Genomic DNA, 55,338 nt, shown 5'->3' with positions numbered 1-55,338 from the left:
ACTCGAAGTAGGGCGTGGGCAGGGCGGCTTCGCAGCCGACGAGGCAAACCCCTGACAGGGAGTCGTGGTGGTTCAGGGCCCGCTCCACGACGGCTCGGGCCGCGGTCTCCGCGAGGCGCAGGGAGGGTGCTGACAGGAACAGGCCGAGCACCGGTCCGGTGGGCGCGTCGGGGTGGAACACGCTGTGCCGGAGCCCCTCGTCGGGCTCCGCGCAGCGTGCGACGAGAGCGGCGAAATCAGCGGGAAAACGCGTGCCGGAGGACTTCAGGCGCGCATGGACGAGAAACATGCCGGTGAGCATGCGGCAGCCCGCCTCACCGTCACCACGAATTGTCCCTGGACGTTTTCTGCGCTGGCCGGAAAAGGCCACGGGGCGAGGCGCTGACCTATTGCGGCCGTTGACGCTTTCTGCCGGCGGTGTGTCCGGGGCGTCCGTCGGTCGCACGGCCAGAATGGGGATCGTTCAGCGTTCACGTTCCTCGCGGGAGAAACCCATGACCAAGGCCACCTCGCAAGGCCCGTACCCCGTGCCCGGGCTTCGTCTGGACCTGACGGTCCTGGGCGAGGTCCGGTGCCGCCGCGACGGTGTGGAGCTGCCGCTCGGCGGCCCCCGGCAGCGGTCCCTGCTCGCCATGCTGGTGCTGCGCGCCGGCACCCCGGTCGGCCGGGACGAACTGCTCCAGGCCGTCTGGTCCGGCGACGGTGCCGCCTCGGGCGGCAATCTGGTGCAGGTCTACGTCTCCAAGCTGCGCCGGCTGCTGGAACCGCAGCGGGCGCCGCGGGCGGCGGGCGGGATCATCGAGCGCATCGGCTCCTCATACCGGCTTGCGGTGACCGCCGCGGAGCACGACCTCGGCCGGTTCCAGACCGCGCGGGCCGAGGCCCGCACACTGCGGGCGGCCGGCGAGCCCGTGGCCGCCGAACTGGCGGCCGCCCGGGCCCTCGCCGAGTGGCAGGGGCCGCCGCTCACCGGCGTCGGCGGTCCGCTGCTGGAGATCGAACGGGCCCGGCTGACCGAACTGCGCCTCGGCGCGGTCGAGGACCACGCCGAACTCGCCCTGCTGGCCGGCACCTACGCCGAGGCCGTCCCTTCGCTCGTGGCGCTCACCGCCGAACATCCCTACCGGGAGCGCCTGTGGGCCCTGTTGATGCAGGCGCTGTACCGGGCGGACCGGCAGGCCGACGCACTGGCCGCCTACCAGCGGGCGAGCCGGCTGCTCGGAGACCAGCTGGGCCTGACCCCCGGGGCGGAGCTGCGCGCCGTGCAGCAGGCCGTGCTCTCGGGGGTGCCGGCGGCGCTCGTCCCGCTGCCCGGAACAGGGGATCGCCGCCCGCCGGCCGTCACCACCCTCGCCGCACCCGCACCCGCACCCGCACCCGCACCCGCACCCGCACCCGCCACCGGCTCCGGCCGCAGACTGACACTTGTTCGGGAGCCCCACGGCCCCGTGCCGCAGGGGCCGGCCGCGTAGCCGCGCGGGCCGGGCAGGCGGGCCCCGCTCAGTCGGACCAGCTCGGGATCTCCGTGATCTCGACGACCGCCGAAGTGCAGCTGTACCCCGTGCCACCGCCGACCAGCAGGACCCGGTCGCCGGGGAACACCTGGCCGGACTCCACCAGGTCGTTGAGCCCCGCGAAGTGGTCGCCCGCTCCGAGGTGCCCGACCTCGCTGCAGAACTCCCAGTTGGAGATCTTCTCGTTCAGGCCGAGCTGGAGCTCCAGCTGCCAGCGCATCCGGGACCGGCCGGTGGCGTTGAGCACCACCCGTGCGACGTCCTCCATGCGGGTGTCCGCGTCCGCCAGCGCCTGGCGCACCGAGGCGTCGGCGACCTGGGCCGTCCGGAGCGTCAGTCTGCGCGGATCGCCGTTCGCCCTGACGTACTCGTCCGCGAGGGCACTGAGGTCCAGCGGACGGTCGGTCCGAGCCGGATCCGTGGCCGGGAGCGCGGGACGGGAGATCGCCTCCAGGGAGTTGTCCACCGCGGTCGAGGTGGACAGCAGCCGGGCGAACCCGCCGGCGGCCGACAGCACCAGCGCGGTGCCCGCGTCCCCGTACACCAGCCCCCGCTCGCAGCGCCAGCGGTCGAACGACGGGCCGGAGAACCGGTCCGCGGTGGTGAGCAGCACGGCGCCGTCCGCGTCCAGGTGACGGGCACCGAGTTCCAGCGAGGAGACCCCGGCGTTGCACGACTGCTGGAGGCCGAAGGCCGGCACACCCGAACCGGCCGCGCGGTCCGCCACATAGGAGGCCGGCGCCCACATGTCGGCGCCCTGGAACCAGACATGGCTGTGGAACACCGCGGACACCCGCTCCGCGGCCGTGCCCGCCCGCCGCAGCGTCGTACGCGCCGCACGTGCCGCCATCTCCGGAGCCGCCGGGCCGTCGTCGGCCCCGGTCTCGGCCGCGGTCACCGACACGATCCTGTTGGCGGCGTGCTCGTCGGCGTCGTACGCCCCCGCCGCCACCGCCTCCTCGGCCGACAGCCTGCCGGGCAGCCAGACCCCGGTCGCCGCTATGTGTACCCCGTCCCAGCGCATCCCGTTCCCCTCTCCGGCCCCGGATCCGGATGAGGGGCCGCCGTGTGCATCGATACTGACATCGGACAGTTGACTGCTTCTTGCACCATTCGGAAGATTTCCCTACGGCTCCTTGGTGACTCTCCGTACGTTGATTCATGAAGTTCTGAAGATCTACTGAAGGCCGTGCGTCAATGACGCCCTTCTGATGGACAACCTCGGCAGGTAGGATGCCTGCGCGCCGGTCAGGCCAAACCGGTTCGCGAAGGGGGATATGGGTGTTTGACGTGCTCGGAATAAAGGATGAGACCGCCAGTATCTACCGCGCAGTACTGAGTCATCCGGACAGGGATTTCCACGAGATCCTGGCGATAACGGGCCTTTCGGAGAATGAACTCCGCAGTCAGCTGGACATATTGAGCGAGTTGTCGCTGGTCCGGATTTCCGCCGAGTTGCCCGCCCGGGTGCGGGCGGTCGGCCCGCAGACCGCGCTGAAATGGCTGCTGGCCCGGCAGGAGGCCCGGCTCGCGGAGGAACGTAAGCGGACGGAGGATGTCCGGATCGCGGTGGAGAAGCTGGCCGCGGAATTCACGGAGACGCCCGGCGGACCGGTCGGTGAAATCGAGCAGGCGGTCGGAATAGACGAGATCCGGGATCGCATCGGCCTCCTCTGCCGGGAGGTGACCACCGAAGTGATGGCATTCGCGCCGGGGGCTCAGACGGCCGAGAACATGGAGGCGGCGAGACCGCAGGACCAAGAACTCCTCGACCGTGGGGTGCGAATGCGCACCCTGTATCTGGACAGCGTGCGCAACCATCAGCCGTCCGTCGCCTACGCCACCTGGTTGACCGGCCGGGGCGGCCAGGTCCGCACGGTGCCGACCCTGCCGGTCCGGATGCTGATCGTCGACCGGCACACCGCGGTCGTCCCGATGGACGACGAGTCGACCGGCGACGGGGTGCTGCTGCTGCGCGGCAAGGGCGTTCTCGCGGCCATGTGCGAACTGTTCGACAGCTTCTGGCAGCGGGCCACGCCGCTCGGCGGTACCCGTGACCCCGAGGTGCCGCACCGGCCGAGCCGGGTGGAGACGGAGTACCTCAGGCTCCTGTACGACGGGTACACCGACGAGGTCATCGCCCGCCGCCTCGGTGTCTCACCCCGGACCGCCCGCCGTATGGCGGCCGAACTGATGGAGAAGCTGGAGGCCCGCAGCCGGTTCCAGGCCGGGGCGAAGGCGGTCCAGCGCGGATGGATCAGCGCCGGTCTCTGACCGCTGCGGGATCCGTACGCGGCAACGCTTACGCAAAAACGTATCTTCAGAAGCTCTGTCCGCCGTGCGTCGTCACGAGCCGCGGCTGACACGTCTCGTGTGCCGAGCGGCGAGGCGGGGGTCCCGCGCCTGGACGAGGTGCGGGCCTTTCTTCGTCCTCGCCCCGCACGGCCGCTCCATCCACCGTGCATCCCCCCGTCACCCCAACGGCCCCTCAATCGAGCGGCGCGCATGCGGTATGTGCCTTATGTGCCGATATTGACCGGTACTGTGAGTGATCGCGGAGGAGGCACGCATGCGTGGATTCACGCACGCCCGATGGGCCGCCGGTGCGCTGGCGGTGGGGCTCGCCGCCACGGCCTGCGGAAGCGGCACCGGCGGTGCGGGTGGTGCCGGGGTGCTGACCTCCTCCTGGGGCGATCCGCAGAACCCGCTGGAGCCGTCCAACACCAACGAGGTGCAGGGCGGCAAGGTGCTCGACATGATCTTCCGCGGGCTGAAGCGGTACGACCCCCGGACGGCCAAGGCGGAGAACATGCTCGCCGAGCGGATCGACACCCCCGACTCGCGGAACTTCACCATCACCGTCAAGGACGGCTGGAAGTTCAGCAACGGGGAGCCGGTCACCGCGAAGTCCTTCGTCGACGCCTGGAACTACGGCGCCGGCCTGAGGAACAACCAGAAGAACGCGTACTTCTTCGGCTACATCGAGGGCTACGACAAGGTCCACCCCGACAGCGGACCCCAGACCGCCGACACGCTCTCGGGGCTGAAGGTCACGGGCCCCAGGACCTTCACCGTCAGGCTCAACCAGAAGTTCTCCAGCTTCCCCGACACCCTCGGCTACGTGGCCTTCGCCCCCCTGCCGAAGGCGTTCTTCACCGACCACGCGGCCTGGGTCAGCAGACCGGTCGGCGACGGGCCGTACCTGATCGATTCTTACACCAAGGGCTCCGCGATGGCCCTGAGGAAGTGGGACGCCTACCCCGGCCCCGACCCCGCCCGCAACGACGGTGTCACCCTGCTGGTCTACACCGACAACAACACCGCGTACACCGACGTGCTGGCCGGCAACCTCGACCTGGTCGACGACGTGCCCGCCACCCAGCTCAAGAACGTCGAGACGGACCTGAACGGCCGCTACATCAACACCCCCGCCGGCATCCTGCAGACGCTCGCCTTCCCGTACTACGACCCGGCCTGGAACACCGACGGAGCCCGGAAGGTCCGCACGGGTCTGTCGATGGCGATCAACCGCGGGCAGATCACCCAGACCCTGTTCCGCGGCACCCGCACCCCGGCCACCGACTGGACCTCGCCGGTCCTCGGCAAGGAAGGCGGCTTCCAGGCCGGTCTGTGCGGCCACGCCTGCGAGTACGACCCCGTCCAGGCGAAGAAGCTCGTCAAGGAGGGCGGCGGAATCCCGGGCGGCGCACTGAAGATCACCTACAACGCGGACACGGGCTCGCACAAGCAGTGGGTGGATGCCGTGTGCAACTCCATCAACAACGCGCTGGGCAACGACAAGGCCTGCGTCGGCAACCCGGTCGGCACTTTCGCCGACTTCCGCAACCAGATCACCCAGCACCGGATGTCCGGTCCCTTCCGGGCCGGCTGGCAGATGGACTACCCCCTGATCCAGAACTTCCTGCAGCCGCTGTACTACACGAACGCCTCCTCCAACGACGGCAAATGGTCCAACAAGCAGTTCGACAGGCTCATCGACCAGGCCAACGCCGAGACCGACACCGCCAAGGCGATCGCGCTCTTCCAGCAGGCCGAGGGCGTGGTGAGGGACAACATGGCCGCCATCCCGCTCTGGTACCAGAACGGCAGCGCCGGCTATTCCGCCCGGCTGTCCCACGTGGCGCTCAACCCCTTCAGCGTGCCGGTCTACAACGAGATCAAGGTCGGCTGACCCGCCATGGGGCGCTATGTGGTCAGGCGACTGGTCCAGATGATCCCGGTGTTCATCGGGGCCACTCTGCTGATCTTCGTGATGGTGAACGTGATGGGCGACCCCATCGCGGGGCTGTGCGGCGAGCGGGCCTGCGACCCGGCCACCGCCGCTCAGCTGAAGAAGGAGTTCGGCTTGGACAAGCCGGTCTGGCAGCAGTACCTCACCTACATGGGGAACGTCTTCACCGGCGACTTCGGTACGGCGTTCAACGGCCAGCCGGTCACCGAGCTGATGGCGTCGGCGTTCCCGGTCACCATCCGGCTCACGATCGTCGCCATCCTCTTCGAGATCGTCATCGGCATCACCCTCGGCGTGCTGACCGGTCTGCGGCGCGGCCGGCCCGTCGACACCTCGGTCCTCGTCCTCACGCTCGTCGTCATCTCCGTGCCCACCTTCGTCACCGGCCTGCTGCTCCAGCTGCTGCTCGGCGTCCAGTGGGGCTGGATCAAACCGTCCGTCTCCCCTCAGGCCCCCTTCGACGAACTGATCGTGCCCGGCCTGGTCCTCGCCTCCGTCTCGCTCGCCTATGTCACCCGGCTCACCAGGACCTCCATCGCGGAGAACAAGCGGTCCGACTACGTCCGCACGGCCGTCGCCAAGGGCCTGCCCCGGCACCGGGTCATCACCCGGCACCTGCTGCGCAACTCCCTCATCCCCGTGGTCACCTTCATCGGCGCCGACGTCGGCGCGCTGATGGGCGGGGCGATCGTCACGGAGCGGATCTTCAACATCCACGGCGTCGGCTACCAGCTCTACCAGGGCATCCTGCGGCAGAACACCCAGACGGTCGTCGGCTTCGTGACCGTGCTCGTCCTGGTCTTCCTGGTCGCCAACCTGCTCGTGGACCTGCTGTACGCCGTGCTCGACCCGAGGATCCGCTATGCCTGAACAGTCGTACGAGTCCGAGGGCGCGATCGCCGGCACCGGGATGGGCGGGGCGATGGACCTCGCCGCGAGCGAGGCGACGACGCTGGAGCGGGCGCCGGGCGGTCCCGAGGGCACCGGCCCGCAGGGCAAGCCACGGTCGCTGTGGTCCGACGCCTGGCGGGACCTGCGACGCAACCCGGTCTTCATCATCTCCGCCCTGGTCATCGTCTTCCTGGTCTTCATCTCCCTGTGGCCCTCGGCGATCGCCCCCGGCAGTCCCCTCAAGTGCGACCTGGCCAAGGCCCAGGACGGCCCCGGGCCCGGTGCCCCCTTCGGGTACGACGGCCAGGGCTGCAACGTCTACACACGGACCGTGTACGGCGCCCGTACGTCCGTCACGGTGGGCGTGTGCGCCACCCTCGGGGTCGCGATCCTGGGGTCGGTGCTCGGTGGGCTGGCGGGCTTCTTCGGCGGGGTGTGGGACTCGTTCCTGTCCCGGACGACCGACATCTTCTTCGCCATCCCAGTGGTCCTCGGCGGTCTCGTCCTGCTCTCCGTGGTGACCAGCAACACCGTCTGGCCCGTCATCGGGTTCATGGTGCTGCTCGGCTGGCCGCAGATCTCCCGCATCGCACGCGGCTCGGTCATCACCGCCCGGCAGAACGACTACGTCCAGGCCGCCCGCGCCCTCGGCGCCTCCAACTCCCGCATGCTGCTGCGCCACATCGCGCCCAACGCCGTGGCGCCCGTGATCGTCGTCGCCACCATCGCGCTCGGCACCTACATCGCGCTGGAGGCGACCCTGTCCTACCTCGGCGTCGGCCTGAAGCCGCCGAGCGTCTCCTGGGGCATCGACATCTCCGCCGCCTCCCCCTACGTCCGCAACGCCCCGCACGCCCTGCTGTGGCCCTCGGGAGCCCTCGCGCTCACGGTCCTGGCCTTCATCATGCTCGGCGACGCGGTACGCGACGCCCTGGACCCGAAGCTGAGGTGACGGCGTCATGCTGCTGGAAGTGCGGGACCTGCACGTGGAGTTCCGGACCCGGGACGGGATCGCCCACGCCGTCAACGGGGTGTCGTACGCCGTCGACGCGGGGGAGACCCTGGCGGTGCTCGGTGAGTCGGGCTCCGGGAAGTCGGTGACCGCGCAGGCCGTGATGGGGATCCTGGACATGCCGCCGGGAGGGATCACCGGCGGCGAGATCCTCTTCCAGGGCAGGGACCTGCTGACGCTCAAGGAGGAGGAGCGGCGGCGGGTCCGGGGCGCCCGGATGGCGATGATCTTCCAGGACGCGCTGTCCTCGCTCAATCCGGTGCTGTCCGTGGGCGACCAGCTCGGCGAGATGTTCGTCGTGCACCGCGGGATGTCGAAGAAGGACGCGCGGGCCAAGGCGGTCGAGCTGATGGACCGGGTGCGCATCCCGGCCGCGGCCCAGCGGGTCCGGGACTACCCGCACCAGTTCTCCGGCGGCATGCGCCAGCGCATCATGATCGCCATGGCGATGGCGCTGGAGCCGGCGCTCATCATCGCCGACGAGCCCACCACCGCCCTGGACGTCACCGTCCAGGCCCAGGTCATGGACCTGCTCGCGGAGTTGCGGCGCGAGGACGGCATGGGACTGATCCTCATCACGCACGACCTCGGCGTCGTCGCGGACGTGGCCGACCGGATCGCGGTGATGTACGCGGGGAAGATCGTCGAGTCGGCCCCCGTCCACGACATCTACAAGGCGCCCGCCCACCCCTACACCCGCGGCCTGCTGGACTCCATCCCGCGCCTGGACCAGAAGGGGCAGGAGCTGTACGCCATCAAGGGCCTGCCGCCGAACCTGATGAACATCCCGCCCGGCTGCGCCTTCCACCCCCGTTGCCCGATGGCCCGGGACGTCTGCCGCACGGACGTGCCCCCGCTGTACGAGGTGTCCGACGTACGCGGCAGCGCCTGCCACTTCTGGAGGGAGTGCCTGAATGGCCCCGCCCACTGAGCCGATCCTGGAGGTCAGCGGCCTCGTCAAGTACTACCCGCTGACCCGGGGGATCCTGTTCAAGAAGCAGGTCGGCGCGGTGAAGGCGGTCGACGGCGTCGACTTCACGCTCGGCAGGGGAGAGACCCTGGGCATCGTCGGGGAGTCCGGCTGCGGCAAGTCGACGGTGGCGAAGATGCTGTGCAACCTGGAGCGCCCGACGGCGGGTTCGATCAGGTTCAAGGGCGAGGACATCACCAAGCTGTCCGGCCGGGCCCTGAAGGCCGTCCGCCGCAACATCCAGATGGTCTTCCAGGACCCGTACACCTCCCTCAACCCCCGTATGACGGTCGGCGACATCATCGGGGAGCCGTACGACATCCACCCCGAGGTGGCCCCCAAGGGCGACCGCCGCCGCAGGGTGCGGGAACTCCTGGACGTGGTCGGCCTCAACCCCGAGTACATCAACCGCTACCCGCACCAGTTCTCCGGCGGCCAGCGCCAGCGCATCGGCATCGCGCGGGGCCTGGCCCTGCACCCCGAGGTGATCGTCGCGGACGAACCGGTCTCCGCCCTGGACGTCTCGGTCCAGGCCCAGGTGATCAACCTGCTCGACCGCCTGCAGTCGGAGTTCGAGCTCTCCTACGTCTTCATTGCCCACGACCTCTCGATCGTCCGGCACATCTCGGACCGGGTCGCGGTCATGTACCTGGGCCGGATCGTGGAGATCGGCCGGGACGCCGAGATCTACGACCACCCCACGCACCCCTACACCCAGGCGCTGCTCTCCGCCGTTCCCGTCCCCGACCCCGAGGCCCGCGAACACCGCGAACGGATCATTCTCACGGGCGACGTCCCGTCCCCGACCGACATCCCCTCGGGCTGCCGTTTCCGCACCCGCTGCTGGAAGGCCCGCGAGCGCTGTGCCGTGGAGGTCCCGGCACTGGCGGTCCCCGAGGAGTTCCGCCACGCCACCGGCCCCGCGGCCCACGACTCCGCCTGCCACTTCGCGGAGGAGATGCAGGTCGTGCCGCCGGAGGAGCCGCAGCTGCCCGCCGGGAACGGCAACGGGCCGGGGTGACATGGTGCACCCCGGCCCGTTCACGGCACCCGCACGGCCGTACGCTGTTCAGCCTCCCGCGTCCGTATATCGGTACCGCTTCCGTCAAGTTGCCTGCGTGTAAACGTGGTTCACGCAGGTTTGCCCGGTTGTGCCAGCGAACGCCTGAGGAAGTCCAGCTGCAGTCGCAGCAGGTTCTCGGCGACGGTCTCCTGCGGGGTCATGTGGGTCACCCCGGACAGCGGCAGGACCTCGTGCGGGCGGCCCGCGGCCAGCAGGGCCGAGGACAGGCGGAGGGAGTGGGCCACGACCACGTTGTCGTCCGCCAGCCCGTGGATGATCATCATCGGGCGGTGCGGCTCGGCCGGGTCGACCAGACCCGCGTCGTCGACCAGCGAGTTGCGGCGGTAGACCTCCGGCCGCTCGTCCGGATGGCCGAGGTAGCGCTCCTGGTAGTGGGTGTCGTACAGCCGCAGATCGGTGACGGGTGCCCCGACCACCGCCGCGTGGAAGACGTCCGGCCGGCGCAGTACCGCAAGCGCGGCCAGGTAGCCGCCGAAGGACCAGCCCCGGATCGCCACCCGGTCCAGGTCCAGCGGGAACTCCCCGGCGAGCGCGTGCAGCGCGTCGACCTGGTCCTGCAGGACGACCGCCGCCAGGTCGTCGCGTACCGCCTTCTCCCAGGCCGGCGAGCGCCCCGGCGTGCCCCGCCCGTCGGCCACGATCACCGCGAAGCCCTGGTCGGCGAACCACTGCGAGGTCAGGTGCGCGTTGTGGGCGGCGACCACCCGCTGGCCGTGCGGCCCGCCGTACGGGTCCAGCAGGACGGGAAGGGGAGTGTCGCCGGGGTAGTCCGTAGGCATAAGCACGGCGCACGGAATTCGGCGTGCGCCCCCCTCGATGAGCGTCACACGGGGGGACAGACCGGGATCTTCGGTGTACGACGTGACAGTCGCCGTTCGTTTTCCGTCACGCAGCACCTGGACATGCGCGCCCGGACTGTCGAGCCTCGCGGACACCAGCACCGTCACGCCGCCGGCGCGCACCGCCGAGTGAACCCCGGGCTCCTGCGACACGCGCTCCACGCCGAGTTCGTTGACCCGGTAGACATGAACCTCGCCGGTCTCGGGGGAGTCCGCCTCCTCGCCCGCCGACGCCGAGACCAGCACGTCGTGGGCCGTCACATCGAGCACCGCACGGATGTGCAACTGCGGTCCCGTCAACGGTCGTTCGCCCACGGTCAGGACCCGCGCGCCCCCCTCGTCCGCGATCCGGACAAGCTGCCCGGACGGGCTCCAGCAGGGCACACCGGCGAAAAGTTCCAGCCATGTTGGATCTTCATCGGCATGCACCATCCGGGTCGAACCGGAGTCCGGGTCCACCGCCAGGAACACCTGTCCGCGCTGGTCCCGCGACTGCACGAGCAGCAGCGGCGCACCCGCCTGTGACCAGTGCACACGCGCCAGATACGGATAGCGTGCCCGGTCCCAGACGACCTCCGTGCGCCCCCCGTCCAGGCCCAGCACGAACAGCCGTACATCCGCGTTCGCGGTCCCTGCCGCGGGGTACCCGATGTGGTTCGGCTCACGCTCCGGGTGGGCCGGATCCGCGATCCACCACCGCCGCACCGGCGTGTCGTCCACCCGCGCCACCAGCAGCCGGTCCGACTCCGGCGCCCACCAGAACCCCCGCGAGCGCCCCATCTCCTCGGCCGCGATGAACTCGGCGAGCCCGTAGGTGACCCGCTCCGACTCCGGTTCCGCGAGCGCCCGGTCGCCCTCCCCCTCGGCGCCCACCACCCGCAGCGCGCCCTCGGTGACGTAGGCGATGTGCCGTCCGTCCGGCGCCGGACGCGGGTCGATCACCGGTCCCGGGACCGGGAGTTCGCGCGCCGTGCCGGCCCTCAGCTCGGCCGTGAACAGCCGCCCTGACAAGGCGAAAGACGCCAACTCCACGGCCGCGTCGGTGGCGTAGCCGACGATGCCGGCCCCGCCCTCGCGGCTGCGCTCCCGGCGCGCCCGCTCCTCGGGCGAGAGCTGTTCCGAGGCGCCCCCCAGGAGGGCGCGCGGGTCGGCCGCCGGACGCTCGGCGCCGTCGGCCGGATCGAGCACCCACAGCGAGTTGGCCCGGTCCGTGCCGGAGGGCGAGCGCAGGAACGCGATACGCGAACCGTCGGGTGCCACGGTGAACGCGCGCGGCGCGCCGAGCGTGAACCGCTGGGTGCGGGCGTGCCGACGGGGGAAGGAGTCAGCCTCGGTCGTCATACCCCTGACCATATTGGCCATGCGCCCCCTTGTGCGGCCGTGCGCCGAGCGATGCGCGAGCACGGATAGTTATGATCACTACCGCTGAGTGGGTATGAACCTGCCGGCAACCGCATGGATTTGCTCCACCGATCTACATACGAGTCACAACCCCCATAGTCCGAACCCCCCGCGTCCCCGGGATCTTTGGAGGTGAGCCGCCGTGGCACTCTCGATTTCGGCGGTGGTGCTGCTGGCGATCATCGTCTTCTTGTTGATCAAGAAGTCAGGGCTCAAGGGCGGTCATGCTGTCGTCTGCATGCTGCTCGGCTTCTACCTCGCCTCCTCGACCGTCGCTCCCACGATCAGCGAGCTGACGACCAACGTCGCCAGCATGATCGGCAGCATCAAGTTCTGACGTCCGGCCCCGGGCGGACCTCGTAGGGTGGTCCCATGACGGAACCGCCCTCCCGGCGTCTGCTGCTGGTGCACGCGCACCCGGACGACGAGTCGATCAACAACGGCGCGACCATGGCCAGGTACGCGGCCGAGGGTGCCCACGTGGCCCTGGTCACCTGCACCCTGGGCGAGCGGGGCGAGGTCATCCCGCCAGGACTGCGGCACCTGACCGGGGCCGCCCTGGGCGCGCACCGGCGCGAGGAGCTGGCCGCGGCCCTGCGCGAGCTGGGCGTCGCGGACTCCCGGCTGCTCGGCGGCGCCGGCCGCTACGGCGACTCCGGCATGATGGGCATTGCCGACAACGAGGACCCCGCCTGCTTCTGGCAGGCCGACCTGGACGAGGCCGCCGCGGCGCTCGCGGAGGTGATCCTCGAGATCCGCCCGCAGGTACTCGTCGCCTACGACGACAACGGCGGCTACGGCCACCCGGACCACATCCAGGCCCACCGTGTCGCCATGCGCGCCGTCGAACTCGCGGCCGAACGGGGCCACCGCATCCAGAAGGTCTACTGGAACCGGGTCCCGCGCTCCGTCGTCGAGGCCGCCTTCGACCGCCTCCAGGACGAGCTGCCCACCCTCCCGTTCGCCAAGAGCGCCACCGTGGCCGACGTACCGGGCGTGGTCGACGACGAGCGGATCACCACCGCGATCGACGGCAGCGCGTACGCCTCCGCCAAGGCCGCCGCGATGCGCGCCCACGCCACCCAGATCGACGTGGCCGAGCCCTACTTCGCGCTCTCCAACGAACTGGCCCAGCCGCTGTTCAGCACCGAGTACTACGAGTTGGTGAGCGGCGAGGCGCGGCCCGGGGAGAGCGACCTGTTCGCCGGTGTCACCGCGGAGGCGTCATGAGCACCACCGGACGCGGCTCGATGCTCGCCCAGCCGCTGCAGCGCCCCTCGGCCGGGCGGATCGCCGCCTACGTCGGACTCTTCGTGCTCGGCGCGATCGTCGGGCTCGCCGGGGCCCTGGTCCAGGCCGCCTGGTTCCCGGGCGGCCTGCTGCTCGCCCTCGCGGGCGCCGCCGGGCTGTTCCTCGGCGGGGCGTACGCGCTCGGCGGGCGGGGCGGGGCGGTCGCGCCGGTGGCCGGCTGGATCGTCGCCGTCGTCCTGCTCACCGCCAGCCGTCCCGAGGGCGACTTCCTGTTCGGCGCCGGCGGCGGTTCGTACCTCTTCCTGTTCGGCGGCATGGCACTTGCTGTGATCTGCGCCACCCTTGGCCCCGGGCGGCAACCCGGGGGCGGTCCTGCCCGACTTGGCAAGTGACGTACCACTTCGCCGTGCGGCGCACGTGCGAGTCCGGTGTGGGTTTCCTCGGCGGTCATGGGATGCGCGCCAGACGTGGCCAGTATGGTGGTGCGCGCCGCCGAGCTGCCCGCTGAGGTCGTAACGGGCGGCGGAGCCAACCGGGAGAACCTGCCTTGAGTCGTGAAACTGACACTCCGTCCTCCGGGCCCAACGGGACCGGGGGAGCCGCATACCCCTCCGGGACGCCGCCGTACGGAACCCCCGTGGCCTCCGAGGCCGGGGCGGACGCGGGCCGTTCGGCCGCGCGACCGGAGGAACGCAAGACCGAGACCACGCTGACGACCCGGATCCGGATCAACATCCCCGGATCGCGGCCCATCCCGCCGGTCGTCGTGCGCAAGCCCGTCGGGGAGACCGAGAGCACCGGGGACGACGCGGGCGCGGAGACGCGGCCGGCTCCCCCCGCCGCGACCTCCCCCGGCACCGTCGAACCCCCCGCCGAGCCCGCTCCGCAGGCCGAGGAGAAGACCAGCGACTGGTTCGCGCCCCGCAAGTCCGGCGCCCCCAAGGGCGGTCAGGGCGGCGGCGGCACGAACGGGGCCGGGATGCCCGGCGGTTCCTCCGCCGCCCCGGCGGGGCCCAGCACGCCCGCCACACCCGCCACCCGGGCGGGCGGTCCGGGTGCCCCCGGCGCGGCCGGTGCCACTGGCGCACGCCCCGGCGGCGGCCGCCCCGGCGGCGTCGTCGGCTCCATGAGCGCGCCCGGCGGTACCAAGGGCTCGGGCCTGCCCAGCGCCACCGGTGGCCCCGTCGCCCCGGGGCACGGCGGCGGCACCGGCTCCTTCGACGTGACCGAGGCGCTCGCCGCGGGCCCGCTGGGCTCCCGCTCCGGTGCGCCCGGCGGCGAACCGAGCCGCGACGACCTGCCGTACTTCTCGGAGGGCGGCGCACAGAGCGGCTTCGGCGGCAGCGGCGGCGCCGGGGCGAGCGGTGCGAACGGCAACGGCGGCCCCTTCAACGGGCCGAACGGCCAGGGCGGCCGCGGCCCGCAGGGCCCGGCGGGCCCCACCGGCGGCCCGGTCACCGGAGACGGAACGCTCGTCCCGCCGGCCGCTCCGCGCAGTGCGCTCAGCGACCTGGACCGGACCCCCGGCGAGGCCTTCGACAGCCCCGGCGGCTACGGCGACACCGGCAGCCACCGCCTGCCCGGTGACACCGGAAGCCACCCGCTGCCCGGCGGCGCCGACGGCCGAGGCGGCCGGTCCGCAGGCCCGCTCGGCGCGGGCGCCTTCCCGGGCCCCGGCGGCGGTCTCAGCGACGACACCGCGATCCTCACCCCGCAGAAGCCGGCTCCCGAGCCGGGCCCGTCCGGCTACCGCTCCCCGGACAACGTCTCCGGGCACACCGTCACCAGCGGCATCCCGGTCGTCCCGTCCGCCGGGAACGCCCCGTTCGGCCCCGGCGCGCACCCTGAGGGGCCGGTGCCGCACACGGCACCCAAGCTGCCCGACCCGGCCCCCCGGCCCAAGGCGGCGGCCAAGCCGAAGAAGAAGGGCCGCAGCAAGCTCGTGCTGCTCGGCGTCGGTGTGTTCCTCGTCGCGGGCGGTGCCTACGGCGCCGGGCTGCTGATGAACCACACCGACGTGCCCAAGGGGACCACCGTGCTCGGCGTCGACATCGGCGGCGGCACCCGTGACGACGCCGTCAAGAAGCTGGACGACGCCTTCGGCAGCCGCGTGCACAAGCCGCTGAAGCTGTCCGTGGGCGGCAGCACGGTGTCCCTCACGCCGGACAACGCGGGCCTGCAGTTCGACTACGCGGCCACGGTGAGCGAGGCCGCCAAGAGCGACTACAACCCGGTCTCGGTCATCGGCTCCCTCTTCGGGCAGAAGCGGGAGATCGAGCCGGCCATGCCGGTGGACGAGGAGAAGCTCCAGGCCGCGCTGCAGCAGTCCGGCGGCGGCTCCGGCTCGGTCACCGAGGGCGGCATCACGTTCCAGGCCGGCAAGGCCGTGGCCGTCTACGGCAAGGCGGGCAAGGCCATCGACGCGGCCCAGTCGACCCAGGCGGTCGAACAGGCCTACCGCACGCTGGTGGAGACCAATACGGCGACCCCGGTCACCGTGCCGACGACGACCAAGCAGCCGACGGTCGCGAACGGCGAGGTCGACCGCGAGATGAAGGCCTTCGCCGAGCCGGCGATGTCGGCCAAGGTCACCGTCCAGACGGACGCGGCCCACATGATCGCGTTCAGCCCGCAGAACTCGCTGTGGAAGTTCCTCCGGGTGAAGGCCGTCGACGGCGGCAAGCTGGCCGACGCCCCGGACCTGGCCGCCCTCAAGAAGCTCTACGGCCAGACCTTCGACGGTGTGCTGATCACCCGGGCCAACGGCAAGAAGACGGCCGTCACGCCCGAGGACGTCTACGTCGCCCTCCGCCAGGCCCTGACGAGCAGGACCAACCGGGCCGCGGTCATCGACACGAACCCGAACTAGCGCGACCGCACGGGGGGGCGCCCGCCGGGCGCCCCCCCTGCCGTCGTGTCACCCCGGGGGCATGACATCTGTCATCCGGCTCTCGGGACCGCCGACACTGCCGGGCACCGGGTGCGCTCGGCCAGCATGGTGGGCATGACAACGACAGCGGCACCGGCCACCACCACCCCGGTGGTCGGGTTCGACCAGGTGACCAAGACGTACGGGAGCGTGCGGGCCGTCGACGGGCTCTCGCTCCGGCTGTACCCGGGGGAGACCGTCGCCCTTCTCGGCCCGAACGGCGCCGGCAAGTCCACCACCCTCGACCTCCTGCTGGGGCTCAAGCAACCCGACGCGGGCACGGTCGGCGTGTTCGGCACCAGCCCGCGCGAGGCGATCGTCGCCGGGCGGGTCGGTGCCATGCTGCAGAGCGGCGGGCTGATGGACGACGTCACCGTCGCCGAGCTGGTGAAGCTGGCCTGCTCGCTGCACCCGAAGCCGTACAAGGCCGCCGACGTGCTCGCCCGCGCGGGCATCGCGCAGATCGCCGACCGCAAGGTCAACAAGCTCTCCGGCGGCCAGGCCCAGCGCGTCCGGTTCGCCCTCGCCACCGCCGGCGACAGCGCCCTGATCGTCCTGGACGAGCCCACCACCGGCATGGACGTCTCCGCGCGCCAGGCCTTCTGGGCCACCATGCGCGAGCAGGCCGACCAGGGCCGCACGGTCCTGTTCGCCACCCACTACCTGGAAGAGGCCGACGCCATCGCCGACCGGGTGCTCGTGCTGCACCGCGGCCGGCTCCTCGCCGACGGCACGGCGGCCGAGATCAAGGCCAAGGCGGGCGCCCGCCGGGTCTCCTTCGACCTGGAGGGGGAGATCGACGAGGCGGCCCTGGGCGCCCTGCCGTTCCTCACCTCGATCGACGTGTCGGGCCAGACGGTCCGCATCCAGTCCTCCGACGCCGACGCGACCGTCCACGCCCTGTACGGCCTCGGCGTCTACCCCCGCAACCTCGAGGTCGCCGGGCTCGGCCTGGAACAGGCCTTCGTCGCCATCACGGAGGCCGAGGAGGCCAAGCAGTCATGAACTCCCTGATCAAGCTCGAGCTGACCCGCGCCCTGCGCAACAAGAAGTTCCTGTTCTTCTCGGTGCTCTACCCCTCGTTCATCTACCTGATCTTCTCCAGCAGCTCCGGCTCGGGCCAGAAGGTCGGCGACAGCGGCCTGACCGTCGCCACCTACCTGATGGTCTCCATGGCCTCCTTCGGCGCCCTGACGGCGGTCCTGATGGGCAACAGCGAGCGCATCGCCAAGGAGCGCGAGAGCGGCTGGGTGCGGCAGCTGCGACTGACCCCGCTGCCCGGGCGCGGCTACGTCCTCGCCAAGACCGCCGGCGCCGCCGTGGTGAGCCTGCCGTCGATCATCGTGGTGTTCGTCGTCGCGGCGACCGTGAAGTCCGTCCGCCTCGATGCCTGGCAGTGGCTCGCCCTCACCGGCGTCATCTGGGCCGGCAGCCTCGTCTTCGCCGCGCTCGGCGTCGCCATCGGGTACGTCGCCTCCGGGGACGCGGTCCGTCCCATCACCATGATCATCTACTTCGGCATGTCGATCCTCGGCGGCCTGTGGATGCCCTCCACCACCTTCCCGCAGTGGCTCCAGGACATCGCCGAGTGGCTGCCCACGCACGCGTACGCTGCTCTGGGGCGGGCCATCGAGCAGAGCCAGGCCCCGCACGCCCAGGACATCGCCATCCTCGTCGCCTCCTTCGTCCTCTTCGCGGGCGGGGCGGCCTGGCTGTACCGGAAGGACACGCTGAAGGCGTGAGCACGATGACGGAAGACCGGACGGCCGGTACCACGGGGGACGTGACCATGGGCCGGACCCCCGGCAACCGGCGGGAACTGAAGGTCAAGCTGCTGTGGATCGGCGTCTGGCTGGTCTTCCTCAGCTCACCGATCGAGGACCTGGTCGACGGCGGCCACACCACCCGCGCCACCGTGGCCGGCGCGCTCGGCCTCACCGTCTTCGTCGCGGCCTACCTGAGCCTGGTCTTCCGCAACATGGGCCGGCCCTTCTCCGGGCGGGTCGTGGTTCTCCTGCTGGTGCTCCTCGGCGTTCTCGCCCCCGCGCTGGCGTACAGCCTCGGCGGCGCCTGGCTGGGACTCTTCGTCTACCTCTCGGTGGCCTGCGGGGCGACCCTGCCGGTCCGGGCGGCCTACTGGGCCGTCCCGGCGGCGGGCGTCCTGATGTACGTCACCGGCCTGCACGCCGACGAGAAGGAGGCGCGCGGCCTGCTGGTGCTCGTGGTGCTCATCGGGTTCGCGATGGTCGGGGTCGGACAACTGGTCCGCACGACCGTCGAGTTGCGCAAGGCCCGGGCCACCGTAGCCCAGCTCGCTGCCAACGAGGAGCGGCTGCGCCTCGCCCGCGACCTGCACGACCTGCTCGGCCACTCGCTGTCCCTGATCACGCTGAAGAGCGAGCTGGCCGGCCGGATGCTGCCCGGCCATCCCGACAAGGCGGCCCAGCAGGTCGCCGACATCGAACAGGTCAGCCGGCAGGCCCTGGTGGACGTCCGCGAGGCCGTCACCGGCTACCGCCGTCCCCGTCTCGCCGCCGAACTCGCCGGCTCCCAGATCGCGCTCACCGCCGCCGGGGTGGTGGCCGAGGTGCCCGCGGAACCCGACCTCGACGGCGTCCCCGAGGAGGGCGAGGCCACCCTCGCCTGGGCGCTGCGCGAGGCGGTCACCAACGTGGTCCGGCACAGCGGCGCCGACCGGTGCGTCGTACAGCTCCTGCGCCGCCAGACCCTGGACGGCCAGATGCTCGAACTCTCCGTCGAGGACAACGGGTCCGGCGCCTCGGGCAAGGGTCCCGGCAACGGTCTGACCGGCCTGACCGAGCGCCTGGAGAAGGCGGGCGGCACGCTGGAGACGGGCCGGCTCAGGCACGGATTCCGGCTGGTCGCCCGGGTGCCCGCGGTCCCCGGGGCGGACGTAGTATCCGGGGCATGACGAGCGTGATCAAGGTCCTCCTCGCCGAGGACCAGTCGATGGTGCGCGAGGCGCTGGCCGCCCTGCTCGGCCTCGAGGACGACATCGAGGTCGTCGCCCAGGTCGCGCGTGGCGACGAGGTGCTGGCGGCCGTCGGCGCGCACGGCGTGGACGTGGCGCTGCTCGACATCGAGATGCCCGGCTGCACCGGCATCGAGGCGGCGGCCCAGGTGCACCGGGAGCACCCGGCGGTCAAGCTCGTCGTCCTCACCACCTTCGGCCGCCCCGGCTATCTGCGCAGCGCCATGGAGGCGGGCGCCGACGCCTTCCTCGTCAAGGACGCGCCCGCCGCCCAACTCGCCGCCGCGGTGCGCAAGGTGCTGGCCGGCGAGCGGGTCATCGACCCCACGCTCGCCGCGGCCGCGCTGGCCGAGGGCGCCAACCCGCTCACCGACCGGGAACGCGAGGTGCTCCGCGCGGCGGCCGACGGCTCCACCAACGCGGAACTGGCCACGGCCCTGCACCTGTCCCAGGGCACGGTCCGCAACTACCTCTCCACGGCCATCCAGAAGCTCGCGGTGCGCAACCGGGCGGAGGCGGTGCGGATCGCCCGGGAGAAGGGCTGGCTGTGACGCGGGGCGCGGCGTGCCGCGCGTCCGGGTGAGCGAGGCGCGCGCACCCGTCCCGCGCGGGCACGTCAGTTGAGCATCGCCCGGGCCGTGCCGGCCTGCTGCCGCACCCGCTGTGCCGCCGGTTCGTCGACGACCTCGATCAGGTGTGCATAGGCGTCCAGCTCCGCGGCTCCCGCCACGAACTCGCCCTGCTGCACCAGCAGTTGTCCCCGCTCGTAGCGCAGCCGGGCCGGATGCGAGGGCAGCAGCAGGCTGAGCTCCACGGCCTGCAGCGCGACATCCGACCGCTCGGGCCGGGCGGCGGCCCACGCCCGGATGTTGTTCAGGATCCGCTGCACGACCTCCAGCGGCTCCGCCGGCACCAGCATGGAGGGCTGGAGCGGCGCCCCCGTGGCCCCCGCCACCAGCAGCTCGGCATCCGTCCCGGTCAGCACCCGCCCCCCGTCGAACGGATCGGCCAGCACCTGCTCCTCCGCGGGCCCGAACCCGACCACGAAGTGTCCGGGCAGCGCGACCCCGTACACCGGCGCCCCCGCCCGCCGCGCGACCTCCATCCACACCACCGACAGCAGGATCGGCAGCCCGCGCCGCCGCCGCAGCACCTCGTGCAGCAGCGAGGACTCCAGCCGCTGGTAGTCGGCCGGGGAGCCGTGGAACGCGTAGCACTCGCCCAGCAGCCGGCACACCGCCTCCGCCCACCGGTGCGGGCCACCCGGACGGAACGGCAGCTCCCCGGCCAGCCGGTCCAGCTCCAGCTGGGCCACGTCGATGCCGGTCTCGTCCAGCGAGCCGTCCGCCTCCGCGCCGATCAGCAGGCACATGGCCGACAGATCGGGCCGCTCGGACCGTGCCTCCTCCCCGAACCGTCGCCGCAACTCGGCGGACCGTTCCGGCGGGGGCGGATACGGGGGCGGAAGACGAGGGGGCCGCATGCCTGGCTCATGCCCTTTCACAGGGGTTTCTACGACCGCCCGGCGCCGGATGTGTCCGGTTCCCGATAGTGGTGGTAGGCGTGGTGCGGGGCCATGCCGAGGCGGGCGTACAGCGTGCGCGCGCCCTCGTTGTCGTCCTCCACCTGCAGCCAGGCCGCCGAGGCGCCCTCGTCCAGTGCCCGCCGGGCCAGCGCGGCCATCACCTCGGTGGCCAGCCCCTGCCGGCGCCGGGCGGGGTCGACCTCGACGGCGGCGAACCCCGCCCAGCGACCGTCCACGACACACCGCCCGATGGCCGCCACCGGCGCGTCCTCGCTCTCCCCGGGGACGGTCGCGAACCACACCGAGGGTCCGCTGCCGAGCACCCGCAGGGCCACTTCGCTCACACCTTTGCGTTTGTAACGGGAGAGCCATGCCTCGTCCGCCTCCCGGGACAGCACCACCCCGGCACCCTCGGCCTGGTCCGCGAGCGGCGCCAGGGCGCCGATCCACAGCTCGGCGGTCACCTCCCGCACCCAGCCGCGCCGCTCCAGCTCCGCGCAGAGCAGCTCCTGCGCGCCCTCGGCGCCAGTGGCGGTCTGTACGTAGGCGGGCAGGCCGCGTCCGCCGTACCAGCGCCGTACGGCGTCCAGGGCCGCGTCGAGCGGAAGACCGGGATCACCGAGCGGCAGCACGCTGTTGGCCCGCCGGGTGAACCCCTGGGCCGCGCGCAGCTCCCACTCGCCGAGCCGCTCGCTCTCCAGCGGCCGCCACGCGCGCGAGGCGACGCGCGCCAGCTCCGGACAGCTCGCCGCCGGCCCCCGGCGGCGCGCCGGAGCGGCCGGCACCACCTTGCCCGCGACCAGGGCGGACTCCGCGATCCGGACACTCTGCCCGTCTCGCCGTGTGATCATGAGCACGCCGTCGTCCCATGATGTGAGAACACCCACCGTGTCGGTGAACTTCTCCGCTGCGGCTCCAGGTTCGTTCAAGCGCCGTACGGAGACTCGTTTGCCCACGTCAGCAGCGGTGATACGAACCTCGAGGCGTCCGTGCGCCGAGATTTCCACTGGTCAGTTCACCCCTCCTGTTCGGATCGTGCCCCAGAACGGAGATACTAGGGGCGGGCATCGACGACGCCGCGCTCCCGCGCGCCAGGCGGCGGAGCCTGAGGAGGCCCGCCAGCGCCCTATCGAGGAGGAACGACAGCGTGACCTACGTCATCGCGCAGCCTTGTGTCGACGTGAAGGACAAGGCGTGCATCGAGGAGTGCCCGGTCGACTGCATCTACGAGGGCCAGCGGTCCTTGTACATCCACCCGGACGAATGCGTCGACTGCGGTGCGTGTGAGCCGGTCTGCCCGGTCGAGGCGATCTTCTACGAGGACGACACTCCGGAGGAGTGGAAGGACTACTACAAGGCGAACGTCGAGTTCTTCGACGAGCTCGGCTCCCCAGGCGGCGCCAGCAAGCTGGGCCTGATCGAGCGGGACCACCCCTTCATCGCCGCGCTGCCGCCGCAGGGCGAGTGACCGTTCAGACGGCCTAGCGGCCCGCAACAGCGCCGCCTCGGTCCCGTACGGCCCGATCGCCTCGATCACGGCCGTACGGGACCGAGGCGTTTGCCGCACCGACGAAAGCGAGCAACTTCCGTGTCCGCAGTCTCCGATCGTCTGCCCACCTTCCCGTGGGACAAGCTGGAGCCGTACAAGAAGACGGCCGCTGCCCACCCCGGCGGGATCGTCGACCTCTCCGTCGGCACGCCCGTCGACCCGGTTCCCGACCTGATCCAGAAGGCCCTGATCGACGCGGCCGACTCGCCGGGCTACCCGACGGTCTGGGGCACCCCCGCGCTGCGTGACGCGATCACCGGCTGGCTGGAGCGCCGCCTGGGGGCCCGCGAGGTCACCCACCGCCACGTCCTGCCGGTCGTCGGCTCCAAGGAGCTGGTCGCCTGGCTGCCGACCCAGCTGGGCCTCGGCCCCGGCGACAAGGTGGCTCACCCGCGCCTGGCCTACCCGACCTACGAGGTCGGCGCCCGTCTGGCCCGCGCCGAGTACGAGGTCTACGACGACCCGCGCGAGCTGGACCCGGCGAACCTCAGGCTTCTCTGGCTGAACTCGCCGTCCAACCCGACCGGCAAGGTCCTGTCCAAGGACGAGCTGACCGGGATCGTCGCCTGGGCCCGCGAGCACGGCGTGCTCCTCGTCTCCGACGAGTGCTACCTCGAGCTGGGCTGGGAGGCCGACCCGGTCTCGGTCCTGCACCCGGACGTCAACGGCGGCTCCTACGACGGCATCGTGGCCGTCCACTCCCTCTCCAAGCGCTCCAACCTGGCCGGCTACCGCGCCGCGTTCCTGGCGGGCGACCCGGCGGTCCTCGGCCCCCTGCTGGAGATCCGCAAGCACGGCGGCATGATGACCTCGGCGCCGACGCAGGCGGCGGCGGTGGCGGCCCTGGGCGACGACGAGCACGTCCGTCTCCAGCGCGAGCGCTACGCGGCCCGCCGCACGGCCCTGCGCGAGGCCCTCCTGCGGCACGGCTTCCGCATCGAGCACAGCGAGGCCAGCCTCTACCTGTGGGCCACCCGGGACGAGTCCTGCTGGCGGACGGTGGCCCACCTGGCCGACCTCGGCATCCTGGTGGCTCCGGGCGACTTCTACGGCGAGGCGGGCGAGACGTTCGTACGCGTGGCGCTGACCGCGACGGACGAACGCGTCCGGGCGGCGGTGGAACGCCTGACGGCGTAGGCCGCCAGCGTTCGCGCACGCAAAGTCGACGGGCCCGGGGAACTCCCCGGGTCCGTCGGCGTGAGCGGCCTCAGCCGCCCAGCGGCAGCCCCTTGGCGGGCAGGGACGCGGTGGGCAGCCCCTTGGTCGGCAGGGACGCGGTGGGCAGCCCGCCCTTGGTGAGCGCGTCCGTCGGCAGCCCACCCTGCGCCGCGGTGGCCGCGGTCTCGCCGAGGACACCCCCCGCGACCCCGGCGACTCGCTGCGCCGTGGGCGTCACCTTCTTCACGGCACCGCCGCCGGTCTTGCCCGCGCCCGGCACCGCCTGCTGGACCGCCTTGCCGCCCGCGTTGCCCGCGAGACCGGCGACCTTCTGCGTCGCACCGTCGACGGTGTTGCCGACCTGCGCCCCGTCCAGGGCGGTCAGACCGCCGACGTTCGGGGTGGCCGCCGGCAGGTTCGTGGCCGCGCCGGCAGAGCCGGCCGCACCGACCCCGGCGGCCGCTCCCGCTGCGACGAGCAGCGCGGCACGGGCGATCCGGCGGGTCAGAGGGAGGGACATGATGCTCCATTCGACGGGAGGGAACGGTGATGTCGTCCGTACTCGGACGCCGTGACTACCGCTCGAGGCCGACGAAGGTTGCGGACGCCGAAGGTAAAGAATGGATAACGCATCGCATTATCGGTTGTGGATAAAAATGGGCAAAGAGTGCCCGCCCGCGCCCCAGCAGAATCCTTACCGCCCTTGATTTCCAAGGGATTCGGGAACCTTGCCGCAGGCCTGCGGAGAAGCCGAGCACCCGGAAGTCGTACAACCCGGCCGAGTGAGACCCCGTACTACTGTCCGGTCACGATCCGGACCGCACCCACGGACTTCTCCGCGCCCCCGGCACCCTGCGAGGCGGTCGTGTGCCACGCGCCGCCGCCGTTTCCGGCGGTCCAGTCCCGCCCCGCGTACGACACCCGCTGGATGTGCAGCGCCGAGGAGTTGGCCACGGCCCAGTGCGCCAGCTGCCAGCCCCGCTGCCGCTCACCTCGCCCGGTCGCGTCGGTCTTCGCGCCCTGGGGCACTGGCACGGTCACGGTCCGCCCGTGCGCGGTGGCGGTGACGCTCGGGGAGGGCGACGGCGACGGCACCGCCGTACCGCCCACCTCCGCACCCGTCTCCTGCAGGGCGTCCCGCCCGAAGTCCCGGACCAGCGCGGCGCGCACCGCGTCGGGCCCGGTCGCCTCGGCGGTGCTCCCCGGGCGCCCGTCGCAGGTCAGTGTGCCCGCGGCCTGCCCGGTCAGCGCCGCGGCCAGCAGCCTGGCGTCCGGCTCGTGCTTGGCGTACGCCTCCGGGTAGCCGCTGCGCTGCACCCGCTGCGCGGCCACCGTCAGCGGCAGCTTCGTGTAGTCCGGCACCTTGGCCAGGTGCGCGTAGAAGATGCCGGCCGCGTACGCCGGGTCCATGATCTGCCGCTCGGTGCCCCAGCCCTGCGAGGGCCGCTGCTGGAACAGGCCCAGGGAATCCCGGTCGCCGTGCTCGATGTTGCGCAGTCCCGACTCCTGGACGGCGGTCGCCAGTGCGATGGTCACCGCCCGCTCGGGCATACCCCGCCCGGTGCCGACCGCGGCGATCGTCGCCGCGTTCACCGCCTGCTCGGGCGTGAACTCGTACGACGCCCCGTCCCCCGCGTTGGAGACCACCTTGCAGCCGCGCGCTCCCCCGCCCCCGGTGACGTACTGCACCACGAGATAGGCGCCGACTGCGCACAGGACCAGCAGGGCCGCGCCGAAACGCAGGAGGCGGCCGCGACGCTTGGGGCGAATGGGGGACGGCTCTGACACGCGTACAAGGTACTGGAGCCCCTTCCGGCCCTCGCGGCGGGTCCGGGGAGCGCAGCGCACGGGGGCGCCGAACCGGCACCCCAGTGCCGGGGCACTAGGGTCGGGAGCATGGCCGACACCTCGCTTGACCTCACGCTGGACGCCGCGGCGCTCACCGCGCGGCTCGTGGACTTCCCCTCTGAGAGCGGTACCGAGAAGCCCCTCGCCGACGCGATCGAGACCGCCCTGCGCGCCCTGCCGCACCTGACGGTGGACCGGTACGGCAACAACGTGATCGCGCGTACGAACCTGGGCCGCGCCGAGCGGGTGATCCTGGCCGGCCACATCGACACGGTGCCGATCGCGGACAACGTGCCGTCCCGGCTGGACGAGGACGGCGTGCTGTGGGGGTGCGGCACCTGCGACATGAAGTCCGGGGTGGCGGTGCAGCTGCGCATCGCGGCGACGGTCCCCGCGCCCAACCGCGACCTGACCTTCGTGTTCTACGACAACGAGGAGGTCGCCGCCGAGCTGAACGGCCTCAGGCACGTGGCCGAGGACCACCCGGAATGGCTGCGGGGCGACTTCGCGGTCCTGCTGGAGCCCTCCGACGGCCAGGTCGAGGGCGGCTGCCAGGGCACGCTGCGGGTGCTGCTGAGGACCAGGGGCGAACGGGCCCACTCGGCGCGCGGCTGGATGGGATCCAACGCCATCCACACGGCCGCCCCCGTCCTCGCCCGGCTGGCCTCCTACGAGGCCCGTTGGCCGGTCATCGACGGCCTGGAGTACCGCGAGGGCCTGAACGCGGTGGGCATCTCCGGGGGAGTGGCGGGCAACGTCATCCCCGACGAGTGCGTGGTGACGGTCAACTTCCGCTATGCCCCGGACCGCACCGAGGAGGAGGCGATCGCCCACGTCCACGAGGTGTTCGCGGACTGCGGGGTGGAGGAGTTCGTGGTCGACGACCACAGCCCCGGCGCGCTGCCCGGCCTCTCCCACCCGGCCGCGGCCGCCTTCATCGAGGCGGTGGGCGGCACCCCGCAGCCCAAGTACGGCTGGACGGACGTCTCCCGCTTCTCCGCGCTCGGCGTCCCCGCCGTCAACTACGGCCCGGGCAACCCGCATCTGGCGCACAAGCGCGACGAGCGCGTCGAGGTGGCGAAGATCCTCGCGGGCGAGGAGCGCCTGCGGAACTGGCTCACCGCATAGGGCCGCGCCGCCCGGCGCTGCACACCGGACATGCCCACGTCCCCCCTCCGTAACCCGCGTAGATCTACGCTGAGGTCGAACTACCGGCAAGCGGAGGGAGCGCACATGGCTACCGGGAACCCCGAGGGGAAGAAGCAGCCGCCGGACGAGCAGCGGCTCGGACCGGTCCTCCGACGGCGCGGACAGGTCACGCCCAGCACGACGGACCAGCGGCTCCTGGACGAGCGCGCCCCCACGGACTGGGTCCACACCGACCCCTGGCGCGTCCTTCGGATCCAGTCGGAGTTCATCGAGGGTTTCGGCACGCTGGCCGAACTCCCGCCCGCCATCAGCGTGTTCGGCTCCGCGCGTACGCCCGTGGACTCCGCGGAGTACGACGCGGGCGTGCGGCTCGGGCGCGGGCTGGTGGGGGCCGGCTGGGCCGTGATCACCGGCGGCGGCCCCGGTGCCATGGAGGCGGCCAACAAGGGCGCGTGCGAGGCGGGCGGCACCTCGGTGGGCCTCGGTATCGAACTTCCTTTCGAGCAGGGGTTGAACCCCTACGTCGACATCGGCCTGAACTTCCGCTACTTCTTCGTCCGCAAGATGATGTTCGTGAAGTACGCGCAGGGCTTCGTGGTGCTGCCGGGCGGCCTCGGCACGCTGGACGAACTCTTCGAGGCCCTCACCCTGGTCCAGACCCAGAAGGTGACCCGCTTCCCGATCGTCCTGTTCGGCACCGAGTACTGGGGCGGCCTGGTGACCTGGCTGAAGAACACGGTGATCGCGCAGGGCAAGGCGGCCGAGAAGGACCTGCTGCTGTTCCACGTCACGGACGACGTGGAGGAGGCGGTGGCCCTGGTCTCCAAGGAGGCAGGCCGCTGACGGCAAGCCCACCGGCCCGCCGCCGGGCCGGTGGGGCCGCAGTTTTCCGCTGAGCCCCGCAGGCGGCCGAGAGGGGTGGGCCGAAGACGGGGTCCGGGGGCGGAGTCCGCGGTGTCAGGCCAATCCCCGCCTGGCGACCGCGGGCACCCGGTGGCCGGCGATCGACGCCACCATCTCGAGCACCTGACGTGTCTCGGCCACCTCGTGCACCCGGTACACCTGTGCCCCGAGCCACGCCGACACCGCCGTGGTCGCCAGCGTCCCGATCAGCCTCTCCTTGACCGGCCGGTCCAGCGTCTCGCCCACGAAGTCCTTGTTGGACAGCGACACCAGCACCGGCCACCCGGTGGCGACCATCTCGTCCAGCCGCCGCGTCGCCTCGAGACTGTGCCGCGTGTTCTTCCCGAAGTCGTGCCCGGGATCGATCAGCACCGACTCCCGGGGCACCCCCAGCGACACGGCGCGCTCCGCCAGCCCCAGGGTCACCTCCAGGATGTCGGCCACGACGTCGTCGTACGTCACACGATGCGGCCGGGTACGCGGCTCGGCCCCTCCCGCGTGCGTGCACACCAGTCCCACCCCGTGGCGCGCGGCGACCTCCGCGAGACCCGGGTCGACCCCGCCCCACGCGTCGTTCAGCAGGTCCGCCCCCGCCTCGCACACCGCCTCGCCGACCTCGGCCCGCCAGGTGTCCACACTGATGATCACGTCCGGGAAGCGGCGCCGTACCTCCGCGACGAACCCGACCGTGCGCCGCGCCTCCTCCTCGGCCGTGACCTCCTCGCCCGGCCCGGCCTTCACCCCGCCGATGTCGACGATCGCGGCGCCCTCGGCCACGGCCTGCTCCACGCGAGCGAGCGCCGGCTCGTCGCGGAACGTGGCCCCCTGGTCGTAGAAGGAGTCCGGGGTCCGGTTCACGATCGCCATGATCACCGGCTCGTGCGGCCCGAATTCCCGCTTGCCCAGCCTGAGCATCCGCTGTGACCTCTCCTAGTACTTTCCGCAGTACGGCCGCCTGCGACCCTAACTGTCAGACTCGCATGGCACGATCGGTCCCAGGCAGAATCGGCTTCCGGCACAGCGTCCGGCACATCGAGCGTGGGGACCTCTAGCGATGGTTATGTTCTTGTTCCTGGTCGTCGCCCTCGCCGTCGTGGTGGGCGCGGTGACACTCGCCGTGGTGGGCGGCGGCGAGAGCGGCCCGCTGCCGGAGGCGGCTCCGGAGCGGCTGCAGGACCCGCTGCCCCCGGACCGCCCGGTCCACAGGGCGGACGTGGAGAGCCTGCGCTTCGCGCTCGCCCCGCGCGGCTACCGCATGGCGGACGTCGACGACGCCCTCGGCCGTCTCGCCGCCGAACTCGCCGAGCGGGACGCCCGTATCGCCGACCTGGAGTCCGCGCTGACCGGCGCCCGGGCCGCCGCCGCGCACGCCCGCCTGGAGAAGCACGATCACCCCGAGGACCAGCGGTGAGCGACGGAACCGCCCTCGCCGGGCCCGACGGCGTGCTGCGCTGCCCGTGGGCCCTGTCCACCGAGGACTACGTGTCGTACCACGACGAGGAGTGGGGCCGCCCGGTCCACGGCGACGACGCCCTCTTCGAGCGGATCAGCCTGGAGGCCTTCCAGTCGGGCCTGTCCTGGATCACGATCCTGCGCCGTCGCGCGGGCTTCCGCGCGGCCTTCGCCGGCTTCCGCATCGAGAAGGTCGCCGCCTTCACGGACGAGGACCGCGAGCGGCTGCTGGCCGACCCGGGCATCATCCGCAACCGCGCCAAGATCGACGCCACGCTGGCCAACGCGCGCGTGCTCGCCGACTGGGCGGAGGGTGAACTGGACGAGCTGATCTGGTCCCACGCCCCCGACCCGGCCGGTCTGCCGGTCCCCAAGACCCTCGGCGACGTCGCCGCGGTCACCCCGGAGTCCACGGCCCTGTCGAAGACGCTGAAGAAGCGGGGCCTGAGGTTCGTCGGCCCGACGACGGCCTACGCGCTGATGCAGGCCTGCGGGCTGGTCAACGACCACCTGGAGACGTGCGTGGCCAGAAGCGCCTCGTAACGACACGGGGCTGCGCCGACATGCGGCGCCGCCGCGGGGCGCGACCGGCCACGACCGATCCGCGGTTCCCCGCGGCGCGTCACCGCCCCAGGTACTTCGGCTTCTCCTTGTTCACGAACGCCTGGACGGCGATCGTGTGGTCCTCGGACCGGCCCGCCCGCGTCTGGAGTTCGTCCTCCTTCTCCAGGGTCTCGGCGAGGGAGTGCGTCATGCCGTAGGCCACCGCCTCCTTGATCGCCGCGTAGGCCACCGTCGGACCCTCGGCCAGCGCACGGGCCACCTTCTCGGCCTCGGTGCGCAGCTCGGCGGAGGGCACCAGCCGGTTGGCGATGCCCAGCTCCAGCGCGTCCTGGGCGCTGATGCTGCGCGGGAAGAGCAGCAGGTCGGCGGCGCGGCCCGGGCCGACCACCCGGGGCAGCGTCCAGGAGATGCCGGAGTCCGCGGTCAGCGCGACGCCCGCGAAGGAGGTGTTGAAGGCCGCCGTCTCGGCCACCACCCGGTAGTCCGCGGCGAGCGCGAAGCCGAAGCCCGCCCCGGCCGCCACCCCGTTCACCGCGGCGACCACCGGCTTCGGCGCCCCGGTCAGCGCCTTCACGATCGGGTTGTAGTGCTCCTTGACCGTGCTCATCGTCTGCCCGGACCCCGTCTCGCGGTCCGACACCAGCAGTCCGATGTGCTCCTTGAGGTCCTGGCCCACACAGAACGCCCGGTCCCCGGCGGCGGTCAGCAGGATCGCCCGTACGGCCGTGTCCCCGGCCGCGGATTCCGCCGCCTCCCGGAGGGCGACCTTGGTCGCGATGTTCAGCGCGTTCATCGCCTCGGGGCGGTTCAGCGTGATCGTCGCGAGTCCGTCGCTCACCTCGTAGAGCACGGTGTCGGCCATGGCGCATCCCCTCGGGTGTCGGTGCGGGTGACGTACCGCTCAGTACGTCGCTGTCCGAAGGACAGCATGGCGGAGATCGCCGCCCGAGGGTCGGACCCGACGTGTGACCTGCGTCAAAGAAAAATGGCGCGGAGCCGGTCCGGCGGCGTCCGCGAGGTGGCGCAGTATCGCAGCCACATCCCCGAATTGAGTGGTTTTGCTCGCGCGCGTTGCCCAAGCGATGCCGACTGATGTTGGTCATCGGGTCCTGAGATGCGGGATAATGGCTTGGAAGCAATGTGTTCGATGCCGGTGTCACGCGTCCGTTCCGGAACGCGGGTTGCCCTCCCGGGGCCGTCGGCAGACGATGAGCCTGGTTTCAGGAAGGGGAACGAGCATGGCGGCCATGAAGCCGCGGACGGGCGATGGCCCGCTCGAGGTGACCAAGGAGGGGCGGGGCATCGTCATGCGCGTTCCGCTCGAAGGCGGCGGTCGACTCGTCGTCGAGCTGACCCCTGACGAGGCCGAGGCGCTCGGCGACGCCCTCAAGAAGGTCGTCGTCTGACGCGCGGGCGCTCCTGTCCTTCCGGCTGCCCCGGCATCGCATGCGGTGCCGGGGCGGTCGCGTTCCCGGGACCTTGCGCCCCGTGGGTCACCGCTTGCCCTTGCGCCCCGGAGGTCACCGCTTGACGGCGCACAGCAGGCCGTCGCCCACCGGCAGCAGCGAGGTCACCAGCTCCTGGGTCTCCCGTACCGTGCGCAGCAGCTCGCGCAGCCGCAGCACCTCGGTGGGCTGCGGCCCCGAGTCGACCGTTCGGCCGTTGGCGAAGACGCCCTCGAAGACGACCAGGCCGCCCGGACGCAGCAGGCGCAACGATTCAGCGAGGTAGTCGGAGTACTCCAGCCGGTCCCCGTCGCAGAAGACGAGGTCGTAGCCGGCGTCCGCGAGCCGGGGCAGCACGTCCAGGGCGCGGCCGGGGATGAAACGGGCCCGGTTGCTGGCGAAGCCGCAGGCACGGAAGGCCTGCCGGGCGAACTGCTGGTGCTCCGGCTCCGGGTCGACCGTGGTGAGCACCCCGTCGGGGCGCATGCCGTGCAGCAGATGGATTCCGGACACCCCGCAGCCGGTGCCGATCTCCGCGACCGCCTTCGCGTCCACGGAGGCGGCGAGCAGTCGCAGCGCGGCGCCCGTGCCGGGCGACACCGAGCGCAGCCCTGCCTCGCGGGCCCGGTCGCGGGCCCAGCGCAGCGCTTCGTCCTCGGCGACAAAGGCGTCGGCGAACGCCCAGCTCGTCTGCCGGTTGCCGGTAATGGCCCTCTCCTGTCCCCATGGTTGCCTGGGCGTGACTGTATCCGTTGGCGTCGGGAACCCGCAGATGGGACCAGGCGTTTAAAGGGTTGGGCCGGTGGGCCGGGACGCGACGGGGGGGTAAGAGGTGGGTCAGGACGCCGAGCACATGCTGACGCAGCCGTATGAGCCGTATCAGCGCGTATCAAATTCTCGTAAAACCGCTTATCCGGAGCTAACGGGCGAGGTGGCTATGGTAGGGGCTCCACTGGACACCACCAGAGCCGACAGGGGAGGTGCGGCTGCGCCCGGGGATCGGGGAGGAGCGCTGCGGCGCTTCCTCGGGTCGGCGGGCAGGCCGAAATCCGTGACCGACACCGCTGCTGACCACAGCCACGCCGCCGGCTTCGCCGCGGCCGAGGCCCAGACCGCGACCTTCGCCACCGACGCGGACGGGCAGGCCTGGACTCCGCCCACGTGGGAGGAGATCGTCAGCACGCACAGCGGCCGGGTCTACCGGCTCGCCTACCGCCTCACGGGCAACCAGCACGACGCCGAGGACCTCACCCAGGAGGTCTTCGTCCGTGTCTTCCGTTCCCTGTCGACGTACTCGCCGGGCACGTTCGAGGGCTGGCTGCACCGCATCACCACCAACCTCTTCCTGGACATGGTCCGGCGCAAGCAGCGCATCCGCTTCGACGCCCTCGGTGAGGACGCGGCCGAGCGCCTGCCCAGCCGTGAGCCCACCCCCCAGCAGGTCTTCAACGACGCCCACTTCGACGCCGACGTCCAGCAGGCCCTCGACACCCTCGCCCCGGAGTTCCGCGCCGCGGTCGTCCTGTGCGACATCGAAGGACTGTCGTACGAGGAGATCGCCGCCACCCTCGGCGTGAAGCTCGGCACGGTCCGCTCCCGCATCCACCGCGGCCGCTCCCAGCTCCGCAAGGCCCTCGCCCACCGGTCGCCCGAGGCGCGCAAGGCCGAGCGGCGCTCGTTCGTGGCCCGTGTCCCCGCTCTGGGGGGAGGGGGCGCGACCGCGTGAGTGGATCTCGGCCGAAACCTGCGCATCTCGCAGAACAGCATCTGGGAGACCGGCTCTCCGCCCTGGTGGACGGAGAGCTCGGTCATGAGTCGCGTGAGCGCGTCCTCGCGCACCTGGCCACCTGTGCCCGGTGCAAGGCGGAGGCGGACGCCCAGCGCCGGCTGAAGAACGTGTTCGCCGAGGCGGCCCCGCCGCCTCCCTCCGAGAGCTTCCTGGCCCGCCTCCAGGGCCTTCCCGGGGGAGGTGACCCGGACGGCGGCGGCACGCCGGCGCCCGGGGGTGGACTCTTCGGGCGAGACCCCGAGGCCGGGGTCTTCGGGATGAGGCGCGGCGAGCGCTTCGAGTTCGGCTACGCCCCCGCCGGACCCGCTCATTCCGCCACTCCCGCTCCCGAGGAGCACGGTTTCCGCATCCATCCCGTCGGCCGCCCGGACGCCGACCGCTCCACCTCGCGCGGACTGCGGTTCGCGTTCGCCGCAGCCGGCGCCGTGTCTCTGGCCGCCCTCGCCCTCGGCGGCGTGACCACCGCCATCCCCGGCGACGTGGCCGCGGACGCCCGCAGCGGCTCCGGCAGCGGCAACGTGATCCCGAGCCGTTCGGCGGGCACGGGCGCGGGCGCGGCGACGTCCGAGTCCCAGCGCCGCCGCTCGGTGGGACCGCTGCAGCAGGGCAGCAGCCTGCTCGGCCAGACGTCCGTGGCGCCGACCTCCATGTCCGCACCGCTGCTGCCCGGAGCGCCGGCCCCGGCCACCGAACAGGTCCAGAACGCCGCACACGGCCTGACCGCACCGGTGATGGCCGGCGCTGCCGCCGTCTCCCCGCTGATACGCCCGCTGAGCGAGATCACGCCGTTCTCCCTGGCCTCCTGGCCGGCGGCGCCTCAGCTGACCGGCCCAGGTCTGCTGTCCGCCCCCGTCCCCGACACCACCCCCGCACCCTCGGCCTCGCCGGCCCCTCCCTCCCCTCCCTCCTCCCCCTCCTCATCGTCTCTTCCCCGGACGCCCTGACCTGGCGCTGCGCCCCGACCCGCGAACCTGGTTGAATCCTGTGGAGCCGTGCCCGCGGCGCTGACCCGGGCACGGAATCGACGTTCCGCGAGCACCGCGCACGCGCGGCCGCGGCCAGCCGTGGGGAGAGCATGAACGAGGGGAACCCGACGTCCGTCCCACCGGGGAAGCAGGGGGAACACGGGGAGCAGGCGTCGGTGGCGGCAGCCGAACCGTCGGCCGACGGAGACTTCGAACTGGCGAAGCCCGCCCCGGTCGTTCCCGGCGGCGCGGCGACCGACGTCGCGGCCGATCCCGTCACCGCCGAGCCGGCACCGGCGGAGCCGACTGGCGCGGACCTTGCCGCCGCACCTCCCGTCGAGCGGCCCACGCCGCTGCACGACCCCGACCCCTACAGCACCCCGCCCTACGGCGAGCCGGGCCCCTGGGCGCCCGCACCGCCGGTCCAGCACCCGGCAGCCCCACCGGCACAGGGCACGGCAGTACCGGCCCCGCCCACGCCGAGTCACCCGACTCCGGCCCCGCCCACGCCCGCGGCCTCGCCCACGCCCGCGGCCTCGCCCGCGCCCGCCGCCGCGTCCGCGGTCCCACCCGCGTCCGCCGCCGCGCCGGTGGCCGGCTCGGAGCCCGTACCGGCGGGCCCGTCGGCACACGCACCGGCCGAGCAGCCGGTCCCGGCACCCGAAGCCCCGGCCACCGCCGTGCCGCAGCCGGGCTCCGCCGGGCCGCAGCCGGATTCGGCCGTGCCGCAGCCGGGCTTCGCCGTGCCGCAGCCGGATTCGGCCGTGCCGCAGCCGGGCTCCGCCGTCCCGCCGGGGCCGGTCGGTGATCCCTGGCAGCGCTACGACCCCTGGGCCGTTCCTGATGCCGGGCAGCCGCCCCTCGTGCCCGGGCCACTGCAGCAGACCGGTGCCGCGGTGCTCACGAAGGAGCAGCGGAAGAAGCGGGCCAGGCGGACGCTGCTGGTGTGGACCCTGCTGGTCGCCGTCGTCTCCAGCGGCATCGGCGGGCTCGCCGGTGCCTACGTCGAGCGCGAGGGTGTGGGGGACGTACAACTGCCGCGGGCCGGAGGCGTGCCCGCCGGGCGGGCGCCGGACAGTGTCGCCGGGATCGCGGCGCGGGCCCTGCCCAGCGTCGTCACGCTGCACGTGCGCGGGGCCGACGAGGCGGGTACCGGCACCGGCTTCGTCCTCGACGCCCGAGGGCACATCCTCACCAACAACCACGTCGTCCAGCCCGCCTCGTCCGGCGGCGAGATATCCGTGACCTTCAGCAGCGGCGACACCGCCAAGGCCAAGGTCGTCGGCCGGGACAGCGGATACGACCTGGCCGTCGTCCAGGTCAGCGGTGTCCACGGACTCACCCCCATGGCGCTCGGCAACTCCGACGACGTCCGGGTCGGCGACCCCGTCGTCGCCATCGGCGCCCCGTTCGACCTGGCCAACACCGTCACCGCCGGCATCATCAGCGCCAGGGAACGGCCCATCACGGCCGGCGGGGAGAAGGGCGACGGGAGCGACGTGTCGTACGTCGACGCGCTGCAGACCGACGCCCCCATCAACCCCGGCAACTCCGGCGGCCCCCTCCTCGACTCCCGGGCCCGGGTCATCGGCATCAACTCCGCCATACGCTCGGCGGACAGCGGCTCCGACTCCGGGAGCGGACAGGCCGGTTCCATCGGCCTCGGCTTCGCCATCCCCGTCAACCAGGCCAGGCGGGTCGCCGAGGAACTGATCAACAAGGGGCACGCCACCCACCCCGTCATCGGCGTCACCCTCGACATGGGCTACACCGGCGACGGCGCCCGCATCGACGGCGAGGCCAGGGACGGCGGCCCGGCCGTCACCAAGGGCGGACCCGGCGCCCGGGCGGGACTCAGGGCGGGCGACGTCATCACCGAGGTCGACGGGCAGCGCGTCCACTCGGGTGAGGAACTCATCGTCAGGATCCGGGCCCATGAGCCGGGCGACCGGCTGCGTCTGACGGTCGAACACGGCGGCGAGCGGGAGGTCTCACTCGTGCTGGGCGCTTCGGAGCAGAACTGACAGAAGTCTCACCACGGGACGGTACCGGTCTGACAGGTGGGACGGGTACCGTTGAGCGACCGAGGACATCGCAAGGAGCGTCAGGTGTTCAATGACATAGGGCCACTGGAGCTGGTGACGATCATTGTGCTCGCCGTGCTCGTCTTCGGTCCGGACAAGCTCCCGAAGGTCATCCAGGACGTGATGAACACGATCCGGAAGATCCGTGAGTTCTCGGAGAGCGCCAAGCAGGACATCCGCAGCGAGCTCGGGCCCGAGTTCAAGGACTTCGAGTTCGAGGACCTCAACCCCAAGACGTTCCTGCGCAAGCAGTTGGACAACGACGAGCTGGGGCTGAAGGAGATCCGCAACGGCTTCGACCTGAAGAAGGAGATGGCCGAGGTCACGGACTCCGTCCACAGCCGCGACAGCGAGGCGTCGTCCCCGTCCTCGGCAGGTGGGCGCGTCGACATGACCAAGAAGCCCGAGGACACGGGCAAGGACGACCGTCCGCCCTTCGACGCGGACGCCACCTGACCGGCCCCGCCCCGGGGGCCCAGCGGCGCACGTGACGCGTTTCATACCGCGCGCCCGCCGCGCCCGCCGCGCACGGCCCGAACAGACCGCCTGCGCGACCCACGCGCCCCACGCGCCGAGCGGCTTCCCTACTGCTCCCAGCGGTGTGGATATGCTGCCGAGTTGTTGTGCGGACCGGAGGAGTACGCCCGAAGGGGGGCGGGCCGCCCCGGTCCGACGAGAGCGAGGAGGCGTCCGGGAGATGGAGACGACGAGTCGGGTGGGCGCGCAGGCGCCGGCCGCGGAGGGCGGACAGCGGTTCGCCTCCGCCCGGCGTACGGTCGACGGCTACCTGCAGGCGCCTTTCCCGTGGTACGGCCTGGACGAGGCCTTCACGGGGCCGCGCTGGCTGATGCAGGTCGGCATGGCGGCCGACGGTGCCGTCGAGCACGGGTCGATCGGGCACGGCGACGAGCCCTCCGTGCGCAACGAGCACGTGGCCGCGTCCGCGGCGGACGAGCCCAGGGAGAAGTTCGCCGTCGTGGTCACCGTGGCCGCGAACCCGTCCCGGAGGAGCGCCGACGGTACGGGTCTGCTGGAGGCGACATCGGTCTCCTCGGCCGCGTGGCTGGCCGGTGTGGGGCTGCTGTCCTTCACCTGGCCCGGCCAGATGGACCACAGCCTGCGCGACGACTGGCTGGAGCAGCAGACGGAGACGGCGTGGGCCCTGGCCGACGACCTCGAGGGACCGGAGTGGTCCACCCTCTCCCTCCCGGTGGACGGCGTGCCCGCCCCCTTCCACTACCGCGAGTCGGAGTTCGGCTGGGTACTGGCCGGCTCCACCGAAGCGGGCGTGCATCTCGGGGCGTACGGGCGCGGGATGAGCGCGTACGGCCTGGGGTTCGCCGTCGTGAAGGACATCGGCGCGTACGCCTAGCCGGCGGACTCGACGGAAAAGGGGCGCCGATCGATCCCGGCGCCCCGACTCCCGCGCGGTTCCCCGCACCCCTCAAGCCCCGCTGCTCGTGGCCGTGTTGAGAGCCCCCAGAAGGGATCGCCGGTCTCTGGCGGGACACGAAGGGCCCGCGCGAAGCGCGGGCCGGCTCCTGAAGCGGTTGTCCAGTGCGCTCACCGAGCCCGACCGGACCGTCAAGGGCCCGTGCGAGGCGCGGGCCGGCCCCTGGGGCCGCAGCGAGCTACGGCCCTGAGCCGAGACCTGGAACGGGCAGGGCCACGGTCGGGACAGAGCCTCCGGCGGGGGATCGGCAGGCACCGGGATGGAAGCCGGGGAGAGTGGTGGGTTGAGGGGTGCCTACTCCAGCAGGTCCTCGATGTCCCTGGCGATCGTGTCAGCCTCGCTCCCGACGATGATACGAACCACAGTGCCACTGCAAAGGACACCCATGGCCCCGGCGGCTTTCAAGCCCGCCCCATAGACGAGGGAGGGGTCCTTGACTTCCACCCTCAATCGGGTCGCGCAGGGCTCGAACTCGACGATGTTGTCAACGCCGCCCAGAGCAGTAACGATCGCTTCTGCCTTGACCATGCCATCTCCTCGCAGTCATCCCGATCATTGCTGTCGGTAGCACCACAGCTACCCGACGGATCAGCCGCCGTATCCCGTTTCCCTGGGCGGCGGCACGCATGTCACCCGTGCAGGCGTGCCCGCCGCGTGCCCGAAGGGGCGAGCACCGGCAAACCACGACGTCGCACTGCGTTGCGAGTCCGTCACCAACGTTCCCTGACCCCCTGACCGGTGAGCCGCGCACGTACCAGATGTGCCATCAGTTCTACGGCTACCGACCGGGTCGGGGCCCGAGGTCCGCCCCTGGACTGCTTGGCCGGCGCCCCTGGACCGTCGCAGTACAGCAGCGAAGCACAGCAACTTCACCGACCGGCGCCGGCCGTCTTCACCCCGAGCCGGGTGCGCCACACGCCCAGGCGACCTCAGCGGCCACCACGCCCATGGTTCGCATCGAGGGGCCCACCACGGGCGCCACCGTTCGGGCCGTCTCTGGGCCGTCCGACGGCGCTCGGCCATGACCAACGACGACCAGCGACGACCAGCGACGACCAACGATGGCAAACGACGACAAACGTCAACGGCTCCGCCGCAGGTCAGGAAGTTGACCGAGGCGGAGCCGTAGATCGCGGGCGGGTGATCTCAGAACTTGTTCTTCGGGGTGATCCCCAGCGAAAGACCCGACAGCCCCCGCTGGCGGCCGCCCAGTTTGCCCGCGATGGCGAGCAGGGCCGAACCCGCCGGGGAGTCCGGGTCCGTCAGGACCACCGGCTTGCCCTCGTCGCCGCCCTCGCGGAGGCGGACGTCGATGGGGATGTTGCCGAGGACCGGGACCGTCGTGCCCGTGGTGCGGGTGAGGCCGTCGGCGACCAGCTGGCCGCCGCCGGTGCCGAAGACGTCGACCATCTCGCCGCAGTGCGGGCAGGGCAGGCCGGACATGTTCTCGACCACGCCGACGATCTTCTGGTGGGTCTGGACGGCGATGGAGCCGGCCCGCTCGGCCACCTCGGCGGCGGCCTGCTGAGGCGTCGTCACGACCAGGATCTCGGCGTTCGGGACGAGCTGGGCGACGGAGATCGCGATGTCACCGGTGCCGGGCGGGAGGTCCAGGAGGAGGACGTCGAGGTCGCCCCAGTAGACGTCCGCGAGGAACTGCTGCAGCGCGCGGTGCAGCATCGGCCCGCGCCAGACGACGGGCGCGTTGCCCGGGGTGAACATGCCGATCGAGATGACCTTCACACCGTTCGCGGACGGCGGCATGATCATGTTCTCGACCTGGGTCGGACGGCCGTCCGCGCCCAGCATGCGCGGCACCGAGTGGCCGTAGATGTCGGCGTCCACGACACCGACCTTCAGGCCGTCGGCCGCCATCGCCGCCGCCAGGTTCACCGTCACCGAGGACTTGCCGACACCGCCCTTGCCGGAGGCGACCGCGTAGACCCGGGTGAGGTTGCCCGGCTTGGCGAACGGGACCTCGCGCTCGGTCTGGCCGCCGCGCAGGGCCGCCGCCAGCTCCTTGCGCTGCTCGTCGCTCATCACGTCCAGCGTGACGTCGACCCGGGTGACGCCCTCGACCCGGGAGACCGCCTCGGTCACCCGCTGGGTGATCGTGTCGCGCATGGGGCAGCCGGAGACGGTCAGGTACACGGTCACCGCGACCGCACCGTCCGCCCCGATCTCCACCGATTTGACCATCCCCAGTTCGGTGATGGGTCGGTTGATCTCGGGGTCGTTCACCGTCGCCAGCGCCTCGCGCACCGCGTCTTCCGTAGCCATAAGGACGATGGTACGGCGCTCCGAGGGGCCTCCGGGTAGCCCCTCAGCGGTCGTCTGCGTCACGTCCCGGCGACCGTTCCGTCCGCTCTGCCGGGAATACGACATGCCCGTCGTGACGCCTTCGCTCCTCCAGCTCCTTGACCAGGTCCTGCAGCTCGGAGCGGATCCAGTCGCGGGTGGCCACCTCGCCCAGGCCCGTGCGCAGCGCCGCGACCTCCCGGGTCAGGTACTCGGTGTCGGCGATGGACCGCTCGTTCTGCTTGCGGTCCTGCTCGAGGTTGACCCGGTCCCGGTCGTCCTGCCTGTTCTGCGCGAGCAGGATCAGCGGAGCCGCGTAGGAGGCCTGGAGCGACAGCATCAGGGTCAGGAAGATGAACGGGTAGTTGTCGAAGCGCAGACTCGCCGGCGCGGCGATGTTCCAGACCACCCACAGGATGATGACGACCGTCATCCAGACGATGAACCGTCCGGTGCCCAGGAAGCGCGCGATCTTCTCCGACAGCCGGCCGAAGGCCTCCGGGTCCCACTCGGGCAGGATCCGGCGCCGGGGCGGGCGCGGCTGGTCCAGGCGGGGCGTACGGGGCCGGGGGGCGGCCGTGGCGCCGGCCGGGCCGCGCTCACGGGTGCTCTCACGCTCAGGAGCCATGGGCACTCGCCCCCTCGTCCTCCTCGTCGAGGTGGAACTCCGTCTCCCGCCAGTCGTCGGGCAGCATGTGGTCGAGCACGTCGTCCACGGTGACCGCGCCGAGCAGCGACCCGGACTCGTCCACGACCGGCGCGGCGACCATGTCGTACGTGGCGAAGAACCCGGCGACGACCGGCAGCGCGGCGTCCGGGTCCAGGGCCTGCAGATCGTCATCGACCAGCGAGCTGACCAGGGTGTACGGGGGGTCGCGCAGCAGGCGCTGGAAGTGGACGGTGCCCAGGTACTTGCCGGTCGGGGTCTCGTCGGGCGGACGGCAGACGTACACCTGGGCGGCGAGCGCGGGGGAGAGGTCCGGGTTGCGGACCCGGGCGAGCGCGTCGGCGACGGTGGCGTCCGGGCGCAGCACGATCGGCTCGGTGGTCATCAGACCGCCCGCGGTGTGCTCCTCGTACGACATCAGGCGCCGCATGTCGGCCGCGTCGGCGGGCTGCATCAGGCTCAGCAGCCGCTCCTTGTCCGTCTCCGGCAGCTCGGCGAGCAGGTCGGCCGCGTCGTCCGGGTCCATGGCCTCCAGGACGTCCGCCGCGCGCTCCTCGGCCAGCTTGCCGAGGATCTCGATCTGGTCGTCCTCCGGCAGCTCCTCGAGGACGTCGGCGAGGCGGTCGTCGTCCAGGGCGGCGGCGACCTCGGCGCGCCGCTTGGCGGACAGGTGGTGCAGGACGTTGGCGAGGTCGGCGGGGCGCAGCTGCTCGAAGGTGGCGAGCAGGTTCTCGGCGCCCTGGCCGTGTTCCTCGAGGGAGAACCCGGTGACGGCGGACCACTCGACGGTCAGCGTCTCGCCCTTGGCCCGCCGGAAGGCGCCGCCCTTCCTGCCCTTGCGGACGAAGACCCGGTCGACCTCCCAGTCCCGGCGGGCCGGCAACTGCTGCACGGACACGTCGAGGACGGTGACCTCCTCGCCGGTCTCCACCAGCTTCACCCGCCGGTCCAGCAGCTCCCCGAAGACCAGCCGCTCGGTGGGCCGCTGCTCGAAGCGGCGCACGTTGAGCACACCGGTGGTGATGACCTGCCCGGACTCGATGCCGGTCACCCGGGTCATGGGCAGGAAGATGCGGCGCCGGGTGGACAGTTCGACGACCAGCCCGAGGACGCGCGGGGGCCGCCGCCCGACGCGCAGCATGACGACCAGATCGCGTACGCGACCCACCTGGTCGCCGGTCGGATCGAAGACGGGGACCCCGGCGATGTGCGAGACGAAGATCCGGGGGGCGCCGGCTGCCATGGCTGTGCTTCCTTTGCTCGCTTTGCGTGGGAATTGCTGTTCTCTGCCCGCTCGCGTGCGCTTCAGGCTAGCCCGTACCGATCGGATACGCCCTGGTGGGCGGTCCGGACGGACTGGCTCCGCGGGGCGGGCGGGGCCCCGGTACGCTGCCGTACGCCGCTCAGGACCCGTCAGAAAGGCAGCCCCACCTGTGACTGCGACTCCCCAGGGCCGTACCCGCCGGGCCGTGCTGGCCACCGCGACATGCGCGCTGGCCGTCACGGGAGCGATGGTGCTGTCGGGGTGCGGTGGCGAGGATCCGGACGCGGGGACCAACGGGGTCGGCAAGCTGCCGGCCGCCGAGATCCAGGCGAAGACCCGGTCCGCGGCGCAGGCGGCGCCCACGGTGCGGCTGTCCGGGACCGTCGTCACCAGTGGCCGTACGTACAAGCTGGACATGCGGCTGAAGTCCGACGGCGGCACCGGCTCGGTCACGTCCCACGGGGCGACGTTCGGCCTGCTGCGGGTCGGGAAGCAGCTGTACCTGAAGGCCGACGCGGACTTCTGGAACCACGCGGACGGCAGTGACGGTGCGTCCGGCAAGCTCGACGGCAAGTACGTCAAGGTGCCGCAGGGCGATCCCGCGTACAAGAAGTTCAGCGGCTTCACGGACAAGGACGTCCTCCTCGACGGTCTGCTGACGCTGCACGGCAAGCTGGCCACGGACGGCCACCACGAGCAGGCGGGTACCCGCACGATCCGCATCACCGGCGACGACGGCTCCGGCGGCACCCTCGACGTCTCGCTGCAGGGCAAGCCGTATCCGCTGCTCCTGGTGCGGGGCGGCGGCGCGGGCACGCTCGGCTTCTCGGACTGGGGCAAGGACTTCACCGTGACCGAGCCCGCGAAGGGCGAGACGGTGGACTACGGAAGGCAGCTGCCGACCTCGTAGGCAGCCGCGCCGCTACTTCCGTTTCCGCTTCGCCAGCAGCTTCGGCAGCCCGGCCGGGATCGGCATCCGGGTCGTCGCCGGTGTCGGCAGCGGAGTGTCCGCCAGGTTCTCGGAGGGCAACGCCGCGGAGGGCCCCGCCGGCACCAGGCGGAGCACCCTGCACTCACGGGCCCAGCGCCCGGGCATCTCCTCGCCGTCGGGGGCGTTCAGCCGCTTCCCCTTCAGCTCGGCCACCGTCGCCTCCCACTCCGGTGAGCCGGAGGCCAGCTCGGACACGGTCGCCGGCCAGGTCACCAGCCGGCCCCCCTTGTCCTTGCTGCGGACGGTCACCTCGGCGGAGCCGCCGTCGGTCAGCCCGGGCAGCGGCTGCTCCCCGGGCCCGTCGCCGACCAGGCACACCGCGCCCTCGTGCCACACGTGCCACAGCGCACGCGCCGCCGGGGCCCCGGCACCCCTGACCCAGATGAGGCCGGACTTCTTGGAGGCCTCCTCGATAAGGGCCTGGTCGAGCAGCTCGCTTGTCATGCGCCCAGCCTATCCAGGCCCGCTCACAGCCAGCCGTTGCGCTTCAGGGTGCGGTGGATGCCGAGACACAGGACGACCGTGATGCCCATGATCACCGGGTAGCCGTACTTCCAGTGCAGTTCGGGCATGTACTTGAAGTTCATGCCGTACACCCCGCACACCATCGTCGGCACGGCGATGATGGCCGCCCAGGCGGTGATCTTGCGCATGTCCTCGTTCTGCGCGACGGACGCCTGCGCGAGGTTGGCCTGGAGGATGGAGTTCAGCAGTTCGTCGAAGCCGAGCACCTGCTCCTGGACGCGGGCGAGGTGGTCGGCCACGTCCCGGAAGTACTTCTGGATGTCCGGGTCGATCAGCCGCATCGGCCGCTCGCTCAGCAGCTGCATCGGCCGCAGCAGCGGCGCCACCGCCCGCTTGAACTCCAGCACCTCGCGCTTGAGTTGGTAGATCCGCGCGGAGTCCACACCGCGCGAGACGCCGCCCCTGCGGCCCGGCGAGAAGACCTCGGTCTCCACCTCGTCGATGTCGTCCTGCACCGCGTCGGCGACCGCGATGTAGCCGTCCACGACGTGGTCCGCGATGGCGTGCAGGACGGCCGAGGGGCCCTTCCCGAGCAGTTCGGGGTCGTCCTGCAGCCGGTGCCGCAGCGCCCTGAGCGAGCCCTGCCCGCCGTGCCGGACGGTGATGAAGAAGTCCCGGCCGGTGAAGCACATGACCTCGCCGGTCTCGACCACCTCGCTGTTGGCGGTGAGCCGGTCGTGCTCGACGTAGTGGATGGTCTTGAAGACGGTGAAGAGCGAGTCGTCGTACCGCTCCAGCTTGGGCCGCTGGTGGGCCTGGACCGCGTCCTCCACGGCCAGCGGGTGCAGCCCGAACTCGCTCGCGATACCGGCGAATTCCGACTCGGTCGGTTCGTGCAGGCCGATCCACACGAACCCGCCGTCGCGGCGCACCTGCCGCATCGCCTCCTGCGGGGTCAGCACCCCCGGGCTCTGCACCCGGGCACCGTCGCGGTAGACGGCGCAGTCGACGACGGCCGAGGGCGTCGCGGGGTCGCGCGTGGTGTCGTACGACGTGCTCGTCTCCTTGCGCAGCGAGACACGGGACGACGGGCGGACCACGGCGCGCAGGTCGCGGATCATCGACATGGGCAGGCTCCTTCGCAGGCGTGCAGCGAGAGCGCGCGGCGACGGGTGGAACTACCCGGAATGGGGACGTCCTGGCTTCGGATGTTTGGCACGTCCACAAAGCGGGGAGCACCGCACCGTCGCGGTGGCGACTTCGCTACTGATGCAGAACTGATTCAGGTCAGACAGATCAGGCAAAGCGAAACGAAGTGCTCTTCCGAACGACGACGCGCAAGGGAAGGCGGCGGCCAGCCGGTAACTACATCAGCAGCCGGAAGAGCGAGTGGTACTGCACGGTCGACTTCGATCCATGACAGCCCCACCTCCTCCGGCCGGTCCCTCGTAAGGGAGTCTCATCGGCGTCGGGACTCGATAGCGACGCTTCTGCGTGCTGCCCCGAACCACCGGCTCAGCGTAGCAGTAGCCCATAGTGTCAAGGCGTCGCTTTGCCCGCTGCTGACGAGTTCTATGCTCACCGCATGGTTGATGTTCTTCCTCTGGTCGAGGCACGGTTGAACACCGCGCTGGGCGAACCGGACGCGCGCGCCGCGGTCACCTTCCTCGGCACGGACCGCATCGAGGTGCTCCGTTTCCAGGAGGGGGACGTGGTCCGTTACGCCACCCTCGGCATGTCCGCGCACCCCATGGCGGACCCCACCGCGATGCTCGCCGATCCCGTCAAGGGCCCCCGCGCGGAGCTGGTCCTGTCCGTCCGCGCGGGCGTCGCCGACACCGACAAGGTGCTCAGGCCGCTCGCCGTCCTCGCCGCGACGCCGCAGGTGGAGGGGCTGGTGGTGACTCCCGGCGCCTCCCTGGACGTGGGCGAGCCGCTGTGGCCCGGCGCCCCCTTCACCTCGGCCCTGGTCGGCGAACCCGGCGGTCTCGTCGAGGATCTGGAGCTGGACGATCCGATGGACCCCGTACGGTTCCTGCCGCTGCTGCCGATGACCCCGAACGAGGCCGCCTGGAAGCGGGTGCACGGCGCCCAGGCCCTCCAGGAGCGCTGGCTCGCGAACGGGACGGACCTGAGGGATCCCGCCCGCAGGTCCGTCCCGCTGGACTGACACGGAGTGAGCAAGCTCACCAAGGCCCGCTCCGCAACGCTCAGTTGGCGAAGACCGTGACACCGTCCTCGGCGGCGTGCGCCGGCTCCGCTGCCTCGGCAGTGAGGGCCCGGCGCCGTACGGCGACCACGACCGCGCCCAGCACCGCGGTGACCGCCGCGACCACGAACGGGACGTGGATGTCGGTCCACTCCTCGATCTTGGGCGCGAAGTACGGGGCCGCGGCGGCCGCGAACCAGCGGACGAAGTTGTAGCCCGCGCTCGCCACCGGGCGCGGCGCGTCCGACACGCCGAGGGCCAGCTCGGTGTAGACGGTGTTGTTCACGCCGATGAAGGCGCCCGACAGGATCGTGCAGACGACGGCCGCGGTGTGGTTGCCGTAGCCGAGCACGAGCACGTCGACCGCGAGCAGCACCAGCGAGCCGCCGAGCACCTTCAGCGAGCCGAACCGCTTCTGCAGCCGCGGGGCCACGAGCACCGAGAACACGGCGAGCAGCACGCCCCAGGCGAAGAACACCGCGCCCGAGCGGTAGGGGGTCATGTTCAGCACGAACGGCGTGAAGGCCAGCACGGTGAAGAACGTGTAGTTGTAGAAGAACGCCGAGGCCGCCGCCGAGGCCAGGCCGCCGTGGCCGAGCGCCCTGATCGGGTCCAGCACCGACGTCTTCCGGGCGGGCTTCGGCTGCTCCTTCAGGAACGCCGTGATGCACAGGAAGCCGATCGCCATCAGCGTCGCGGTGCCGAAGAAGGGGTAGCGCCAGCTGATGTTGCCGAGGACGGCGCCGAGCAGCGGGCCGCAGGCCATGCCGAGCCCGAGCGCGGACTCGTAGAGAAGGATCGCCGCAGCGCTGCCGCCGGCCGCCGCGCCCACGATGACCGCGAGGGCGGTCGAGACGAACAGGGCGTTGCCGAGACCCCACCCCGCCCGGAACGCGACGAGCCGGCCGACCGTGTCCGAGGTGCCCGCGAGGCCCGCGAAGACGACCACGAACGCGAGGCCGAGCAGCAGCGTCCTGCGGCCGCCGATGCGGCTGGAGACGAAGCCGGTCAGCAGCATCGCCACCGCGGTGATCAGGAAGTACGAGGTGAAGAGCAGGGACACCTGGCTGGGGGTGGCCCGGAGGCCCTGCGCGATGGACGGCAGGATCGGGTCGACGAGGCCGATGCCCATGAAGGCGACGACGGAGGCGCCGGCCGTGGCCCAGACCGCCTTGGGCTGTCGCAGGATGCCGGCGGCTCCCGCGTCGAAGGTGTCCATGTGCGTGCTCCCGTCCCGTCCAGGTAGTTGGTATATGCACATAGTAAGTTAGCAGAGCTAATTAATGCAAGATGCATCTAGTTTCGCCCGGTGGGGTGGCGCGCGGGTTCCGTCCGGACGGGTGATCGTCCTTGACGTGCGCGTGCCGGGGTAGGACCGTGGAGCCCTATGAGGGGCGAACCCAGTTGCCCGAAGTGTGGTGGCCGGGTCCGGGCTCCCGGCCTCTTCGCCGATTCCTGGCAGTGCGACGAGCACGGGGCGGTGTATCCGCTGCAGCCCGTGATCCCGCCCAGCGTCGAGGCGCTCACGGTCGTGGTGCACCGCACGCAGGTGCCGGTGTGGATGCCGTGGCCGCTGCCGATCGGGTGGCTGTTCACGGGTGTGGCCTACGCGGGGGACGACCGCAGTGGCGGCCGTGCCAGCGCCGTCGCCTGCTCCGGCCCCGGACCGCTCGGCGGCGTGAGCGAGCTGATCCTGGTCGCCGAGGAACTCGGCGTCGGTCTCGGCGCACGGTACGCGGGCATCGACGCCCCCGACCCGGGTCCGTACATGAACGTCGAGAAGCCGCCCCAGGCCAAAGTCCTGGCCGCCGGCCGCCCGACCCCGCTCTGGCACGTCTCCGGCGCCCCCGACGACCGCGCCGTCTTCGCCGGCGAGGCCCTCGGCCTGTGGCTGTGGGCGGTGGTGTGGCCCGAGCAGTCCGGCCTGATCATGTACGACGAGCTGGTGCTGACGGACCTGCGGGACGCGGGCGCCGAGATAGACCTGGTGCCCTGCGGGGCGCTGTCGCCGCGGCTGCTGCAGCCCTGAGGGGTTCGTTGTAGGGGGCGCTGCCCGGGTGCGGGTGTGACAGGGCATGCCGTTTCTGCGGCTATCCTTAGGTGTCCCCTTCCGTCCCGCCCCGCCTGGAGTCGCTGTGCGCATCGATCTGCACTGTCACTCCACGGCCTCCGACGGTACGGACACCCCGGCCGAGCTGGTGCGCAATGCCGGCGCGGCAGGTCTGGACGTCGTCGCGCTGACCGACCACGACACCACCCGCGGCCACGCCGAGGCGATCGCCGCGCTGCCCGAGGGACTCACCCTGGTCACCGGCGCCGAACTGTCCTGCCGGGTCGACGGCATCTCCATGCACATGCTGGCCTACCTCTTCGACCCCGAGGATCCCGCCCTGCTCGCCGAGCGCGAGCTGGTCCGGGACGACCGGGTGCCGCGGGCCCAGGGCATGGTCGCCAAGCTGAACGCGCTGGGCGTGCCGGTCACCTGGGAGCAGGTCGAGCGGATCGCCGCCGGCGGCTCCGTGGGGCGCCCGCACGTCGCCACCGCGCTCGTCGAACTGGGAGTGGTGCCCTCGGTGAGCGACGCGTTCACCGAGGAGTGGCTGGCCGACGGCGGCCGGGCCTTCGTGGAGAAGCACGAGACCGACCCCTTCGAGGCGATCCGGCTGATCAAGGGCGCGGGCGGCGTGGCCGTCTTCGCGCACCCGGCCGCCGCGAAGCGCGGTCGTACGGTGCCGGAGTCCGCGATCGCCGAGCTGGCCGCGGCCGGCCTGGACGGCATCGAGGTCGACCACATGGACCACGACGCCGACTCCCGGGCCCGTCTGCGGGATCTCGCGAGGGAGCTGGGGCTGCTGGTCACGGGGTCCTCGGACTACCACGGCAGCCGCAAGACCGTGTCGCTGGGCGAGTACACGACGGACCCCGAGGTGTACGGGGAGATCACCCGGCGGGCGACCGGGGCGTTCCCGGTGCCGGGCACCGGCGGAGCCTGAGGCCGGCCGGTCTCGGCCGCCTCACCGCGTCACGCCCTTTTCACTCCTCTCCCGCAAGGCCTGTTGCACAACCATGTTCGACTTCGCCGTCTTCGGCTCCCTGTTCCTGACCCTCTTCGTCATCATGGATCCCCCAGGGATCACCCCGATCTTCCTCGCGCTGACCGCGGGGCGCCCCGCCAAGGTGCAGAAGCGGATGGCCTTCCAGGCCGTCTGTGTGGCGGGCGGGGTCATCGCCGTCTTCGGCGTCCTGGGCCACCAGATCCTGAACTATCTGCACGTCTCCGTCCCCGCGCTGATGATCGCGGGCGGTCTGCTGCTCCTGCTGATCGCGCTCGACCTGCTCACCGGCAAGACCGACGAGCCGAAGCAGACCAAGGACGTCAACGTCGCCCTCGTGCCGCTGGGCATGCCGCTGCTGGCGGGGCCCGGTGCCATCGTGTCCGTGATCCTCGCCGTGCAGAAGGCCGGCAGTGTGGCCACGCAGGTCTCGGTGTGGTCCGCGATCCTCGCGATCCACGTCGTGCTGTGGCTGGTGATGCGTTACTCGCTGCTGATCATCCGGGTCATCAAGGACGGCGGCGTGGTCCTCGTGACGCGGCTCGCGGGCATGATGCTCTCCGCGATCGCGGTGCAGCAGATCATCAACGGTGTCACTCAGGTGATCCGGGGGAGCTGAGACGGTGGCTCGGCTCCCCCGGAAAGCTTGAGTGGCGGTCCCTGTTACGAGGCCGTGGTCTCGGCCGGGCGGATCCACAGGCGCTGTCCTACGGCGGCGGCCTGCTGAACGATCCGGTTGACGGAGGCGGCGTCCACGACGGTGGTGTCCACGGTGGTGCCGTCGACCTCGTCGAGTCGCATGATCTCGAAGCGCATGGGCTTCTCCCTTCGTCTGGTCATCCTCCTGCGGAGAACTACTGGTGTGACGTGTTGTCGTAGGAGTCAACGGTATGCGTGTTACAAACATTCCCTACGCTAAAGAAATTTTTCGAACGTCTAATTACTGAGTGGTAAGCGGCGTCCGTGGGACCGCCCGGGATCGGTTGTGTTCGCAGCGTGACCGCCGGGACAATGGAAGCGATGAACGACGACCTGGCGGCCCTCGCCGCCCGCATCGACCACACGAACGAGCTGCTGCAGCGCATGCTCGCCGAGGTGGCGAAGACGCCCTCGACCCACGCGATCTTCGTAGACGCGGGCTACCTCTACGCGGCCGCGGGCCGGCTGGTCGCCGGGACCGAGGACCGGCGGGCCTTCGACCTCGACGCCGAGGGCCTGATCGACGCGCTCATCGACAAGGCCCGCACCATCTTCGCGGACAGCCGGCTGCTGCGCGTCTACTGGTACGACGGCGCCCGGCGCCGCATCCACACCGCCGAGCAGCAGTCCATCGCCGAACTGCCCGACGTCAAGGTCCGCCTGGGCAACCTCAACGCCAACAACCAGCAAAAGGGCGTCGATTCACTCATCCGCTCCGACCTGGAGTCCCTCGCCCGCCACCGCGCGATCAGCGACGCGGCCCTGCTCGGCGGCGACGAGGACCTCGTGTCGGCGGTGGAGGCGGCCCAGGGCTACGGCGCCCGTGTCCACCTGTGGGGCATCGAGGCGCCCGAGGGCCGCAACCAGGCGGAGCCGCTGCTGTGGGAGGTGGACAGCCAGCGCACCTTCGACCTGGAGTTCTTCAAGCCCTACGTCTCCCGCCGCACGGCCGCCGCCTACGAGGCCACCGCCGGCACCCGGCCCACCCGTGAGGACGTCCGCTTCGTCGGCGCCCAGATCGCCGCCAAGTGGCTGGCCGCACGCGGCCGCGAGGCACTGGTCGACCTGCTGCCCGGCCACCCCTACCTGCCCGGATCCGTCGACCAGGACCTGCTGGTCGAGGCCGAGGGCCTGCTCCAGTACTCCCTGCGCGGCCAGGCGGACCTGCGCCGCGCCCTCAGGGACGGCTTCTGGGAGCACCTGCAGACGCAGTACTAGGGCCTTTCTTTCGGATCGGGTCGGCTCGGAGTGACGGCGCCTTGTACCGGACCCCGCGACCCCGGCAGGATCCGAAAGTGAGGTTCTAGCTCCCGCTCGGGTGCGCCTGCCAGAAGTCGGCGATCGCGCGGGCCGTGGCCAGCGGACGGTCGGTGTTGGGCGAGTGCTCGGCGCCCTCGACGACCGTCCGCCGCGCCCTCAGCCGCGCCGCCATCTCGTCGAGCAGCGCCAGCGGCCAGGTGTCGTCCAGCGCGCCCGACAGCACATGGAACGGCAGCGGTACGGCGGCCAGTTCGCCGACGCGGTCCGGCTCGACGCACAACTGGCGTCCGGTGGCCAGGAGTTGGGCGGGCTTGTTGCCCAGCCAGCGGCGCCGCAGATCGTCCCGGTCGTCCAGGCCGCCGTCCAGCCTGCCCGTGTCGGTCTCCTCGGGCGCCTCCATCGCCTGCATCGCGTCCCACACCTGCGCCATCGTCATCACGGCGAGCGCGTCCCGCAGCAGCTTCACGCGCTGCCGCTGGGAGGCCGAGATCTGCGCCGGACCCGACGCCATCAGGGTGAGCGACAGGAACGGGGAGTGGTCGATCAGCACGGCCGCACGCGAGATCTGGCCGCCGAGGGAGTGGCCCAGCAGATGCACGGGCGTCCCGATCGCCTCCGCCTGCGCCAGCACGTCCCGTGCCAACTCCTCCTGTGCGTAGGCGGACTGGTCCTCCTCGGGCCCGTCCGACTCGTACTGCCCGCGCCCGTCCACGGCCACGGTCCGGTACCCGCGCTCGGCCAGCGGCACATGCAGCGGATTGAAGTCCTCCTTGCTCCCGGTGAACCCCGGCAGCAGCAGCGCGACGCCTCTGGGCTCGACCCCGTCGGCCACGGGCGCGTCGACGACGGCGAACTCACCGCGCGCGGTCCGCAGGGAGTACGCGCGGGCGCCGGGAGGCGGGACGAAGGTGGCAGGCCTGCTCATGGGGAGAGGCTATCGGGCACGAGAACGGAGCGAGGAGGCGAGGGGGCGAGGGGGTGAGGGGCAGGCCGGCGACGGGCGCGGCGAGGTCCGGCGGAGGGGCGGGCGGGCACCGGAAACGCCGATGGCCCGGTCCACAGGAGTGGACCGGGCCATCGCCGACGCGGGCGTCGGATCAGCCTTCGGTGGCCTCAACGGCCGCCGTCGCCTTGCGGGTACGGCGACGCGGCTTGACCTCCGGCTCCTCGGTGGCCTGTGCCGGAATCTCCGGAACGGCTGCCTCGGCGACGGCCTTACGGGTCCGCCGTGCCTTGGGCGCGGGCGCCTCGGCGGCCTCGTCCACAGCGGCGGCGGCAGCGGTCTTGCGCGTGCGACGCGGCTTGGCCTCGGCCTCCGTTTCCGCCGTCTCGGGGGCGGCGGCAGCGGTCTTCCGGGTCCGCCTCGGCTTGGCCTCGACACCTTCCGCCGTGTCGGCGGCGGCAGCGGCCTTGCGGGTACGGCGCGGCTTGGCCTCGGCCTCCGTCACAGCCGTCTCGGGGGCGGTGGCAGCGGCCTTGCGGGTGCGGCGCGGCTTGGCCTCCGTGCCCTCGGCCGTGTCGACGGCGGCTTCGGCGGCCGCGGCGGCCTTGCGGGTACGGCGCGGCTTGGCCTCGGCCTCCGTCACAGCCGTCTCGGGGGCGGTGGCAGCGGCCTTGCGGGTGCGGCGCGGCTTGGCCTCCGTGCCCTCGGCCGTGTCGACGGCGGCTTCGGCGGCGGCAGCGGTCTTGCGGGTCCGGCGCGGCTTGGCCTCGGCCTCCGCACCTTCCGCCGGGTCGGCGACGGCAACGGCCTTGCGCGTCCGGCGCGGCTTGGTCGCGGGTGCGGCCTCGTCCGTGCTCTCGGCCGTGGCGAGGGCCGTCTCGGCGGCCGTCTCGGCCGTCTTCCGGGTCCGGCGGCGGGGCTTGGCCTCGGTGGCCTCGGCCGTGTCCACCATCGCCTCGGCGGCGGCCTCCGGCGCGGCGGCCACGGGCGCGGCCTCGGTCACCGGCGTCTCGGTCGCCCGAGCCTCCGGTGCCTCCGCCGACCTCCGGGTACGGCGTCGGCGCGGCTTCTCCGGGGTCTCCGGCGCGGCCGTGCCCTCCACCGTGTCGACGACTGCCTCGGCGGTCGCGGCGGCGGCCGTCACGCCCCCCGCCGCGGCGCCGCCACGCGTACGGCGACGGCGGCGCGGGGTGCGGGACGCCGCGGGCTGCTCGGCGGTGCCGGCCTCGGCGGACGGCGCCGTGGCGCTCGGGGCGGAGGCGTCCAGCGGAGCGCCGCCGCGCGTGCGGCGGCGACTGCGCGGGGCGCGCGCCGGACGCTCGCGCTCGGCCGGGGCCGACTCGGTCCGGCCGTCCCGGCCACCCCGGGCACCGCGACCGCGCGCACCGCGGCCACCGGTCTCGCCCAGGTCCTCGAGCTCCTCCGCGTCGAGACCGGCGCGGGTGCGCTCCGCACGCGGCAGGACGCCCTTCGTGCCCTCGGGGATGCCGAGGTCGGAGAACAGGTGCGGGGACGTCGAGTACGTCTCCACCGGGTCGTTGAAGTCCAGCTCCAGCGCCTTGTTGATCAGCTGCCAGCGCGGGATGTCGTCCCAGTCGACGAACGTGATCGCCGTACCCTTGGCGCCCGCGCGGCCCGTACGGCCGATGCGGTGCAGGTACGTCTTCTCGTCCTCGGGGGACTGGTAGTTGACGACGTGGGTCACGCCCTCGACGTCGATGCCGCGCGCGGCGACGTCGGTGCAGACGAGGACGTCGACCTTGCCGTTGCGGAAGGCGCGCAGCGCCTGCTCGCGGGCGCCCTGGCCGAGGTCGCCGTGGACCGCGCCGGAGGCGAAGCCGCGGCGCTGGAGCTGCTCGGCGATGTCGGCGGCCGTGCGCTTGGTGCGGCAGAAGATCATCGCCAGTCCGCGGCCCTCGGCCTGCAGGATGCGGGCGACCATCTCCGGCTTGTCCATGGAGTGACCGCGGTACACGAACTGCTTGATGTTCGCGACCGTCGCGCCCTCGTCGTCCGGCGCGGTGGCGCGGATGTGCGTGGGCCGGGACATGTAGCGGCGCGCGAGGCCGATGACCGCGCCCGGCATGGTCGCCGAGAACAGCATGGTCTGGCGCTTGGCCGGCAGCATGTCGATGATCTTCTCGACGTCGGGCAGGAAGCCCAGGTCGAGCATCTCGTCGGCCTCATCGAGGACCAGGCACTTGACGTGCTTGAGGTTCAGCTTCTTCTGGCCCGCGAGGTCCAGCAGCCGGCCCGGGGTGCCGACGACCACGTCGACGCCCTTCTTCAGGGCCTCGACCTGGGGCTCGTAGGCCCGGCCGCCGTAGATCGCCGTCACGCGCACGTTGCGGACCTTGCCGGCCGTCAGCAGGTCGTTGGTGACCTGCGTGCACAGCTCGCGCGTGGGCACGACGACGAGCGCCTGCGGGGCGTCGGTGAGGGATTCGGGGGCGGCGCGTCCGGCCTCGACGTCTGCGGGGACGGTGACGCGCTCGAGGAGCGGCAGACCGAAGCCCAGCGTCTTGCCGGTGCCGGTCTTGGCCTGGCCGATGACGTCCGTGCCGGAAAGGGCGACGGGGAGCGTCATCTCCTGGATGGGGAAGGGATTGATGATGCCGACGGCCTCCAGGGCCTCGGCGGTCTCGGGCAGGATCCCGAGGTCTCGAAACGTCGTAGTCAGGGTTATGCCTCTTCTGTGTGCGCGGTGCGAGGCGAGCGCGGGGGTCATGACTGACCGTGCCGGGGACGTCGGCTGCCGTACGGACGAACCACTCGGGCAAGCCGTAAGACACGGGGACCTCTGCCGACGCTCTAGCGCTCGTACCGCTGAGGGTGTCCCTCCGGTCGTCGTACGTACGAAGTCGTACGGCCAGGGAGGGCTGTCGGGTCGGAGCCGATCGGGCCACCGACCGGGCATCCTCATGCGTGCGCCCTGTCGGGGCACGTCGAATACCGTCGACGCACTCAGCAGGCGCATTACCACCATACCCCGGAATCGCGCACATGCGATGGCCGATTCCGTCACGTAGTCGTGGCCACAGTGGATGACCAGGGACTTGAGAGGCACGGCAAGCGGGCTATTGTGCGCCTCATGACTAGCTCTGACAAGCCTGAGAACGCGTCCGCCGCCTCCGCCGAACCCACCGGCGTCGCCGCCCAGGACTGGGCGCAGGCCTCTGCGGACCCGCAGTACCGCGCCGCGGTCGTGGACCTGCTCGGCGCGCTCGCGTACGGGGAGCTCGCGGCGTTCGAGCGGCTCGCCGAGGACGCCAAGCTGGCGCCGACGCTCGGGGACAAGGCGGAGCTGGCGAAGATGGCCTCGGCCGAGTTCCACCACTTCGAGCGGCTGCGGGACCGGCTGACCGAGATCGGCGAGGAGCCCACCGCCGCGATGGAGCCCTTCGTGGCGGCCCTGGACGGCTTCCACAAGCAGACGGCGCCTTCGGACTGGCTGGAGGGCCTGGTCAAGGCGTACGTCGGGGACTCGATCGCGAGCGACTTCTACCGGGAGGTCGCGGCCCGCCTCGACTCCGACACGCGCGAGCTTGTCCTCGCGGTTCTCGACGACACCGGGCACGCCGGTTTCGCGGTGGAGAAGGTGCGTGCGGCGATCGACGCCGACCCCCGCGTGGGCGGCCGGCTGGCACTGTGGGCGCGGCGGCTGATGGGTGAGGCGCTGTCGCAGTCGCAGCGGGTCGTGGCCGACCGTGACGCGCTGTCCACGATGCTCGTGGGCGGCGTGGCCGACGGCTTCGATCTCGCGGAGGTCGGCAAGATGTTCTCGCGGATCACCGAGGCGCACACCAAGCGGATGGCCGCGCTGGGCCTCGCGGCCTGAGAGCCGTGGCGCTCCGCGGGGGTGCGTTTCGGCCGTCTCGCGGCCGCGGGCTTCGTCGCGGCTGGTCGAGCGGTTCCCCGCGCCCCCGGCGACCGCGCCGCTCGGCGGCCTACGCCGCCGTCGCTGATCGGCGCAGGCGGCCCGCCGGGCGCAGGAGCAGCGACAGCGATGCCGCCGAGACGATCGCGGCGCCCAGGAGGCTCAGCAGGATCGTGCCGGGGCCCAGCGCGCTGTGCGTGATGAAGTCGCCGAACAGGGCTCCGGCGACACCGGTCGAGTACACGAGGGGGCGGGCCGGCAGCCGGCCCGAGAACCGGCGCGCCGCCGCCCAGGCGAGAACCAGACCGAGTACGGCGGATCCGAGTACTTCCAGGATCATCTCGAGGTCCCTCCCACGGCCGCACTGCCTTGTCGGTCGTAGCCGGTCATACCCGTGACCTGCGGATTGCAATCCTCCCCTGTGGACGACTTGTGCTCCGTCCGTGCGCACGCCCCACACGCGGAGGGGGGGGGGGGGGGGGGGGGGGGGGGGGCCCCCCCCCCCCCCCTCCCCCCAAATGGGTTCTCCCCAGGGGGGGAGACCCCACTCTGGGAGGGGTGGCGTTGTGGGTTTCCACTCCCCCCAGGGTCTT

The 55,338-nt window shown here is 71.8% G+C and carries 55 protein-coding genes (1 of these 55 running past the window's edge); 34 read left to right on the top strand and 21 right to left on the bottom strand.

Annotation, left to right across the window (positions count from 1 at the left end; all coding sequences use genetic code 11):
- A protein-coding gene (locus AC07CM_RS12525; RefSeq protein ID WP_478876332.1) for a hypothetical protein crosses the window boundary here: on the bottom strand, window positions 1–289 show its 5' portion. The gene continues 53 nt to the left of window position 1, outside the view; only the first 289 of its 342 coding nucleotides appear in the window; its start codon is at window positions 287–289; its stop codon lies off the left edge, out of view.
- A 205-nt stretch (window positions 290–494) separates the two neighbouring features.
- On the opposite strand from AC07CM_RS12525, the gene AC07CM_RS12520 reads away from it, so the two are divergent.
- The gene (locus tag AC07CM_RS12520) at window positions 495–1,472 is read left to right on the top strand and encodes an AfsR/SARP family transcriptional regulator (protein ID WP_478876331.1); all 978 of its coding nucleotides are present in this window, start codon (window positions 495–497) and stop codon (window positions 1,470–1,472) included.
- 28 nt (window positions 1,473–1,500) lie between these two features.
- Here AC07CM_RS12520 and AC07CM_RS12515 read toward each other — a convergent pair whose 3' ends face one another.
- Window positions 1,501–2,538, bottom strand: a complete 1,038-nt coding sequence (locus AC07CM_RS12515) for a ketoacyl-ACP synthase III family protein (RefSeq protein ID WP_478876330.1) — start codon at window positions 2,536–2,538, stop codon at window positions 1,501–1,503.
- Between the two features lie 395 nt (window positions 2,539–2,933).
- Here AC07CM_RS12515 and AC07CM_RS12510 point away from each other — a divergent pair, with 395 nt between their 5' ends.
- From AC07CM_RS12510 to AC07CM_RS12485, 6 genes are all read left to right on the top strand, one after another.
- Window positions 2,934–3,788 carry a helix-turn-helix transcriptional regulator gene (locus AC07CM_RS12510; RefSeq protein WP_478876329.1) on the top strand — a complete coding sequence of 285 codons (855 nt, stop codon included), beginning with the start codon at window positions 2,934–2,936 and terminating at the stop codon, window positions 3,786–3,788.
- A gap of 295 nt (window positions 3,789–4,083) precedes the next feature.
- Window positions 4,084–5,706, top strand: a complete 1,623-nt coding sequence (locus AC07CM_RS12505) for a peptide ABC transporter substrate-binding protein (protein WP_478876328.1) — start codon at window positions 4,084–4,086, stop codon at window positions 5,704–5,706.
- Between the two features lie 6 nt (window positions 5,707–5,712).
- Window positions 5,713–6,636, top strand: a complete 924-nt coding sequence (locus tag AC07CM_RS12500; protein ID WP_478876327.1) for an ABC transporter permease — start codon at window positions 5,713–5,715, stop codon at window positions 6,634–6,636.
- Window positions 6,629–7,609 (top strand): ABC transporter permease, encoded by a 981-nt coding sequence (locus AC07CM_RS12495; RefSeq protein ID WP_478876326.1) that lies wholly within the window; start codon window positions 6,629–6,631, stop codon window positions 7,607–7,609. Before AC07CM_RS12500 ends, AC07CM_RS12495 begins: the two co-directional genes overlap by 8 nt.
- Window positions 7,610–7,616: 7 nt before the next feature.
- Window positions 7,617–8,600: an ABC transporter ATP-binding protein gene (locus AC07CM_RS12490; protein ID WP_478876325.1), complete on the top strand. Its 984-nt coding sequence runs from the start codon at window positions 7,617–7,619 to the stop codon at window positions 8,598–8,600.
- Complete coding sequence (locus AC07CM_RS12485) at window positions 8,584–9,660, top strand: ABC transporter ATP-binding protein (protein ID WP_478876324.1); 1,077 nt, start codon at window positions 8,584–8,586, stop codon at window positions 9,658–9,660. The genes AC07CM_RS12490 and AC07CM_RS12485 overlap by 17 nt, the downstream gene beginning before the upstream one ends.
- A gap of 110 nt (window positions 9,661–9,770) precedes the next feature.
- Here the strand turns inward: AC07CM_RS12485 and AC07CM_RS12480 are convergent, their stop codons facing one another.
- Entirely contained in the window at window positions 9,771–11,903 is a 2,133-nt protein-coding gene (locus AC07CM_RS12480; protein ID WP_478876323.1) for a S9 family peptidase, read from the bottom strand.
- A 202-nt stretch (window positions 11,904–12,105) separates the two neighbouring features.
- Between AC07CM_RS12480 and AC07CM_RS12475 the strand changes: the two genes are divergently transcribed.
- From AC07CM_RS12475 to AC07CM_RS12440, 8 genes are all read left to right on the top strand, one after another.
- The gene (locus AC07CM_RS12475; RefSeq protein WP_030346161.1) at window positions 12,106–12,300 is read left to right on the top strand and encodes a hypothetical protein; all 195 of its coding nucleotides are present in this window, start codon (window positions 12,106–12,108) and stop codon (window positions 12,298–12,300) included.
- A 35-nt stretch (window positions 12,301–12,335) separates the two neighbouring features.
- Window positions 12,336–13,193: an N-acetyl-1-D-myo-inositol-2-amino-2-deoxy-alpha-D-glucopyranoside deacetylase gene (gene mshB / locus AC07CM_RS12470; protein WP_478876322.1), complete on the top strand. Its 858-nt coding sequence runs from the start codon at window positions 12,336–12,338 to the stop codon at window positions 13,191–13,193.
- On the top strand, window positions 13,190–13,606 hold the full coding sequence (locus AC07CM_RS12465; protein WP_478876321.1) for a DUF6113 family protein: 417 nt from the start codon (window positions 13,190–13,192) through the stop codon (window positions 13,604–13,606). Before mshB ends, AC07CM_RS12465 begins: the two co-directional genes overlap by 4 nt.
- Before the next feature lie 155 nt (window positions 13,607–13,761).
- Window positions 13,762–16,083, top strand: a complete 2,322-nt coding sequence (locus AC07CM_RS12460; protein ID WP_478876320.1) for a hypothetical protein — start codon at window positions 13,762–13,764, stop codon at window positions 16,081–16,083.
- 135 nt (window positions 16,084–16,218) lie between these two features.
- Complete coding sequence (locus AC07CM_RS12455; RefSeq protein ID WP_478876319.1) at window positions 16,219–17,148, top strand: ABC transporter ATP-binding protein; 930 nt, start codon at window positions 16,219–16,221, stop codon at window positions 17,146–17,148.
- Window positions 17,145–17,885, top strand: a complete 741-nt coding sequence (locus tag AC07CM_RS12450) for an ABC transporter permease (RefSeq protein ID WP_478876318.1) — start codon at window positions 17,145–17,147, stop codon at window positions 17,883–17,885. Before AC07CM_RS12455 ends, AC07CM_RS12450 begins: the two co-directional genes overlap by 4 nt.
- 5 nt (window positions 17,886–17,890) lie before the next feature.
- Complete coding sequence (locus AC07CM_RS12445; RefSeq protein WP_478876443.1) at window positions 17,891–19,075, top strand: sensor histidine kinase; 1,185 nt, start codon at window positions 17,891–17,893, stop codon at window positions 19,073–19,075.
- A complete protein-coding gene (locus AC07CM_RS12440) occupies window positions 19,072–19,686 on the top strand; it encodes a response regulator (protein WP_478876317.1) in 615 nt (204 codons plus the stop codon). Before AC07CM_RS12445 ends, AC07CM_RS12440 begins: the two co-directional genes overlap by 4 nt.
- 65 nt (window positions 19,687–19,751) lie before the next feature.
- Here AC07CM_RS12440 and AC07CM_RS12435 read toward each other — a convergent pair whose 3' ends face one another.
- Window positions 19,752–20,618 (bottom strand): transglutaminase family protein, encoded by an 867-nt coding sequence (locus tag AC07CM_RS12435; RefSeq protein ID WP_478876316.1) that lies wholly within the window; start codon window positions 20,616–20,618, stop codon window positions 19,752–19,754.
- A 29-nt stretch (window positions 20,619–20,647) separates the two neighbouring features.
- Window positions 20,648–21,667 (bottom strand): GNAT family N-acetyltransferase, encoded by a 1,020-nt coding sequence (locus AC07CM_RS12430; RefSeq protein ID WP_478876315.1) that lies wholly within the window; start codon window positions 21,665–21,667, stop codon window positions 20,648–20,650.
- Window positions 21,668–21,807: 140 nt separating this feature from the next.
- On the opposite strand from AC07CM_RS12430, the gene fdxA reads away from it, so the two are divergent.
- Together fdxA and AC07CM_RS12420 are read left to right on the top strand one after the other, a co-directional pair.
- Complete coding sequence (gene fdxA / locus AC07CM_RS12425) at window positions 21,808–22,128, top strand: ferredoxin (protein ID WP_018561461.1); 321 nt, start codon at window positions 21,808–21,810, stop codon at window positions 22,126–22,128.
- 120 nt (window positions 22,129–22,248) lie between these two features.
- Window positions 22,249–23,346, top strand: coding sequence for a bifunctional succinyldiaminopimelate transaminase/glutamate-prephenate aminotransferase (locus AC07CM_RS12420; RefSeq protein WP_478876314.1), 1,098 nt, complete (start codon window positions 22,249–22,251; stop codon window positions 23,344–23,346).
- Window positions 23,347–23,416: 70 nt separating this feature from the next.
- On the opposite strand, the gene AC07CM_RS12415 is transcribed toward AC07CM_RS12420, so the two are convergent.
- Both AC07CM_RS12415 and AC07CM_RS12410 read right to left on the bottom strand, forming a co-directional pair.
- A complete protein-coding gene (locus AC07CM_RS12415) occupies window positions 23,417–23,887 on the bottom strand; it encodes an ATP-binding protein (protein WP_478876313.1) in 471 nt (156 codons plus the stop codon).
- Between the two features lie 275 nt (window positions 23,888–24,162).
- On the bottom strand, window positions 24,163–25,155 hold the full coding sequence (locus AC07CM_RS12410; protein ID WP_478876312.1) for a heavy metal transporter: 993 nt from the start codon (window positions 25,153–25,155) through the stop codon (window positions 24,163–24,165).
- A 108-nt stretch (window positions 25,156–25,263) separates the two neighbouring features.
- Between AC07CM_RS12410 and dapE the strand changes: the two genes are divergently transcribed.
- Window positions 25,264–26,343: a succinyl-diaminopimelate desuccinylase gene (gene dapE / locus AC07CM_RS12405; protein ID WP_478876311.1), complete on the top strand. Its 1,080-nt coding sequence runs from the start codon at window positions 25,264–25,266 to the stop codon at window positions 26,341–26,343.
- A 105-nt stretch (window positions 26,344–26,448) separates the two neighbouring features.
- Window positions 26,449–27,207 carry an LOG family protein gene (locus AC07CM_RS12400; RefSeq protein ID WP_478876310.1) on the top strand — a complete coding sequence of 253 codons (759 nt, stop codon included), beginning with the start codon at window positions 26,449–26,451 and terminating at the stop codon, window positions 27,205–27,207.
- A gap of 114 nt (window positions 27,208–27,321) precedes the next feature.
- On the opposite strand, the gene folP is transcribed toward AC07CM_RS12400, so the two are convergent.
- Entirely contained in the window at window positions 27,322–28,182 is an 861-nt protein-coding gene (gene folP, locus AC07CM_RS12395) for a dihydropteroate synthase (protein WP_478876309.1), read from the bottom strand.
- Between the two features lie 139 nt (window positions 28,183–28,321).
- On the opposite strand from folP, the gene AC07CM_RS12390 reads away from it, so the two are divergent.
- Together AC07CM_RS12390 and AC07CM_RS12385 are read left to right on the top strand one after the other, a co-directional pair.
- The gene (locus tag AC07CM_RS12390; protein WP_478876308.1) at window positions 28,322–28,678 is read left to right on the top strand and encodes a DivIVA domain-containing protein; all 357 of its coding nucleotides are present in this window, start codon (window positions 28,322–28,324) and stop codon (window positions 28,676–28,678) included.
- Complete coding sequence (locus AC07CM_RS12385; RefSeq protein ID WP_478876307.1) at window positions 28,675–29,262, top strand: DNA-3-methyladenine glycosylase I; 588 nt, start codon at window positions 28,675–28,677, stop codon at window positions 29,260–29,262. Before AC07CM_RS12390 ends, AC07CM_RS12385 begins: the two co-directional genes overlap by 4 nt.
- A gap of 79 nt (window positions 29,263–29,341) precedes the next feature.
- Here AC07CM_RS12385 and chcB read toward each other — a convergent pair whose 3' ends face one another.
- Window positions 29,342–30,145 carry a 2-cyclohexenylcarbonyl CoA isomerase gene (chcB, locus tag AC07CM_RS12380; RefSeq protein ID WP_478876306.1) on the bottom strand — a complete coding sequence of 268 codons (804 nt, stop codon included), beginning with the start codon at window positions 30,143–30,145 and terminating at the stop codon, window positions 29,342–29,344.
- A gap of 376 nt (window positions 30,146–30,521) precedes the next feature.
- Between chcB and AC07CM_RS12375 the strand changes: the two genes are divergently transcribed.
- The gene (locus AC07CM_RS12375) at window positions 30,522–30,689 is read left to right on the top strand and encodes a DUF3117 domain-containing protein (protein ID WP_018544333.1); all 168 of its coding nucleotides are present in this window, start codon (window positions 30,522–30,524) and stop codon (window positions 30,687–30,689) included.
- Window positions 30,690–30,803: 114 nt separating this feature from the next.
- Here AC07CM_RS12375 and AC07CM_RS12370 read toward each other — a convergent pair whose 3' ends face one another.
- Window positions 30,804–31,502, bottom strand: a complete 699-nt coding sequence (locus tag AC07CM_RS12370) for an O-methyltransferase (protein WP_478876442.1) — start codon at window positions 31,500–31,502, stop codon at window positions 30,804–30,806.
- A 163-nt stretch (window positions 31,503–31,665) separates the two neighbouring features.
- On the opposite strand from AC07CM_RS12370, the gene sigE reads away from it, so the two are divergent.
- The 5 genes from sigE to AC07CM_RS12345 all read left to right on the top strand — a co-directional run bounded on the left by sigE (window position 31,666) and on the right by AC07CM_RS12345 (window position 36,938).
- Window positions 31,666–32,454 carry an RNA polymerase sigma factor SigE gene (sigE, locus tag AC07CM_RS12365; protein WP_478876305.1) on the top strand — a complete coding sequence of 263 codons (789 nt, stop codon included), beginning with the start codon at window positions 31,666–31,668 and terminating at the stop codon, window positions 32,452–32,454.
- A complete protein-coding gene (locus AC07CM_RS12360) occupies window positions 32,451–33,461 on the top strand; it encodes an anti-sigma factor family protein (RefSeq protein ID WP_478876304.1) in 1,011 nt (336 codons plus the stop codon). Before sigE ends, AC07CM_RS12360 begins: the two co-directional genes overlap by 4 nt.
- Window positions 33,462–33,592: 131 nt before the next feature.
- Window positions 33,593–35,506, top strand: coding sequence for a S1C family serine protease (locus AC07CM_RS12355; protein WP_478876303.1), 1,914 nt, complete (start codon window positions 33,593–33,595; stop codon window positions 35,504–35,506).
- Window positions 35,507–35,590: 84 nt separating this feature from the next.
- Window positions 35,591–36,022, top strand: coding sequence for a sec-independent translocase (locus AC07CM_RS12350; protein ID WP_478876302.1), 432 nt, complete (start codon window positions 35,591–35,593; stop codon window positions 36,020–36,022).
- 241 nt (window positions 36,023–36,263) lie between these two features.
- On the top strand, window positions 36,264–36,938 hold the full coding sequence (locus AC07CM_RS12345; RefSeq protein ID WP_478876301.1) for a hypothetical protein: 675 nt from the start codon (window positions 36,264–36,266) through the stop codon (window positions 36,936–36,938).
- Between the two features lie 375 nt (window positions 36,939–37,313).
- Here AC07CM_RS12345 and AC07CM_RS12340 read toward each other — a convergent pair whose 3' ends face one another.
- The 4 genes from AC07CM_RS12340 to AC07CM_RS12325 form a co-directional block, all read right to left on the bottom strand.
- Window positions 37,314–37,547 carry a PTS sugar transporter subunit IIB gene (locus AC07CM_RS12340; protein WP_478876300.1) on the bottom strand — a complete coding sequence of 78 codons (234 nt, stop codon included), beginning with the start codon at window positions 37,545–37,547 and terminating at the stop codon, window positions 37,314–37,316.
- A gap of 618 nt (window positions 37,548–38,165) precedes the next feature.
- Entirely contained in the window at window positions 38,166–39,299 is a 1,134-nt protein-coding gene (locus tag AC07CM_RS12335) for an Mrp/NBP35 family ATP-binding protein (protein ID WP_478876299.1), read from the bottom strand.
- 43 nt (window positions 39,300–39,342) lie between these two features.
- Window positions 39,343–39,945, bottom strand: a complete 603-nt coding sequence (locus tag AC07CM_RS12330) for a DUF1003 domain-containing protein (RefSeq protein WP_478876298.1) — start codon at window positions 39,943–39,945, stop codon at window positions 39,343–39,345.
- A complete protein-coding gene (locus AC07CM_RS12325) occupies window positions 39,935–41,227 on the bottom strand; it encodes a magnesium transporter MgtE N-terminal domain-containing protein (RefSeq protein ID WP_478876297.1) in 1,293 nt (430 codons plus the stop codon). Before AC07CM_RS12325 ends, AC07CM_RS12330 begins: the two co-directional genes overlap by 11 nt.
- Window positions 41,228–41,417: 190 nt before the next feature.
- Here AC07CM_RS12325 and AC07CM_RS12320 point away from each other — a divergent pair, with 190 nt between their 5' ends.
- A complete protein-coding gene (locus tag AC07CM_RS12320; protein ID WP_478876296.1) occupies window positions 41,418–42,158 on the top strand; it encodes a hypothetical protein in 741 nt (246 codons plus the stop codon).
- A gap of 12 nt (window positions 42,159–42,170) precedes the next feature.
- Here AC07CM_RS12320 and AC07CM_RS12315 read toward each other — a convergent pair whose 3' ends face one another.
- Window positions 42,171–42,683: a hypothetical protein gene (locus AC07CM_RS12315; RefSeq protein WP_478876295.1), complete on the bottom strand. Its 513-nt coding sequence runs from the start codon at window positions 42,681–42,683 to the stop codon at window positions 42,171–42,173.
- Between the two features lie 23 nt (window positions 42,684–42,706).
- Complete coding sequence (locus AC07CM_RS12310) at window positions 42,707–43,831, bottom strand: magnesium and cobalt transport protein CorA (protein WP_478876294.1); 1,125 nt, start codon at window positions 43,829–43,831, stop codon at window positions 42,707–42,709.
- A 458-nt stretch (window positions 43,832–44,289) separates the two neighbouring features.
- Between AC07CM_RS12310 and AC07CM_RS12305 the strand changes: the two genes are divergently transcribed.
- On the top strand, window positions 44,290–44,874 hold the full coding sequence (locus tag AC07CM_RS12305) for a suppressor of fused domain protein (protein ID WP_478876293.1): 585 nt from the start codon (window positions 44,290–44,292) through the stop codon (window positions 44,872–44,874).
- A 40-nt stretch (window positions 44,875–44,914) separates the two neighbouring features.
- Here the strand turns inward: AC07CM_RS12305 and AC07CM_RS12300 are convergent, their stop codons facing one another.
- Window positions 44,915–46,132, bottom strand: a complete 1,218-nt coding sequence (locus AC07CM_RS12300; RefSeq protein ID WP_478876292.1) for an MFS transporter — start codon at window positions 46,130–46,132, stop codon at window positions 44,915–44,917.
- A 168-nt stretch (window positions 46,133–46,300) separates the two neighbouring features.
- Between AC07CM_RS12300 and AC07CM_RS12295 the strand changes: the two genes are divergently transcribed.
- From AC07CM_RS12295 to AC07CM_RS12285, 3 genes are all read left to right on the top strand, one after another.
- Window positions 46,301–46,942 carry a DUF6758 family protein gene (locus tag AC07CM_RS12295; protein WP_478876291.1) on the top strand — a complete coding sequence of 214 codons (642 nt, stop codon included), beginning with the start codon at window positions 46,301–46,303 and terminating at the stop codon, window positions 46,940–46,942.
- A 106-nt stretch (window positions 46,943–47,048) separates the two neighbouring features.
- On the top strand, window positions 47,049–47,906 hold the full coding sequence (locus tag AC07CM_RS12290; protein ID WP_478876290.1) for a PHP domain-containing protein: 858 nt from the start codon (window positions 47,049–47,051) through the stop codon (window positions 47,904–47,906).
- 73 nt (window positions 47,907–47,979) lie between these two features.
- Window positions 47,980–48,585 (top strand): MarC family protein, encoded by a 606-nt coding sequence (locus AC07CM_RS12285; protein ID WP_478876289.1) that lies wholly within the window; start codon window positions 47,980–47,982, stop codon window positions 48,583–48,585.
- A gap of 44 nt (window positions 48,586–48,629) precedes the next feature.
- Here the strand turns inward: AC07CM_RS12285 and AC07CM_RS12280 are convergent, their stop codons facing one another.
- Window positions 48,630–48,782 carry a hypothetical protein gene (locus AC07CM_RS12280; RefSeq protein WP_478876288.1) on the bottom strand — a complete coding sequence of 51 codons (153 nt, stop codon included), beginning with the start codon at window positions 48,780–48,782 and terminating at the stop codon, window positions 48,630–48,632.
- A 204-nt stretch (window positions 48,783–48,986) separates the two neighbouring features.
- On the opposite strand from AC07CM_RS12280, the gene AC07CM_RS12275 reads away from it, so the two are divergent.
- A complete protein-coding gene (locus AC07CM_RS12275) occupies window positions 48,987–49,883 on the top strand; it encodes an NYN domain-containing protein (RefSeq protein WP_478876287.1) in 897 nt (298 codons plus the stop codon).
- Window positions 49,884–49,968: 85 nt separating this feature from the next.
- Here the strand turns inward: AC07CM_RS12275 and AC07CM_RS12270 are convergent, their stop codons facing one another.
- Window positions 49,969–50,850 carry an alpha/beta fold hydrolase gene (locus AC07CM_RS12270; protein ID WP_478876286.1) on the bottom strand — a complete coding sequence of 294 codons (882 nt, stop codon included), beginning with the start codon at window positions 50,848–50,850 and terminating at the stop codon, window positions 49,969–49,971.
- A gap of 172 nt (window positions 50,851–51,022) precedes the next feature.
- Window positions 51,023–53,596, bottom strand: coding sequence for a DEAD/DEAH box helicase (locus AC07CM_RS12265; protein ID WP_478876285.1), 2,574 nt, complete (start codon window positions 53,594–53,596; stop codon window positions 51,023–51,025).
- A 363-nt stretch (window positions 53,597–53,959) separates the two neighbouring features.
- Here AC07CM_RS12265 and AC07CM_RS12260 point away from each other — a divergent pair, with 363 nt between their 5' ends.
- Window positions 53,960–54,706: a ferritin-like fold-containing protein gene (locus AC07CM_RS12260; protein WP_478876284.1), complete on the top strand. Its 747-nt coding sequence runs from the start codon at window positions 53,960–53,962 to the stop codon at window positions 54,704–54,706.
- 109 nt (window positions 54,707–54,815) lie between these two features.
- Here AC07CM_RS12260 and AC07CM_RS12255 read toward each other — a convergent pair whose 3' ends face one another.
- Window positions 54,816–55,085 carry a hypothetical protein gene (locus tag AC07CM_RS12255; RefSeq protein WP_478876283.1) on the bottom strand — a complete coding sequence of 90 codons (270 nt, stop codon included), beginning with the start codon at window positions 55,083–55,085 and terminating at the stop codon, window positions 54,816–54,818.
- Window positions 55,086–55,338 lie beyond the last annotated feature (253 nt).

It is taken from the genome of Streptomyces sp. NPDC044061 (genome assembly GCF_056434305.1).
This window is presented reverse-complemented; position numbering and strand designations above follow the sequence as displayed.

Excerpts from the sequence above, each read along its gene's own strand:
- AC07CM_RS12270 (WP_478876286.1), bottom strand. The coding sequence starts at position 50,850 with ATGAGCAGGCCTGCCACCTTCGTCCCGCCTCCCGGCGCCCGCGCGTAC.
- AC07CM_RS12515 (WP_478876330.1), bottom strand. The coding sequence starts at position 2,538 with ATGCGCTGGGACGGGGTACACATAGCGGCGACCGGGGTCTGGCTGCCC.
- AC07CM_RS12465 (WP_478876321.1), top strand. The coding sequence starts at position 13,190 with ATGAGCACCACCGGACGCGGCTCGATGCTCGCCCAGCCGCTGCAGCGC.
- AC07CM_RS12500 (WP_478876327.1), top strand. The coding sequence starts at position 5,713 with ATGGGGCGCTATGTGGTCAGGCGACTGGTCCAGATGATCCCGGTGTTC.
- folP (WP_478876309.1), bottom strand. The coding sequence starts at position 28,182 with ATGCTCAGGCTGGGCAAGCGGGAATTCGGGCCGCACGAGCCGGTGATC.
- AC07CM_RS12310 (WP_478876294.1), bottom strand. The coding sequence starts at position 43,831 with ATGTCGATGATCCGCGACCTGCGCGCCGTGGTCCGCCCGTCGTCCCGT.
- AC07CM_RS12435 (WP_478876316.1), bottom strand. The coding sequence starts at position 20,618 with ATGCGGCCCCCTCGTCTTCCGCCCCCGTATCCGCCCCCGCCGGAACGG.
- AC07CM_RS12440 (WP_478876317.1), top strand. The coding sequence starts at position 19,072 with ATGACGAGCGTGATCAAGGTCCTCCTCGCCGAGGACCAGTCGATGGTG.
- AC07CM_RS12305 (WP_478876293.1), top strand. The coding sequence starts at position 44,290 with ATGGTTGATGTTCTTCCTCTGGTCGAGGCACGGTTGAACACCGCGCTG.
- AC07CM_RS12340 (WP_478876300.1), bottom strand. The coding sequence starts at position 37,547 with ATGGTCAAGGCAGAAGCGATCGTTACTGCTCTGGGCGGCGTTGACAAC.
- AC07CM_RS12375 (WP_018544333.1), top strand. The coding sequence starts at position 30,522 with ATGGCGGCCATGAAGCCGCGGACGGGCGATGGCCCGCTCGAGGTGACC.
- AC07CM_RS12390 (WP_478876308.1), top strand. The coding sequence starts at position 28,322 with ATGGTTATGTTCTTGTTCCTGGTCGTCGCCCTCGCCGTCGTGGTGGGC.
- AC07CM_RS12505 (WP_478876328.1), top strand. The coding sequence starts at position 4,084 with ATGCGTGGATTCACGCACGCCCGATGGGCCGCCGGTGCGCTGGCGGTG.
- AC07CM_RS12315 (WP_478876295.1), bottom strand. The coding sequence starts at position 42,683 with ATGACAAGCGAGCTGCTCGACCAGGCCCTTATCGAGGAGGCCTCCAAG.
- AC07CM_RS12415 (WP_478876313.1), bottom strand. The coding sequence starts at position 23,887 with ATGTCCCTCCCTCTGACCCGCCGGATCGCCCGTGCCGCGCTGCTCGTC.
- AC07CM_RS12330 (WP_478876298.1), bottom strand. The coding sequence starts at position 39,945 with ATGGCTCCTGAGCGTGAGAGCACCCGTGAGCGCGGCCCGGCCGGCGCC.
- sigE (WP_478876305.1), top strand. The coding sequence starts at position 31,666 with ATGGTAGGGGCTCCACTGGACACCACCAGAGCCGACAGGGGAGGTGCG.
- AC07CM_RS12260 (WP_478876284.1), top strand. The coding sequence starts at position 53,960 with ATGACTAGCTCTGACAAGCCTGAGAACGCGTCCGCCGCCTCCGCCGAA.
- AC07CM_RS12400 (WP_478876310.1), top strand. The coding sequence starts at position 26,449 with ATGGCTACCGGGAACCCCGAGGGGAAGAAGCAGCCGCCGGACGAGCAG.
- AC07CM_RS12345 (WP_478876301.1), top strand. The coding sequence starts at position 36,264 with ATGGAGACGACGAGTCGGGTGGGCGCGCAGGCGCCGGCCGCGGAGGGC.
- AC07CM_RS12265 (WP_478876285.1), bottom strand. The coding sequence starts at position 53,596 with ATGACCCCCGCGCTCGCCTCGCACCGCGCACACAGAAGAGGCATAACC.
- AC07CM_RS12355 (WP_478876303.1), top strand. The coding sequence starts at position 33,593 with ATGAACGAGGGGAACCCGACGTCCGTCCCACCGGGGAAGCAGGGGGAA.
- AC07CM_RS12275 (WP_478876287.1), top strand. The coding sequence starts at position 48,987 with ATGAACGACGACCTGGCGGCCCTCGCCGCCCGCATCGACCACACGAAC.
- AC07CM_RS12335 (WP_478876299.1), bottom strand. The coding sequence starts at position 39,299 with ATGGCTACGGAAGACGCGGTGCGCGAGGCGCTGGCGACGGTGAACGAC.
- AC07CM_RS12255 (WP_478876283.1), bottom strand. The coding sequence starts at position 55,085 with ATGATCCTGGAAGTACTCGGATCCGCCGTACTCGGTCTGGTTCTCGCC.
- AC07CM_RS12295 (WP_478876291.1), top strand. The coding sequence starts at position 46,301 with ATGAGGGGCGAACCCAGTTGCCCGAAGTGTGGTGGCCGGGTCCGGGCT.
- AC07CM_RS12485 (WP_478876324.1), top strand. The coding sequence starts at position 8,584 with ATGGCCCCGCCCACTGAGCCGATCCTGGAGGTCAGCGGCCTCGTCAAG.
- AC07CM_RS12480 (WP_478876323.1), bottom strand. The coding sequence starts at position 11,903 with ATGACGACCGAGGCTGACTCCTTCCCCCGTCGGCACGCCCGCACCCAG.
- dapE (WP_478876311.1), top strand. The coding sequence starts at position 25,264 with ATGGCCGACACCTCGCTTGACCTCACGCTGGACGCCGCGGCGCTCACC.
- AC07CM_RS12495 (WP_478876326.1), top strand. The coding sequence starts at position 6,629 with ATGCCTGAACAGTCGTACGAGTCCGAGGGCGCGATCGCCGGCACCGGG.
- AC07CM_RS12455 (WP_478876319.1), top strand. The coding sequence starts at position 16,219 with ATGACAACGACAGCGGCACCGGCCACCACCACCCCGGTGGTCGGGTTC.
- AC07CM_RS12280 (WP_478876288.1), bottom strand. The coding sequence starts at position 48,782 with ATGCGCTTCGAGATCATGCGACTCGACGAGGTCGACGGCACCACCGTG.
- mshB (WP_478876322.1), top strand. The coding sequence starts at position 12,336 with ATGACGGAACCGCCCTCCCGGCGTCTGCTGCTGGTGCACGCGCACCCG.
- AC07CM_RS12450 (WP_478876318.1), top strand. The coding sequence starts at position 17,145 with ATGAACTCCCTGATCAAGCTCGAGCTGACCCGCGCCCTGCGCAACAAG.
- chcB (WP_478876306.1), bottom strand. The coding sequence starts at position 30,145 with ATGGCCGACACCGTGCTCTACGAGGTGAGCGACGGACTCGCGACGATC.
- AC07CM_RS12445 (WP_478876443.1), top strand. The coding sequence starts at position 17,891 with ATGACGGAAGACCGGACGGCCGGTACCACGGGGGACGTGACCATGGGC.
- AC07CM_RS12285 (WP_478876289.1), top strand. The coding sequence starts at position 47,980 with ATGTTCGACTTCGCCGTCTTCGGCTCCCTGTTCCTGACCCTCTTCGTC.
- AC07CM_RS12520 (WP_478876331.1), top strand. The coding sequence starts at position 495 with ATGACCAAGGCCACCTCGCAAGGCCCGTACCCCGTGCCCGGGCTTCGT.
- AC07CM_RS12300 (WP_478876292.1), bottom strand. The coding sequence starts at position 46,132 with ATGGACACCTTCGACGCGGGAGCCGCCGGCATCCTGCGACAGCCCAAG.
- AC07CM_RS12490 (WP_478876325.1), top strand. The coding sequence starts at position 7,617 with ATGCTGCTGGAAGTGCGGGACCTGCACGTGGAGTTCCGGACCCGGGAC.
- AC07CM_RS12325 (WP_478876297.1), bottom strand. The coding sequence starts at position 41,227 with ATGGCAGCCGGCGCCCCCCGGATCTTCGTCTCGCACATCGCCGGGGTC.